Annotated in this window: 49 protein-coding genes, 3 pseudogenes and 2 riboswitches (2 of these 54 cut by a window edge); of the genes and pseudogenes, 27 read left to right on the top strand and 25 right to left on the bottom strand. The window is 46.2% G+C overall.

Annotated features, from left to right (window positions below):
- Positions 1-241, bottom strand: the beginning of a protein-coding gene (locus tag VNE01S_RS12920) for a DUF3450 domain-containing protein (protein ID WP_053393985.1). The gene continues 518 nt to the left of window position 1, outside the view; the window shows 241 of its 759 coding nt (coding positions 1-241); the start codon lies at positions 239-241; its stop codon lies off the left edge, out of view.
- A 475-nt stretch (positions 242-716) separates the two neighbouring features.
- Here VNE01S_RS12920 and VNE01S_RS12915 point away from each other — a divergent pair, with 475 nt between their 5' ends.
- The 4 genes from VNE01S_RS12915 (at position 717) to VNE01S_RS12900 (ending at position 8,188) form a co-directional block, all read left to right on the top strand.
- Entirely contained in the window at positions 717-3,047 is a 2,331-nt protein-coding gene (locus VNE01S_RS12915; RefSeq protein ID WP_053393986.1) for a TonB-dependent receptor plug domain-containing protein, read from the top strand.
- A 70-nt stretch (positions 3,048-3,117) separates the two neighbouring features.
- Entirely contained in the window at positions 3,118-4,824 is a 1,707-nt protein-coding gene (locus VNE01S_RS12910) for an ABC transporter ATP-binding protein/permease (RefSeq protein WP_053393987.1), read from the top strand.
- Complete coding sequence (locus VNE01S_RS12905) at positions 4,821-7,604, top strand: M16 family metallopeptidase (protein WP_174522337.1); 2,784 nt, start codon at positions 4,821-4,823, stop codon at positions 7,602-7,604. The genes VNE01S_RS12910 and VNE01S_RS12905 overlap by 4 nt, the downstream gene beginning before the upstream one ends.
- Before the next feature lie 101 nt (positions 7,605-7,705).
- Complete coding sequence (locus VNE01S_RS12900) at positions 7,706-8,188, top strand: hypothetical protein (RefSeq protein WP_053393988.1); 483 nt, start codon at positions 7,706-7,708, stop codon at positions 8,186-8,188.
- Between the two features lie 90 nt (positions 8,189-8,278).
- Here the strand turns inward: VNE01S_RS12900 and VNE01S_RS12895 are convergent, their stop codons facing one another.
- Complete coding sequence (locus VNE01S_RS12895; RefSeq protein ID WP_053393989.1) at positions 8,279-9,112, bottom strand: LysR family transcriptional regulator; 834 nt, start codon at positions 9,110-9,112, stop codon at positions 8,279-8,281.
- 113 nt (positions 9,113-9,225) lie between these two features.
- On the opposite strand from VNE01S_RS12895, the gene VNE01S_RS12890 reads away from it, so the two are divergent.
- Together VNE01S_RS12890 and VNE01S_RS12885 are read left to right on the top strand one after the other, a co-directional pair.
- Positions 9,226-9,873 (top strand): glutathione S-transferase family protein, encoded by a 648-nt coding sequence (locus tag VNE01S_RS12890; RefSeq protein ID WP_053393990.1) that lies wholly within the window; start codon positions 9,226-9,228, stop codon positions 9,871-9,873.
- 170 nt (positions 9,874-10,043) lie between these two features.
- Positions 10,044-11,996 carry a methyl-accepting chemotaxis protein gene (locus VNE01S_RS12885; protein WP_061781646.1) on the top strand — a complete coding sequence of 651 codons (1,953 nt, stop codon included), beginning with the start codon at positions 10,044-10,046 and terminating at the stop codon, positions 11,994-11,996.
- Between the two features lie 121 nt (positions 11,997-12,117).
- On the opposite strand, the pseudogene norR reads toward VNE01S_RS12885, so the two are convergent.
- Positions 12,118-13,437 (bottom strand): annotated as a pseudogene (norR, locus tag VNE01S_RS12880) (nitric oxide reductase transcriptional regulator NorR); the annotation flags it as partial.
- A 5-nt stretch (positions 13,438-13,442) separates the two neighbouring features.
- On the opposite strand from norR, the pseudogene VNE01S_RS19600 reads away from it, so the two are divergent.
- Positions 13,443-14,015, top strand: a pseudogene (locus VNE01S_RS19600) (rubredoxin); the annotation flags it as partial.
- A 10-nt stretch (positions 14,016-14,025) separates the two neighbouring features.
- Positions 14,026-15,174 (top strand): NADH:flavorubredoxin reductase NorW, encoded by a 1,149-nt coding sequence (gene norW / locus VNE01S_RS12870; RefSeq protein WP_053393992.1) that lies wholly within the window; start codon positions 14,026-14,028, stop codon positions 15,172-15,174.
- Positions 15,175-15,297: 123 nt separating this feature from the next.
- Here norW and VNE01S_RS12865 read toward each other — a convergent pair whose 3' ends face one another.
- Complete coding sequence (locus VNE01S_RS12865) at positions 15,298-16,779, bottom strand: carboxypeptidase M32 (RefSeq protein WP_053393993.1); 1,482 nt, start codon at positions 16,777-16,779, stop codon at positions 15,298-15,300.
- 277 nt (positions 16,780-17,056) lie between these two features.
- Between VNE01S_RS12865 and VNE01S_RS12860 the strand changes: the two genes are divergently transcribed.
- A complete protein-coding gene (locus VNE01S_RS12860; protein WP_053394082.1) occupies positions 17,057-17,692 on the top strand; it encodes a LysE family translocator in 636 nt (211 codons plus the stop codon).
- An 81-nt stretch (positions 17,693-17,773) separates the two neighbouring features.
- On the opposite strand, the gene VNE01S_RS12855 is transcribed toward VNE01S_RS12860, so the two are convergent.
- Together VNE01S_RS12855 and VNE01S_RS12850 are read right to left on the bottom strand one after the other, a co-directional pair.
- Entirely contained in the window at positions 17,774-19,147 is a 1,374-nt protein-coding gene (locus VNE01S_RS12855) for an alanine/glycine:cation symporter family protein (RefSeq protein ID WP_053393994.1), read from the bottom strand.
- Positions 19,148-19,255: 108 nt separating this feature from the next.
- Positions 19,256-19,347: riboswitch (glycine riboswitch) on the bottom strand.
- A 2-nt stretch (positions 19,348-19,349) separates the two neighbouring features.
- Positions 19,350-19,464: riboswitch (glycine riboswitch) on the bottom strand.
- A 198-nt stretch (positions 19,465-19,662) separates the two neighbouring features.
- Positions 19,663-20,003: pseudogene (locus tag VNE01S_RS12850) on the bottom strand (YggL 50S ribosome-binding family protein).
- Between the two features lie 251 nt (positions 20,004-20,254).
- Here VNE01S_RS12850 and VNE01S_RS19465 point away from each other — a divergent pair.
- The 6 genes from VNE01S_RS19465 (at position 20,255) to maiA (ending at position 25,417) form a co-directional block, all read left to right on the top strand.
- Positions 20,255-20,413 carry a hypothetical protein gene (locus VNE01S_RS19465; RefSeq protein WP_169773936.1) on the top strand — a complete coding sequence of 53 codons (159 nt, stop codon included), beginning with the start codon at positions 20,255-20,257 and terminating at the stop codon, positions 20,411-20,413.
- A 17-nt stretch (positions 20,414-20,430) separates the two neighbouring features.
- Positions 20,431-21,168 (top strand): hypothetical protein, encoded by a 738-nt coding sequence (locus VNE01S_RS12845; RefSeq protein ID WP_053393996.1) that lies wholly within the window; start codon positions 20,431-20,433, stop codon positions 21,166-21,168.
- 367 nt (positions 21,169-21,535) lie between these two features.
- Positions 21,536-22,609 (top strand): 4-hydroxyphenylpyruvate dioxygenase, encoded by a 1,074-nt coding sequence (hppD, locus tag VNE01S_RS12840; protein WP_053393997.1) that lies wholly within the window; start codon positions 21,536-21,538, stop codon positions 22,607-22,609.
- Complete coding sequence (locus tag VNE01S_RS12835) at positions 22,602-23,729, top strand: homogentisate 1,2-dioxygenase (protein ID WP_053393998.1); 1,128 nt, start codon at positions 22,602-22,604, stop codon at positions 23,727-23,729. Before hppD ends, VNE01S_RS12835 begins: the two co-directional genes overlap by 8 nt.
- 21 nt (positions 23,730-23,750) lie before the next feature.
- Positions 23,751-24,761 (top strand): fumarylacetoacetate hydrolase family protein, encoded by a 1,011-nt coding sequence (locus VNE01S_RS12830; protein ID WP_053393999.1) that lies wholly within the window; start codon positions 23,751-23,753, stop codon positions 24,759-24,761.
- The gene (maiA, locus tag VNE01S_RS12825; RefSeq protein WP_053394000.1) at positions 24,761-25,417 is read left to right on the top strand and encodes a maleylacetoacetate isomerase; all 657 of its coding nucleotides are present in this window, start codon (positions 24,761-24,763) and stop codon (positions 25,415-25,417) included. Before VNE01S_RS12830 ends, maiA begins: the two co-directional genes overlap by 1 nt.
- Positions 25,418-25,509: 92 nt before the next feature.
- On the opposite strand, the gene VNE01S_RS12820 is transcribed toward maiA, so the two are convergent.
- From VNE01S_RS12820 to VNE01S_RS12800, 5 genes are all read right to left on the bottom strand, one after another.
- Positions 25,510-25,692 (bottom strand): hypothetical protein, encoded by a 183-nt coding sequence (locus VNE01S_RS12820; RefSeq protein WP_053394001.1) that lies wholly within the window; start codon positions 25,690-25,692, stop codon positions 25,510-25,512.
- A 170-nt stretch (positions 25,693-25,862) separates the two neighbouring features.
- Positions 25,863-26,876: a J domain-containing protein gene (locus tag VNE01S_RS12815; protein ID WP_053394002.1), complete on the bottom strand. Its 1,014-nt coding sequence runs from the start codon at positions 26,874-26,876 to the stop codon at positions 25,863-25,865.
- A gap of 114 nt (positions 26,877-26,990) precedes the next feature.
- Entirely contained in the window at positions 26,991-27,659 is a 669-nt protein-coding gene (locus tag VNE01S_RS12810) for a YiaD family glycine zipper/OmpA-like lipoprotein (protein WP_053394003.1), read from the bottom strand.
- Positions 27,660-27,797: 138 nt separating this feature from the next.
- Positions 27,798-28,481, bottom strand: coding sequence for a DUF2786 domain-containing protein (locus VNE01S_RS12805; RefSeq protein ID WP_053394083.1), 684 nt, complete (start codon positions 28,479-28,481; stop codon positions 27,798-27,800).
- A 162-nt stretch (positions 28,482-28,643) separates the two neighbouring features.
- The gene (locus VNE01S_RS12800; protein ID WP_053394004.1) at positions 28,644-29,324 is read right to left on the bottom strand and encodes a DUF3334 family protein; all 681 of its coding nucleotides are present in this window, start codon (positions 29,322-29,324) and stop codon (positions 28,644-28,646) included.
- A gap of 202 nt (positions 29,325-29,526) precedes the next feature.
- On the opposite strand from VNE01S_RS12800, the gene ydiJ reads away from it, so the two are divergent.
- The 4 genes from ydiJ (at position 29,527) to VNE01S_RS19590 (ending at position 34,817) form a co-directional block, all read left to right on the top strand.
- Positions 29,527-32,559 carry a D-2-hydroxyglutarate dehydrogenase YdiJ gene (gene ydiJ / locus VNE01S_RS12795; RefSeq protein ID WP_053394005.1) on the top strand — a complete coding sequence of 1,011 codons (3,033 nt, stop codon included), beginning with the start codon at positions 29,527-29,529 and terminating at the stop codon, positions 32,557-32,559.
- A gap of 70 nt (positions 32,560-32,629) precedes the next feature.
- Positions 32,630-33,091, top strand: coding sequence for a methyltransferase family protein (locus tag VNE01S_RS12790; protein WP_053394006.1), 462 nt, complete (start codon positions 32,630-32,632; stop codon positions 33,089-33,091).
- 163 nt (positions 33,092-33,254) lie between these two features.
- A complete protein-coding gene (locus tag VNE01S_RS19595) occupies positions 33,255-34,286 on the top strand; it encodes a S1 family serine peptidase (RefSeq protein WP_245649895.1) in 1,032 nt (343 codons plus the stop codon).
- A 93-nt stretch (positions 34,287-34,379) separates the two neighbouring features.
- Positions 34,380-34,817, top strand: a complete 438-nt coding sequence (locus tag VNE01S_RS19590; RefSeq protein ID WP_245649894.1) for a GlyGly-CTERM sorting domain-containing protein — start codon at positions 34,380-34,382, stop codon at positions 34,815-34,817.
- Positions 34,818-34,871: 54 nt separating this feature from the next.
- On the opposite strand, the gene hutH is transcribed toward VNE01S_RS19590, so the two are convergent.
- The 5 genes from hutH to hutC all read right to left on the bottom strand — a co-directional run bounded on the left by hutH (position 34,872) and on the right by hutC (position 41,291).
- Positions 34,872-36,410 (bottom strand): histidine ammonia-lyase, encoded by a 1,539-nt coding sequence (gene hutH / locus VNE01S_RS12780; protein WP_174522336.1) that lies wholly within the window; start codon positions 36,408-36,410, stop codon positions 34,872-34,874.
- Between the two features lie 20 nt (positions 36,411-36,430).
- The gene (gene hutU, locus VNE01S_RS12775; RefSeq protein WP_053394008.1) at positions 36,431-38,128 is read right to left on the bottom strand and encodes a urocanate hydratase; all 1,698 of its coding nucleotides are present in this window, start codon (positions 38,126-38,128) and stop codon (positions 36,431-36,433) included.
- Positions 38,129-38,218: 90 nt separating this feature from the next.
- The gene (gene hutG / locus VNE01S_RS12770; RefSeq protein WP_053394009.1) at positions 38,219-39,232 is read right to left on the bottom strand and encodes a formimidoylglutamase; all 1,014 of its coding nucleotides are present in this window, start codon (positions 39,230-39,232) and stop codon (positions 38,219-38,221) included.
- The gene (gene hutI / locus VNE01S_RS12765) at positions 39,225-40,388 is read right to left on the bottom strand and encodes an imidazolonepropionase (protein WP_053394084.1); all 1,164 of its coding nucleotides are present in this window, start codon (positions 40,386-40,388) and stop codon (positions 39,225-39,227) included. The genes hutG and hutI overlap by 8 nt, the downstream gene beginning before the upstream one ends.
- Before the next feature lie 192 nt (positions 40,389-40,580).
- A complete protein-coding gene (hutC, locus tag VNE01S_RS12760) occupies positions 40,581-41,291 on the bottom strand; it encodes a histidine utilization transcriptional repressor HutC (RefSeq protein WP_053394010.1) in 711 nt (236 codons plus the stop codon).
- Positions 41,292-41,487: 196 nt separating this feature from the next.
- Between hutC and VNE01S_RS12755 the strand changes: the two genes are divergently transcribed.
- On the top strand, positions 41,488-42,231 hold the full coding sequence (locus tag VNE01S_RS12755) for a sporulation protein (protein ID WP_053394011.1): 744 nt from the start codon (positions 41,488-41,490) through the stop codon (positions 42,229-42,231).
- Between the two features lie 58 nt (positions 42,232-42,289).
- On the opposite strand, the gene VNE01S_RS12750 is transcribed toward VNE01S_RS12755, so the two are convergent.
- Both VNE01S_RS12750 and VNE01S_RS12745 read right to left on the bottom strand, forming a co-directional pair.
- A complete protein-coding gene (locus tag VNE01S_RS12750; protein WP_053394012.1) occupies positions 42,290-42,757 on the bottom strand; it encodes an ASCH domain-containing protein in 468 nt (155 codons plus the stop codon).
- Positions 42,758-42,824: 67 nt separating this feature from the next.
- The gene (locus VNE01S_RS12745; RefSeq protein WP_053394013.1) at positions 42,825-43,610 is read right to left on the bottom strand and encodes a RelA/SpoT-related domain-containing protein; all 786 of its coding nucleotides are present in this window, start codon (positions 43,608-43,610) and stop codon (positions 42,825-42,827) included.
- Between the two features lie 315 nt (positions 43,611-43,925).
- Here VNE01S_RS12745 and VNE01S_RS12740 point away from each other — a divergent pair, with 315 nt between their 5' ends.
- Positions 43,926-44,573: a thiopurine S-methyltransferase gene (locus VNE01S_RS12740; RefSeq protein WP_053394014.1), complete on the top strand. Its 648-nt coding sequence runs from the start codon at positions 43,926-43,928 to the stop codon at positions 44,571-44,573.
- Positions 44,574-44,635: 62 nt separating this feature from the next.
- On the opposite strand, the gene purT is transcribed toward VNE01S_RS12740, so the two are convergent.
- The 7 genes from purT to VNE01S_RS12705 form a co-directional block, all read right to left on the bottom strand.
- Positions 44,636-45,811, bottom strand: coding sequence for a formate-dependent phosphoribosylglycinamide formyltransferase (purT, locus tag VNE01S_RS12735; protein ID WP_053394015.1), 1,176 nt, complete (start codon positions 45,809-45,811; stop codon positions 44,636-44,638).
- A gap of 246 nt (positions 45,812-46,057) precedes the next feature.
- On the bottom strand, positions 46,058-46,945 hold the full coding sequence (gene cdd / locus VNE01S_RS12730; protein WP_053394016.1) for a cytidine deaminase: 888 nt from the start codon (positions 46,943-46,945) through the stop codon (positions 46,058-46,060).
- Positions 46,946-47,206: 261 nt separating this feature from the next.
- The gene (locus tag VNE01S_RS12725; RefSeq protein ID WP_053394017.1) at positions 47,207-47,884 is read right to left on the bottom strand and encodes an LrgB family protein; all 678 of its coding nucleotides are present in this window, start codon (positions 47,882-47,884) and stop codon (positions 47,207-47,209) included.
- Positions 47,884-48,249: a CidA/LrgA family protein gene (locus VNE01S_RS12720; protein ID WP_053394018.1), complete on the bottom strand. Its 366-nt coding sequence runs from the start codon at positions 48,247-48,249 to the stop codon at positions 47,884-47,886. Before VNE01S_RS12720 ends, VNE01S_RS12725 begins: the two co-directional genes overlap by 1 nt.
- A 140-nt stretch (positions 48,250-48,389) precedes the next feature.
- On the bottom strand, positions 48,390-49,814 hold the full coding sequence (gene sbcB / locus VNE01S_RS12715; protein ID WP_053394019.1) for an exodeoxyribonuclease I: 1,425 nt from the start codon (positions 49,812-49,814) through the stop codon (positions 48,390-48,392).
- Between the two features lie 138 nt (positions 49,815-49,952).
- The gene (locus tag VNE01S_RS12710) at positions 49,953-51,326 is read right to left on the bottom strand and encodes an L-cystine transporter (RefSeq protein WP_053394020.1); all 1,374 of its coding nucleotides are present in this window, start codon (positions 51,324-51,326) and stop codon (positions 49,953-49,955) included.
- A gap of 188 nt (positions 51,327-51,514) precedes the next feature.
- Entirely contained in the window at positions 51,515-52,201 is a 687-nt protein-coding gene (locus tag VNE01S_RS12705) for an NAD(P)H-binding protein (protein WP_373278556.1), read from the bottom strand.
- 400 nt (positions 52,202-52,601) lie between these two features.
- Here VNE01S_RS12705 and VNE01S_RS12700 point away from each other — a divergent pair, with 400 nt between their 5' ends.
- The 6 genes in view from VNE01S_RS12700 to VNE01S_RS12675 are tightly spaced (at most 25 nt apart) and all read left to right on the top strand, a layout consistent with a single transcriptional unit that may run on beyond the window.
- The gene (locus tag VNE01S_RS12700) at positions 52,602-53,213 is read left to right on the top strand and encodes a flavin reductase family protein (protein WP_053394021.1); all 612 of its coding nucleotides are present in this window, start codon (positions 52,602-52,604) and stop codon (positions 53,211-53,213) included.
- Positions 53,214-53,219: 6 nt separating this feature from the next.
- Positions 53,220-54,248 (top strand): nicotinate-nucleotide--dimethylbenzimidazole phosphoribosyltransferase, encoded by a 1,029-nt coding sequence (gene cobT, locus VNE01S_RS12695; RefSeq protein WP_053394022.1) that lies wholly within the window; start codon positions 53,220-53,222, stop codon positions 54,246-54,248.
- A complete protein-coding gene (locus VNE01S_RS12690; protein WP_053394023.1) occupies positions 54,248-55,021 on the top strand; it encodes an adenosylcobinamide-GDP ribazoletransferase in 774 nt (257 codons plus the stop codon). Before cobT ends, VNE01S_RS12690 begins: the two co-directional genes overlap by 1 nt.
- A 6-nt stretch (positions 55,022-55,027) precedes the next feature.
- A complete protein-coding gene (gene cobU / locus VNE01S_RS12685) occupies positions 55,028-55,558 on the top strand; it encodes a bifunctional adenosylcobinamide kinase/adenosylcobinamide-phosphate guanylyltransferase (RefSeq protein WP_053394024.1) in 531 nt (176 codons plus the stop codon).
- Between the two features lies 1 nt (position 55,559).
- Positions 55,560-56,174, top strand: a complete 615-nt coding sequence (locus VNE01S_RS12680) for a histidine phosphatase family protein (RefSeq protein ID WP_053394025.1) — start codon at positions 55,560-55,562, stop codon at positions 56,172-56,174.
- A 25-nt stretch (positions 56,175-56,199) separates the two neighbouring features.
- Positions 56,200-57,671: the 5' portion of a M3 family oligoendopeptidase gene (locus VNE01S_RS12675; RefSeq protein ID WP_053394026.1), read on the top strand. It continues 319 nt past the right edge of the window; only the first 1,472 of its 1,791 coding nucleotides appear in the window; it begins with the start codon at positions 56,200-56,202; its stop codon lies beyond the right edge, outside the window.

Raw genomic sequence — 57,671 nt, 5'->3', positions numbered from 1 at the left:
GGTACTTCGACTGCAGACGAATATCGTGTTCAAGTGTTCTGGCTTGCTCTTTAGCTTGCAGAATTTGGTCGTCAATGATTTCCACTTTTTCTTGCGTTGAGGCGTTCAGCGAAACACGTTCGGCTTCTCTGTTGAGCACTTCTACAGAGCTTGGTGCTGCCAATGTCTCTTTTGGTAGTACAAAAAAACAAATGATAAATGCGAGGTATAATTTGTATTGGTTTGATATGAAATGGGTCATTGAGTTTCACAACAGGGCACAAATAAGGTTGTGAATGATAATCGTTTTTACTTACAAATAAAGCCATTTCACCGAATAATTATGGTTTACTTTATAAGTTATTGATTTATATCCATTAAGTTAGATTTTTATTTTAGTTCTCTAACTCTGGTTGTTTATTGGTCAATTATGTGTGAGTAAACGGTTACTTAAAAATAAATAAAAAATAGCAAACTTAAGTTGTTTTAAATTTGTTTCGCTTTAACGCTGCCCCATATTTTATTCCAAATGATATTTATTGTCATTTATGCGTTGGTATTACTGGGGTGGCGAGTATCAGCCCGTTATTATTGAGTATGTGAATATTACATTTCATTAACTTCGAAGGCGGAAATATTGGCGTAAGTGTTAGTTATGTATGGAGTTTGTGGGATTTACTAGATAAATATTTTGGTGATAACATTGATGATAATCATTATCACTTGTGTTTATAAAAATGCCCAATAATAACAAAACGATTCTTGCAGTGGCGATTGCCTCTATTTGTTCTATCTCTCATGCGTATGCCGATTCGGAGCCATCCTCATCTGACTTAACAGTGACTATTACCGAAAGCAGAGAAGACCAAACCTTATCTAAACAAATCATTGATTCTGAAGATATTCGCGATACACCCAGCGCAAATGGCAACCTAAGTGATTATCTGAAAGAAAACCCAAATGTACGTTTTGCAGAGAGCGATCAAGATGGCTTTGCGGGTGGTGAGATCAAGCCTCTGTCTGTCTCGATCAACGGTGCTGATTCGGATCAAACCGCCTACATGGTGGATGGTATTAACGTAAACAACGATTTCGACCCATCAGGCGCGTTATTTGATGGTTCCATGGGGGTAAACCCAAACCGTAGCTCAGAGCAAGCCTACTTTTTTGATGCCAATTTATTGTCTGGAGTGACGGTTTACAGCAGTGATGTGCCTGCGCGTTTAGGTGGTTTCACGGGAGGAGCGGTGGTCGCAGAAACCCGTCAGTACAGTGGTGAAAACCGCGTGAAAATGAGCTACCGAACCACACGCTCTGACTGGGCGTCAATGCAGGTAGACCCAGCAGCAAAGCAAGTGGTCGAAAACGCGGTTCCGACGGGATTTGGTGCGACCTTCCAGCCTGTCTACAAGAAGCAGTTCTTTAGCGTAATGACAGAGCAGGCGATCACCGATGACATTGGTATGGTGCTTGGCTTTAGTCGCCGAGACTCGGACATTCAGCAAACGCGTATGATCAATCCTAAAGGGGATACCGATAAGCAAAACCACACACGCCGTTCGGACAACTTTTTGGCGAACTTCAACTGGACGCCAGATGTCGACCGCACTCTAGAGCTGGGCTTTCGTTTGTCTGACTACCAAGAAGGCAAATATCACGCTGATAGCATCAATGGTGACGTGACAGATAGCCACATTGCGTATGGTTCGACGCTGAAGTGGACACAGCGATTGGGTGACGGTGAGCTAAGTGCGACGGCCGCTTACGACAAATTCTCTGATGAGCGCGAGTCTTCATCAAACAGTGCAGTGGTCATTATCGATGTAGAGACGAACTCCAATTATGAACAAGGTGGCTACGGCAATAGCCAGGCTGTGCAGGAAAACACCAACCTGATGCTCGACTACGCCTTTGACCGTATGACTTTTGCCAACACGGCGCACCAGTTTTCTTTGGGGGCAGCGTATCGCCATACTCAGTATGATTTCAACCGTGATAATACTGTAGATCAAAAAATCATCATGACAATGGGTGATTGGGAGCTGATGAATGACACGAAGATCACACGCAAAGGCTCGGTTGATACCAGCTATCGCGACTATTCATTCTATGCTGAAGATCTTATGCACTGGAACAGTGTCACTGTGCGTACGGGTGTTCGTGTCGATCGGGATGATTTCCTAGAAAACACCAATGTTGCGCCGCGTTTTGTGACGACTTGGCAAGCTTTGCCTGATACGCGCCTTAACTTCGGTTTAAACCGCTATTACGGTCGTTCTTTTGCCTCAATGAAACTAGCCGGAGAAGTGCTCAAACTTAATGATGACCATACCCGACGTTACGAAACCATCGACGCGCTTGATACCCCGTTTGCGGATGAGCTGAGTGTCGGTATGCACCAAAACGTCGGCAATTTTGCTTTGTCGGCACAATACGTTCTTCGCGACAACAAAAAGCGCATTGTTGTTAAGCAAGATGAAATGGCTGGCCAAAAAGTGGACTCTTACGCCAATGGTTCGAGCTACAAAGTGGATGTGTACACCCTCCAAGCAAGCAATATTAAACCATGGTCGCTTGGCCCGACACTTTGGACGGCCACAGTTGGTGCGGATTGGTTAACGACTGAAAGAGCAAATCTTCAAAAAGGTCTCAATCCAAACGAATTGGTTTATCTCGATGGCAAGCTGATGTCACGCAAAGAGATGGAACAAGCGGTGAATAGCAGCACAGAAGAATGGATCGTGCGTTTAGGTTTGGATATGAACGTGCCATCTTACGACGTGGTTTGGTCGAACAAGGTGTACGTGAAAGCGCCTGTTGAAGGTTATGACTACACCATGGAATCGGCGAACGGCTACGACATGCACAAGAGCTATGACTTCGGCACCCATACTCAGTGGGATACGCGCTTACGCTGGCAACCAAACTTGGTCGGCACTCACAATGTTTACCTACAGGCGGATGTGCTGAACGTGCTGAATAAAGTTCGTCAGAAGGGTATTAAAGGTGACTACGGTATCTACTCTCCAGGTCGTGAGTTCTGGCTAGAGCTCGGCTACGAATTCTAACTAAACCCTTTTTCTTTTGTTTAACCAGCAGTGTCTGACGCTGCTGGTTATTTATTGTTTTTGGTGAACTATGTCTAACCCATCTCCGTTAGCTTTGCGTGACAAAAGCTTTCTTGCCCAAGTGTGGTCGCTGGCACACCCTTACTGGCGCAGCAATGAGAAACACATTGCCTGGTTGTTGCTCGGTCTGGTTGTGGGCCTCAACTACCTGATTGTCGAAGTGGCAGTGCTCTACAGCAACTGGAACCGCGATTTCTTCAACTTAATGCAAAACCAAGAGTGGCAAAACTTTTGGAATATGCTCAGCCAGTTTGTATTGATCATGGCGGTGTATACCTTTATCGACTTAGCGGAAGAGTATTTAAGACGCACACTACGCATTCGTTGGCGCAGGTGGCTAACGCACGCCTTTTTGCAAAAATGGTTGGGTGGGAAACGGCTTTATCGCCATCAACTGGCTTACCCAGAAAGCGATAACCCAGACCAGAGAATTTCTCAAGATGTGAAAGACTTCTGTGACCAAACCTTATCAATGGGGTTGGGGTTGCTGCGTACTGTGACCAGCTTGTTCTCGTTTGTGGTGATTCTGTGGAACCTATCTGGCAGCTTGAGCTTTGAATTTGCGGGGAGTGAATGGGTGATCCCAGGTTACATGGTATGGGTGGCGATCGTTTACTCGATCATTGGTACCTGGCTGACACATAAAATTGCCAAGCGCTTGGTTCCGCTAAACTTTGAGCAAGAGAAAAGCGAAGCGGATTTTCGTTTTCACCTAATGCGTGTGCGTGAACATGCTGAATCCATCGCGATGCAGCGTGGCGAAAGTGCAGAGCAGATGCGCACTCAAGGTTTGTTTGGCAAAGTTTGGGATAACTGGCAACAACTGACGGGTATGAAGATGAAATATGGTGCCTTTACCAGCGGCTATAACGAAGTCGCGCGTATATTCCCATATTTAGTTGCTTCACCTCGTCTAATGAGTGGCGCGCTTCAGTTGGGTGATATGATGCAAACCGCGACAGGTTTTTACCGCGTGCAAGAAGCGTTTAGCTGGTTTGTTGATTCTTATGAACAGCTGGCGGATTGGCGCGCGGTGACCGATCGTTTGATCACTTTCCACTGTCAGCTAGAGAAGTTACCAACGACAAATCCGGTGCAAGCGTCGCATCAGCCACAGTGGCGAGATCTGGACCTGTATTCCCCGTCTCAGCAGTCACTGCTTACCCAGCAAAGCGGTGCGATCATGCAGAGCATCACCATCAAAGGGGTATCGGGTGGCGGTAAGAGTACTTTTATTCGTTCACTGGCGGGCTTGTGGCCATATCATCAAGGGGAAATCAGCATGCCTGACGATAGTGAGTGTATGTTTATCCCTCAAAAACCGTACTTGCCGAACAGCACACTGCGCGAGATCTTGCTTTACCCTGCGGGCAACGAAAGTACTTCGGACCAACAGTTGGTGTCTGCTTTGTGCGACGCGGGTATCGAATCATTGTCAGATAAGCTAAATACCGTCATGAACTGGCAGCAAAGTCTTTCTGGTGGTGAGTTACAAAAAGTCATGCTCGCTCGCGCTTTGGTGCAAAAACCGAACTGGTTGTTCCTAGATGAAGCCATGTCCGCGCTGGATCCAGAGAGCTATCACGCACTAAAAAGCACGATGGCGGATCAGTTGTCCGAAACGCGCGTTGTCGAAGTGTCGCACCGCGAAGGTAACGACAGCGGCACAGACGAAATCTTGCTATGTCCACACACTCAATCCCTAAAGTTCTCATGAAAATTAAACAGATACTTATTCTGGCAAGCGCGCTAATGATCAGCGCCTGTCAGCTTACCACTCAGCCGCCGCCAGTCACGAAGCTGAGCTTTGACCCGAATGTGGCAGTGGGCCAGCTAGACAATGGCTTTACCTATTACATTGCCGAAAATCGTGTGCCTGAATCGCGGGTTTACCTGCGTTTTGTGGTGAACGCAGGCTCAATGAATGAAGACGATGATCAGCGCGGCGTCGCGCATATTGTCGAGCACATGGCGTTCAACGGCACCAAGCATTTCCCAGGTAATCAAGTGATCACTGAGCTAGAAAAAGCGGGCATGAAGTTTGGCGTGGATATCAACGCATTTACCGACTTTGAAAACACCGTGTATACGCTCAACTTACCAAGTAATGACCCGAAAACCTTGTCACTGGCGCTGGATGTGGTGGCTGACTGGGCAAGCAATGTCACCATGCTGAAAGACGATCTCGATGCTGAGCGAGGGATCGTGTTAGAAGAGTGGCGCGCACGTTTGGGGCCAATGTTAAGGCTTGGCGATAAAAAGAGCGCGATTGAAATGGCGGGTTCGCGTTACGTGACCCGTGACCCGATTGGAGACGTAGAAACCATCAAACACGTGTCTAAATACCGCGTGGCGGATTTTTATCAAAAGTGGTACCGACCAGATAATATGTCGATTGTCGTGGTCGGCGATGTGGATACCGCGAATATCAAGCAACTGATCGCGAATAAACTTGGGAGCAGCCGCGCACCCCAAGAGCCGCTAGAACCTGTTGACTATAGCGTGCCGCTTAGTGGCAACTGGCGCAGCGAGGTGGTTTCGGAAGATGGGATCACAACACCGGCGGTTGAGCTGAGTTTCTTGTCGGATTACCAATCCGAATATAGCCTTAATCGTTATCAGCAAGATCTGGCGAAACAAATCGCCACACGCCTGATGAATGTGCGCCTGCAACGTTGGGAGCAGCAAGAGTCCAACGTTGTTAGCTCTGCAAATTTCTACTCGTCAAACGTAGGTCGAGAAACGACTCAAGCGGTGTATTCGCTTCAGCTTATTGATGACAATTATCAGCAAGCCACACAAGCGATTATGGCGTTCATTGCTCAAATTGATCAGCATGGTTTCAGCGAGCAAGAGGTCAATGGCGAGATCGCACGCCTGACACGCATCAACGAAGCCAGTCAGGACGATGTAACGTACAGTATTGATTTGGCAGGAGATCTGATGGTGTCGGCCGCCAGTGGCCAGCTACAGTTGAGCAACCAAGATAAGTACCAGCTTAACCAACGCTTTCTCAGCGAGATGACGGTGAATGAGGTCAACCACGCCTTCAAGCGTGTCATTGCTCCGCAGTCTCGATTGCTGCTGGTGACTCAACCTGTCGACAAGAGAAACCCTGCAATGCCCATAGACGATCTCGCCAGCCTTTGGCGACAAGTGATGAAACAGCCACAGCCAGAGTGGATGATTGAAAACCATCACGCGGTGCTACCAGTTATTGAACCTAAAGCGGGTACAGTAAAGCGTGAAAAAGTCTGGGCTCAGCATAAGTTAACCGAGTACCGCTTGAGCAATGGTAGTAAGCTGGTATATCGCTACAGTGACAGCAATCCGGGGCAGGTACATTTTAAAGCGCTGACGTCGGGTGGTGTTCGTTCTGTACCTGCTAGCGATTATCACTTGCTAAGAACTGCGGTGAGTTTGGTGGACGATACGGGCATCGGCCAAGTGTCACAAAGTGACATTCAAACGATTTTCCGCGGTAACCCAGTGGTGATGTCCACGATTTTGGATGAGTATCAGCAAGGCTTCTCTGGCTGGGCGAAAACCGACAGTTTCGAGAAAATGCTGCAGCTATTCCACATGAAACTGGAATCCAGCCCGGTGTCAGAAAAGGTTCTCAAGCAACACCAAACCGAGTCGTTGCAATACAGCAGTAGTGGTTTAGACAGTGCCGATCGTTTTGTTCGCCAAGTGTCTTCGCTTCGCTATCCAAACACGCCAACGGTGTACAGCGAGAGCAGTGACGAGTTAGCAAAGCTCACGACAGAGCAAATCAGCCGCGCCTATCAGCGTTATATCTCCAGCAAAACCGATTACACCTACTTTGTGGTGGGCGATATCGCGCCAACTGAAATCGAAAGACTCGCTGCCCGTTATTTGGCTTCTGTAGCGGTAAGAGCAGAGACACGTGATGCTTACGTGGTTGAAGCGCTAGCGCCAAACCAGCGCTTAACCGTGCCAGATTCAAAAGAACCACGTGCAGAGGTGGAGCTATATCTGACACAAGCGTCAGCATGGCGACCAGATAACGCCTACTACCTAGAGCTGGCAGGTGAACTAGTACAAGAGCAACTGCGATTGAAATTGAGAGAGCAGGCGTCTGGGATCTACAGCGTCACCAGTTGGTTTTGGCAAGATGCCGATAGCCCACAAGCGGAGGGTCGAATCCAATTTACCTGTGCACCTGACCGAGTAGATGAGCTATTGGATTTGACTCATCAGGTACTAGAACGTGTGGCACGAGAAGGGGCGGATGAGCAAGTGTTACACAACAAAGTGACTCAAAGACGCGATCAAATCGATCGTTACCTGCGTTCTGACCTTGGCATGTTAGACGCCATGGAAACCAGCTACATGCTGACTGATAGTCCACGGCTGATTGATGCTCGCTATCGAGCTAACGAGCAGGCAAGCAAGCAGAAAATAGATGCGGTGATGCGTGGGTTCTTAAACAATTCAGAGCGTTTTGAAGCGGTGTTGTTGCCCAAGTCTTAGAGGGTAAATGTGACCAGAAATGGTTGGCGAGTTGAGCACCTTACGCTTAAACATACAGCGTAAGGTGCATTTATGTTGGATTCAGAAGATAAGAAAAGTGCATGTTTAAACTAGTTAGTTGGTCTTTGTTGTATTTGTTGCCGTTTCAAGCATTGGCAGGGTTGGAGCTGGTCGCGACCTATCAAGATTGGGAACATTACGAATCGCCGAGTTTTGATACAGGAAAAGCGGTGGTATTAGGCGTGGCGAATTCGAAGGGGAGTATCAGCTCGAATATGGTGGCACTGCGCTGCACCACGGAAGGCGTCAATTTGCTGTTCTTTAAGTCGTTACCCAACGAGCAACTGGTGGGCTATATGGCGCAAGCGTACCTGGATGATGGAAGCGCATTCACTATGGACGTGTGGGTAAAAGGACGCACACACTGGGCGACGGTTCCCGCTCAAAGGACATCTCAGTTTCTAAATGCAGAGCGGCTTACGGTCACACTCAGCGGTGATGATAATCAAACTGAGCAAGTTGAGGTGTCTTTAAGAGGATTTGAGTCTATGTATCAACAACTGCTGCCAAGTTGTGAAGAGTGAGCAGTGATCTCAACGCCGTTCATTAGTAAAAACACTGTTAACCAAGCGAAGAGCAACAAATCTGTTGCTCTTTCTTTATGGGGGAAGAGCCTAAGCCGCAGTTAGAACCATCAATTGATTCAAGCACTCTTTATCCATCAGCGGATGGGATTGTACGCCTGATACCAAAACAATATCCACCGATGGCAGTGGTGGCATGTTGTCGATGATCTTCATATCCTCCGTTACGCTGATTCTACCCATTGCGCCTATAGCTAGCCCTTCTTTTACAATCGCTCGAAGCGCCGAAGAGGTATTGCAGCAGGCGATCAACTGATAAGCCAAGCCCTTTTTGGTCAGTCCATCAATCGCTGCGGCGTGGTATTTGCAGTCGGTTTGGAACAGGGCCACAGGTATCGGCCGGGAGAGGTCGAGTGCAAATTGCTCGCTGCTGACCCACACACCAGTATCGCTTGCCAGCCAGTAACCTTCTTCGCTGTTGGGTGCACGGGTTAGGATCGCGGCGTCTAGTTTACCTTCATCCAGCCAAGTTCTAAGTGTGACACTGGGCTGGCTAAAAACCTGAATAGAGCAAGTAGGCTCGGCTTGTTGCAGTGCGCGAATCACCTTAGGCAAGATTTTGTCATTGTAATCTTCAGGGCAACCGAGACGAAAAGGGCGTTTATCTTCGTAACGTTTCACTTGCTTTATCGCACTATTGTGTAGCTCGACAAGCTGCTGGGCATGTGTACGCAATGCCAGCCCGGCTTCGCTTAGTACTAAGTTGCGGCCCTCTTTCTCGAATAGATTGACGCTCAGCTCTTCTTCCAACTTTCGCATTTGAGCACTAAACGCCGATTGGGTGCGATTGATTTGCTTCGCCGCGCGGGTAAAACTGCCCGTTTCAACAAAAGCCAAAAAACTCTTTAGCGCGTCAATGTCCATAGCCCATTCTTACCCATCGGTTTTATTAATGTATCCCATCAAAACTATCCGTTAGTTCCCGACAAAACAATGGCATAAGCTAAAAATAGTTCAGACAAACGTAGGAGACGTTGATGCAACTTTATATTGGCAACCAAAATTACTCGACTTGGTCACTGCGCGCGTGGCTTCTTTTTGAACAGTTTGGGTTAGAAGTAGACATCATTAAGCTCAAACTTTTTACCGCCGATTTTTACACCACACTGCGAGATGTTGCGCAAAGTGAAAAAGTGCCGACTTTGGTGGATGATGGCTTGGCGGTATGGGATTCCCTCGCGATTCTAGAGTATGTGAATGAAACCTACTTGCACGGTAAAGCGTGGCCTGAAGACGCCAAAGAAAGAGCGGTTGCCAGAGCCATTTCGGCAGAAATGCATTCCGGTTTTGGTTCGCTGCGCAGTGAAATGCCAATGAATTGCCGAGCCAAAAGAAAAGTGGCTCTGAGCGAAGGTGCATTAAAAGACATTGCGCGTATTGACGCGATCTGGTCACAGCAGGTGGAACAACACCCGGAAGGTTGGCTGTTCGGCGCATGGTCTATCGCAGACGCAATGTACGCGCCAGTGGCGTTGAGATTTGAAACCTATGGCATTGAGTTATCAGAACAAGCAAAACGTTATCAACAAAAGCAACTGAACAGCCCCGCAATGCAAAAGTGGCTGGCAGAAGCGAGCTTGGAAACGGACATAGTAGAAGAAGATGAAGCGGGAGTACCTGATTAGCCAATTCAGCACAGCTGATGCGTGTGAGGAAAAGAGCTGCTATCTAGCCGCTCTTTTTGTTTTTAGGTCAAAAAGTGTTCGATTTTATGGTGTTGCTCACTATTACTCTACCTAGCTCTGCTAATCTGAATGTATTCAATTAATTTATGTGAATTCAGAGGCATATGCTTATGTTCAAAAATTTCAGGTTAGGTACAAAAATCGGGGTGGGTTTTGGCGTCGTACTGATACTTCTTGGTCTTGTATTAGGCGAGGGGATAATGGCACTTCAGCGCACAGAAAAAGGTATCGAAGAGTATCGTTCTCTAGCTCGTGATACCAATTTATCTGGGCAACTACAGGCGAACATGCTGATGGTTCGCATGAATGTAAAAGACTTCCTGATCACCAAAAGTGACAGAGATTTGCAGCAGTACGAAGCTTATATCTCTAAAATGAAAGCGTTTCTCGCGGAGTCAAAACAAGAAATTCAGCAGCCGGATCGGGCCTCGCTTATCGCAGAGATTGATCGTGAAATCGCCGACTATCAGAACGCTTTCGATCAAGTGGTCCAATTGAATAACGAACGTAATAAAGTGGATGAGACTCGTTTGGTGCCTAACGGTGACAAAATGAGGACAACGATCGACGGGATCATTGAATTAGCTTATCAAGATGGTGACGTTGAAGCGGCTTATTATGCCGGACTTGTGCAGGAGAAGATGCTGGTTGGACGCTTGTATGTGGTGAAGTTTCTGCAAACCAATTTGCTGAGTGACTTTGATGTTGCAGTTGAAAACATGGAAAAGTCAGTTAAAGAAGAGATGAGAATTTTAGATACCAGCCTACAAAACCCCAAACGGAGAGATTTGTACCAAGAGTTTGCACGCGCGCATGGAGATTACTTAATGGCGATGGCCGACATCCGCGACTTGATTGTTAAGCGCAACGAATTTATCGAAAATACGCTTGATGTCATCGGGGTGAGGGTGGCTAAAGAGGCTGAAGATGTAAAATTATCGGTGATGAAAGATCAAGATGCTTTGGGCTCGGCACTTAAAGCGCGAACAGAGAAGAGCATTTTCTTTACCTTTACGTTATCTGCTATCGCGATAGTGCTTGGTATTTTTGCCGCTTACTTGCTGACTATCACCATCACTAGGCCGATACGTAAAGCTGTAGAAGCAGCTAACCAATTGGCGAATGGCGATCTAACCATTGAGGTGACATCCAACACCCAGGATGAAACGGGCAAACTTCTAACAGCAGTGCAAGACACTGCCACTCACCTCAAACAGATGATCACGACTATCTCAAGTGCGAGTATTGAACTGGCTTCCGCGTCTGAAGAGTTGGCTACAGTAACGGAGCAAACTTCTAAAGGCATAGAACGTCAAGAAACTGAGACGGAGATGGTGGCAGCAGCCATGAACGAAATGGCGACCACCGTTCATGATGTTGCCAATAGTGCTTCGAAAGCTTCAGATGCGGCAACCCAAGCCGATCAGGAAGCAAAAACAGGCGGAGTTGTGATTGAGCAAACTATTTCATCTATTAATTCGCTGTCTGCCAGCGTTAACCATTCCTCTCTGAAGCTTGATGAAGTCCAGCAGGAAGTAATGAATATCAGTACTATTCTAGAAGTCATCCGAGAGATTGCGGAACAAACCAATTTGCTAGCGTTAAACGCAGCAATTGAAGCCGCCAGAGCAGGAGAGCAAGGCAGGGGCTTTGCGGTCGTGGCTGACGAAGTGCGGTCTTTAGCTGAGAGAACGCAGGGCTCAACGTCTGAGATTCAATCGATCATTGAACAGTTGCAAACCGGTACGAAAAATACGGTAGAAGCAATGAACGAGGGCAAAGTTCAGGCCGAAAACTGTGTCGAGCAGGCGACAGGAGCCAGTACGGCGCTACAAGCCATTACCCATGCAATCAGCGTGATCAGCGATATGAATATGCAAATTGCCAGCGCCGCAGAGCAGCAGAGTATTGTCGCTGAAGATATCAACAAAAATGTGGTGAACGTAAAACACGTTGCGGAAGTCAATGCTGTTGCGGCGAATGAAACAAGCAGCTCAAGTAATGAAATCGCGCGTCTTGCCGGGGAGTTGGGGCAATTAGTGGCGAAGTTTAAGGTGTCATAAATGACTGAGCAAATTTCCGTTAGGCACAATTATACGGGGAGTTAAAAAGAGCAGTGGTTAGGCTGCTCTTTTGTTGATGCATCTAGTCAATGTGCGCTGCGCTTAGCAGCGTCTAGTCGCACTATTTTAATTCTAATCGCTTGGCTAACCGATGTAAGTTGCCGTTGTCTAGCTCTAACTGCCGAGCTGTCGCCGACCAGTTGCCTTGGTTTTGCTCTAAGGCTTTTAGGATGATCGCCTTTTGGAATTCATCAGTAGCTTGTTTTAGACCCAGATCAGAAAACTCAAAGCTATCAGCTTTACTGTCTTGCTCGGTTATTACCGCGTTTTGGGTTGGCGTGTGAATATCAAAGTCGCGCTCTATCAACTCAATATCTAGGGATTGTGCTCTCGCTTTTGCCAATACACTGGCCCGTTTAATGACGTGTTCTAACTCACGTACGTTACCTGGCCAAGTGTAGTCTTTCAGCATCTGTACCAAAGTCGGAGAGAGGCGAATACTATTTAGACCCAGCTTACTTCTTACTTGCTCGGCAAAAAAGCCCGCCAGCAAAACGACATCTTCTTCACGTTCTCTTAGTGGAGGCACATGAAGAGGGAACACACTCAGGCGATGATACAAGTCAGCGCGAAATCTCCCCGCTTTGACTTCTTCATGCAAGACACGGTTTGTGGCGGCAACAATACGAGTATTCACACGAATATGGCGATCATCTCCCACGCGTTGAATATCACCATATTGGAGTGCACGAAGTAGCTTTGCTTGCAGTTCTAATGAAAGTTCACCAACTTCATCTAAGAACAGAGTACCGCCATCCGCTTGCTCGAATTTGCCTTTTCGATTGCTGATTGCCCCGGTAAATGCGCCCTTGATATGACCAAATAATTCACTTTCCGCTACGGATTCTGGCAAAGCTGCGCAGTTCAGATAAACCAAGGTGTTGGCTGCCCTGCTAGAGCGGTGGTGAATGGCACTGGCGACCAACTCTTTACCCACTCCTGTTTCACCCATAACCAGTACCGATAACTCAGTATCCGCAACGGCATTAATCTGTTCTTGCAAAGCACACATACCCGCCGAATTACCGATTATCTCATTACTTAATGTGCGTTGTTCCGCGTAAGCCTCACGGGGCATATTTGGTTGCGTTTCCAACTGTTCTAGCAGTAAGGCGGTATGTAATCCACCAGCGGCAAGTGCGCTAATAAAACGTAATTCGTGGTTTTTTAATCGTTCAAACTGGTTTGGATCGAAGGCGTCAATGGTGATCGCGCCAATTAATTGGTCATCGATTAACAGCGGCAGACCAATACAGGAGTGGACATGCAACTTTTCTTCATGGTTAGGGATCAGCCCATCGTAAGGGTCGGGCAAACTGCTGTCTGAGGGAAAGCGTACGACATCACCTGCGCGAGCAATCGCTTCAAGGCGAGGGTGTTGTTCATCTCGCGAATGTATTTCGTTCGAAAGGTATTCTGGTCGGTTCTTCAACCATGAATAACGTCATGATGCCGAAAATAGCGGGCATGCTGGAAGAGATCACGGGCCTGAGATTTAAAGGCAAAAAAGCGGCTGCTTTTGGGAGTTACGGCTGGAATGGTGGTGCGGTAGACCGCATTCATGCTCGTTTGACAGATGCAGGGTTCGAAACCGCGATCAGTTTAAAAACCAAATGGCGTCCTGATGGTAAAGCCATGCGCGAATGCCGTGAACATGGCCAGAACATTGCGAAATTGTGGTCGAATAAAGCACTTGCAAGTACGCCAAGTCATTTTGGATTGTCTCCACAGCCTCAAGTGGAACATTCCGTGGCGCAAGATTCATCCAACAGTGAAGCTGCTCACCCTGCGGGTTGTCAGTGCATGGTATGTACCGTATGTAACTGGGTATATGACCCAGCCCAAGGAGAGCCCAATCAAGGAATAGAACCGGGTACGGTGTGGAGCGATGTGCCGGATTACTTCTTATGCCCAGAGTGTCATTTGGGCAAAGATGTGTTTGTCGAGTATCAAGCGTAAGGAGTCCGTCATGACAGCACCTATCGTAATCATTGGCAGTGGTTTTGCGGCTTATCAATTGGTGAAAACCGTGCGTCGTATGGACCCTACGATCCCAATACAGATTTTTACGGCCGATGATGGCGCGGAATACAACAAACCCGATTTGAGTCATGTGTTTAGCAAACAGCAAACCGCGACCGATTTAGTGATAAAAAGTGGCGAGGCGTTCGCCGATGAGCACAAGATTACTTTGCACGCCAACACCCTTATCGAACGTGTCGAAGCTCAGACCAATCAAGTGGTCGCGAATGGGCGTTACTATCCTTACTCCAAGCTGGTGTTTGCAACAGGAGCGAAGGCGTTTGTTCCCCCCATGCATGGCAACGCGGTCGCAGAGGTCTTAACGTTGAATTCACGGATTGAATATCAATCAGCAGAAAACCAACTCAGTTTGGCCAAGCGCGTCTTAGTCATAGGCGGCGGTTTGATAGGAGTAGAGATTGCCATGGATCTTGCAAATAGTGGTAAGAGCGTCACCGTGGTTGAACCCAATACGCATTTAATGGCAAACCTGATCCCTGAATTTGTGGCAGTACCATTAGAAAACCAACTCCAACAGCAAGGCGTGCATTTGGCAACCAGCAATAGCGTTCAGGCTGTCAACAGGATCAATCAAACGCTTGTGGTCACGCTCAACGATGGGTGTGAATACCACGTTGATGCTGTGATTTCTGCTGCTGGACTAAGATCTAACACCAAACTGGCTGCTTCGGCAGGCATCGACGTTGGCAAGGGGATTGCGGTTGATCAGTGTCTGAAAACGTCGGTCAAGGATGTATTTGCTTTGGGAGATTGTGCGGAAATACAAGGTCGAATGATGCCATACCTGCAACCTATCGTGCTGAGTGCCAATGTGTTGGCGAAGCAGTTGCTAGGGCAAGATGCACAATTGGTATTACCACCAATGATGATCAAAGTAAAAACTCCGACTTATCCGATCCAGTTATCAGGGGGCTTTGAGCCGACGTCGTCTTGGCAGGTACACATGACGCCATCGGGAATGGTTGCGAAAGCAGAAAACCTCTGCAAACAATTCACAGGTTTTGTGGTGACTGGCGACCAAGTGAGACAGGCGTTTCCTTTGCTGCGCGAGTTGTCTCAAAGCGCAACAAACTAAAATGGGGCTGAGATATCCAGTTACTTATTACTAAAGCCTGGAGGATATAACGCAGTGAAATGAACCAGTCGTATTGATTTATCGGGAAAAGAGAAGAGCAGCTCAATCGCTGCTCTTTTTTCATTAAAGGTAACGTGCTTTCAAATGGTCTTTAAAGAACTGGGCATTCAGTGTTTCACCCGTTGCTTGTGTGACCAACTCATTCGTCGTTAACAAGCTACCTTTACTCCAGATGTTGTCTGAAAGCCAAGTAAAGATAGGCGTGAGATCACCAGATTCAACCACTGTATCCACATCGACCGTTTGTTTCATAGCTGCCATAAATTGAGCTGCGTACATCGCTCCTAGGGTGTATGAAGGGAAATAACCGAATGCGCCGTCTGTCCAGTGAATGTCTTGCATACAGCCATTTTTGTAATTGTCTTTGGTCGATAGGCCCAAGTACGCCTGCATTTTCTGATCCCACAGCTCTGGCACGTCTGTATGCTTGATGTTGCCGTTGATCAGGTCACGTTCGATCTCGTAGCGCAGAATAACGTGAGCAGGGTAGGTTAGCTCGTCTGCATCAACGCGGATAAAGTCTTTCTTCACACGCGTGTAAAGCTTTTGGAAATTATCCTGTGAGAATAGCGCGCTATCTTGAGCCGTGAAGTGCTCACCCGCCAAATGGGCCAAATGCGCAATAAAGGCATTGCTGCGGCCAAGTTGCATTTCAAAGAACAGCGACTGAGACTCGTGAATACCCATTGAACGCGCTTGACCAGATGGCAATCCAGCCAAAGATTTTGGTAGCCCTTGTTCATAACGCGCGTGACCCGTTTCGTGTACGATTCCCATCAGAGATTGAACAAATTCGTTTTCATCGTAGCGTGTTGTAATACGCACATCGCTTGGTACGCCGCCACAGAATGGGTGAACGCTTTCGTCTAGTCGACCGTGGTTAAAGTCAAACTGAAGCAGTTTCATTACATCAAGGCCAAGCGCTTTTTGTGTTTGAGTCGCGAAAGTGCCGTGTGGCTGGATGAACTGCTCGGAAGATTGCTTGTCGATCGCGTGATCGATCATCTCTGGCAACCAGCTTTTCACATCGCTAAACAGTACGTCTAGTGAGGCTGATTGTGTGCCCGGTTCGTAGATGTCGAGCATCGCATCGTATGGTGAAAGCCCAGTGGCTTCTGCACGGATTTGTGCTTCCTCTTGCGAAAGTTTGACCACTTCTGCCCAGTTTTTTTCGAACCCTTGCCAATCATTTTCACCACGCTGAGTACGCCAAGCGTGCTCGCACTTTGAACCTGCCAGAGATTTCGCTTGTACTAACGATTCTGGCAAAACGTTTGCCTGTTGCCAGCCTCGCTTTAATTCGCGCAGGGTAGCGGAATCTTGAGGGTTGAGCGTTTCTTGCTCCGCTTCTGCAAACCAATCGGCCAATTGTGGCTGAGTTTGTAAGTTGTGCATATGCACGTAAAGTTCGGCCATTGCTTCAGAGCGAGCCTGACTGCCGCCACTTGGCATGACAGCCGCTTGGTCCCAGCCGCAGATAGAAGCAAGGTGTTGGAAATGAGAAATTTTATGTGAATGTGCTTTGAGTTTTTCGAATGCGCTCATGAGCCGCCTTCCATGACTATATGAAAAACAAAAGTTTACCAACCCTATCTGGTCATACCAAGAGGTTGGTAATGAAAATTGTAACGATTAACGGTGAGTTTAAGAGTTCGATCGCAACGAGAGGAGCTTTTAGAAAGGCGCTCCTTGGCTTTTTGTTGGTAACTAAAAGCAGAACAGGAAAATTTACCTTGTTCAATTTGTATAATATTGATTGAAAGATCGTCGTAAATGCGGATATAAAGGAATCAGTGTAATTAATTGCTTGGTGGATATAAGCTTGATACAGAATTTTGAGGCATTTTTGATTGCCATAACCATACTAACGCTTACCCCAGGGTTGGATACGGCGTTAGTGATACGCAACTCCTCACGTGGAGGATTCACAGACGGCGCGGTAACCAGTGTGGGTATTTGCTTAGGTTTGTTCGTGCACGCCACGTTTTCAGCCATTGGTATTTCGGCCATTCTAGCTCAATCGGCAGAGCTGTTTAATGCAGTAAAAATGGTGGGTGCGGCTTATCTGATTTATCTAGGCTTTAGCAGTTTAAAAGGGCTTTGGCATAGCCAGTCGGCGCCGAGTGCTTCGCGTAGTGACAGTTCAATCCACGATTTTGTTTTTGCGCGTTCTTTACGTGAGGGCTTTTTATCCAACGTATTGAACCCGAAAACGGCAGTATTTTACCTGGCGTTCTTACCGCAGTTTATAAACCCTGAAGGTTCGGCATTTTTACAATCGACGTTGATGGCATCAATTCACTTTGTTATTGCGATGGTATGGCAGTGTGGCTTAGCGGGGGCGTTAAGCTCGGCTAAGAGCTTACTGAAAAGTGCTCGCTTTATGAATTGGATGGAAGGGACAACAGGTGTGGTATTAGTCAGCCTAGGTGTAAAGCTTATGCTTGAAGAGAAGTAATCTCGTTTTGAAATATGAAATGCAGAAATAAAAAACAGCGACCTTGGGTCGCTGTTTTTTTGGATGCTTAACTCTGGGTGCTTAACTTTGTGCAGGGGCTGTTTTTATGGATTCAACTCCTTGCGAGAAGTAGCGTTTGGTCTCTTCTAACACAACATGGCGTAGCGCAATTAAGCCGATGAGGTTTGGAATTGCCATTAGGCCGTTGACGATATCTGCAATAATCCAGATCAAGTCGAGTTGTAGGAACGCGCCAGAGGCCACTAAAGCCACGAAGATGAATTTGTAAGGTAATACCGCTTTAGTACCGAACAAGAACACCACACAACGTTCACCGTAGTAGTTCCAACCAAGAATGGTCGTAAACGCGAAGAACATCAAACCCACTGAAACCAATAGTGGTCCGAAGGTTTCCGCATTCAAACCCACTGCAAACGCATGGGTTGTCATGGCAGCACCAGCAAAATCACTTTGCCATGCGCCCGTTAAGATAAGCGCCAATCCGGTCATGGTACAGATGATAATGGTGTCGAAGAACGTACCTGTCATCGAGATCAGGCCTTGTTTTACGCACGAATCGGTTTTTGCTGCCGCAGCCGCCATTGGTGCACTACCAAGGCCAGACTCGTTTGAGAACACACCGCGCGCGATACCTGACTGAATCGCCAACATAATGCTTGCGCCAAGGAAACCACCAGTCGCAGCGGTTGAGGTAAAGGCAGAAACCAAAACAAGCTCAACCGCATTAAGCAGTTGGTCTGCGTTCATGATGATCACGCTGAGGCACGCCATCACATAGAATAGCGCCATGGTAGGGACTACTTTGCCCGCGACTTTTGCAATAGATTGGATGCCACCAAGAGTGACGAACGCGACCAATAGCGTTAATACGCTAGCTGATATTTCACGCGAGATACCAAATGAAATTTCAGACGCGTCTAAAATGGCGTTGACTTGCGGGAAGGTACCAATACCAAAGCAGGCGACACCAAGCGCGAAAACCGCAAACATAATCGCAAGTGCTTTTGAACCAACGCCGTACTGTAAGTAGTACATTGGACCACCGACCATCTGGCCTTTGTCATCGACTTTGCGGTATTTGATCGCAAGTAAACATTCGGCGTATTTGGTCGCCATACCAAACAGTGCAGCCAGCCACATCCAGAACAATGCGCCCGGACCACCCAATTTAATTGCGGTAGCGACACCAACAATATTACCCGTACCTATGGTCGCGGACAGTGCGGTACATAAAGCAGCGAAGCTAGAAACGTCGCCTTGTTTGTTAGAATCTTCCTTACTGAATACCATCTTAAGTGCAGAGGGTAGGCGTCGAAATTGAATGACCCCAAGGCTAAAAGTGAAGTAAATGCCAGTTCCTACCAGAAGGATCAGTAGCGGTGGACCCCAGACAAAGTGGTCGATAGTGGTCAGTAAAGATTGAAGGTTATTCATGATTTCCCCATTAGTGATAAAGCGTTACTAAGGAGAAGAGGGAAAAGCAGAGATGGTGATCTCGAAAAGCTAAAGACAGGTCGTTTATAGCTGGTGGTACTTTTCACTCCTCTGTCCTTTTGCCTGAGAGTTTCACTTAGCTTGTAATAAAAGCTTAAGCTTGCTCCTTCGGCGACCGATTTAACGGTTCTCTCCAGAGGTTCCTCCAACTACAGTCCCTGCTGTGTAAAACAGCACCTGAAATAGTTAATTCTTCGGCGGGTTATGCTGACCAATTGTTAATAATTGGTTAATAACCACTCTCCTGCAGTCTTCATTGGAACAATTACTCATTTATATGAGTAAAAGATGGTCATTAATGTTGCTGAAAATGACTTGTGAACTCTATCATGTTTTTGAGCTAATTCAACAATAATGTTAAGGAATTAAACTGCTTGAGTGAAAAGTGTTCAGATACAAAAATCCCCAGTATGAAAACCGAGGATTTCAGAGAATATCTTGCGCTAGAGCGAAGCTTAGAAGTAGTTAGCGTCTACCAAGTCGCTTGCTTCTACTGATTTCACTTCTTCGCGAGCTTCTAACCAAGCAACAACTTGTGCATTTTTGCTCTTCAGTCGCATCTTGGTAACGATTTTTGTGCGCACAGGAAGCCTTCAAAGTGTTCAAGGCCGCCGCCGCCAAAACACAAACCAAGGCTATCGATGTAGTCAATAAAGTCATCAACGAATGAATCGTAGCGATCAAAGTCTGTGATTGTTGTTTCGCAGCTGATATCAAAACCAAGCATTGCGAATTCGCCTAAGAAGAGTTTCTTAAGGATACGACGTTTTTTGTTTTCCAACTTAAATGGTTTCATTATTTGGCCTCTATTAGTTTACTGGCTCTTTATACCTCGTTTTCGGGTATCAACCAAATAGTATTCCGCGTACAACGAAGAGTTGTCTACGCGATACTCATAATTTGAATGTTCTGCATGCAATTGTACAAATGCACAGCTCAAATTGACAGAAAACTACTAAGCTCTGACTATTGAATGTGATTTGATGGTATAAATTAGACAGTTAGCACTTTGTAGTGGTGTTAAGCGGCTTTAGCCAAGGAGAGCGTATGACTCGATTAATTGCAATTGTATTTTTGGTGGCATTGGCGTTTGTGCTGATTCGTTACCGCACTAGTGAGAAGTTGCAAAAATACGTTGTCGTGACTTTATTATCAGGCTTCTTTGTCTATACCGCCGCAATAATGATTTCTGAATTGATACGCTAGTTACGTAGGAGCAGTAAGTGAACAAGCAAACCGAGATTGAAGATAGCGATGATGGCGTTGTTGTTATAGAAGAGCGCGACAGGCGAACTTATCTCTATATTGCTATCGCAGCCGTACTTGGCTTGGCTTTAGGAGGTCTGATAGGTTCGACTTTAACTGCCAGTAAGTGGGAATCAACATATTTAAAGATGGAAGAAAAATATCAATCGCTAGTGGATGAAAAAGACCAGTTGATTGTTAATGTTGAACAGCGTGTTGCTAATGTTGACAACGAAGTGGCGGAAAAACTAGAACAAAGAATTCAAGAGCAGAAAGCTGAACATGATCAGCAGCTTGCTGCGCTAAAATCACAAGTGGCTGAGCTGGAGAAGGTGAACCTTTCTTTAGAAGAGCAAATCAATCAGCAAAAGAATAAGATCGCGGCAGCAGACAAACAGAACGTGAAATTAAACCGTCAAGCAGACATGCAGGCGACCATGTTTGAACGTTCACGAGAGCTATTCCAACAAGAGCTGAAAGTGAAGATGGAGCTCGAAGCGTTGGAAAAAGAGCGTGAAGAGCTGCAACCTAAAATAGTCGCGTTGAAAAAACAGTGCGACGCATACTTGCAAGGTACATCATGGGATGCAAAATCAGACTCCTGTGATAAACAAGATGAAGCGAACTCCCGCTTAAGTCAGATCAATCAAATGATCACTGTCCACAAGATGGACTTGAAGCAGATGAAGGCACTCTCGGAACAGTTGGGCCTATAGTCGTTATCCACTTCAAGCTTAATCCGTATCGAAAACTTAAGCCGCATCTTCTGGTGCGGCTTTTTGTTGTCTTTAACATCAATCACTTAGTTGTATCAGGTTAGTACTGTTTACACTCCGTTCTCATACATTTCCTCTAGCTGTACCGCCACAAAGACTATATTCAAACAATGTAAACAAAATGTTACCCATTAATTTTGTTTAATACTCTGATTTTTAATGCTTTTGTTTTTCTGTAAAGGCGTTGTTTACACATTTATTTAACAGTGTATGAGTGGGTGAAGTGAGGCGAAAAGGTTCCCTTTAGCGCATTATTCAGCAAACTTAATTGTATAGACACGCTGAAACATGAAAAGAGGGACCAAGAATGAACGAAGCGTTTAACCCACTAGGCACTGATGGCTTTGAATTTGTGGAATATACGGCTGCGGATGAGAAGGGAATCCAGGCACTTAAAGATTTGTTTAATTCGCTAGGTTTCGCAGAAATCGCTAAGCACCGCTCAAAAGAAGCATGGTTGTATCGCCAAGGTGACATCAGCTTTATTGTGAATGCTCAACCACATAGCCAAGCGGAAGAATTCGCAAAGGTCCATGGTCCGTCCGTATGTGGTATGGCATTTCGCGTCCACGATGCGGCAGCGGCGCTAGAGCATGCACTGAATAATGGTGGTGAGGAATATAGGACGGAAATTGGCCCTATGGAACTCAGCATTCCAGCGATTTACGGAATTGGGCAAAGCCTACTTTACTTTGTAGACCGTTATGGCAAACAAAGTATCTATGATGTTGATTTTAAATTTTACTCAGATGCTGAAGAACGTTTGCAAAAAATGGACGTCGGCATGTACGAAATTGACCACCTAACGCACAACGTGAAGCAAGGCAACATGGACACGTGGGCGGGTTTCTACGAGCGCATTGGTAACTTCCGTGAAATTCGTTACTTTGATATTGAAGGTAAGCTGACAGGTCTTGTTAGCCGAGCGATGACAGCGCCTTGTGGTAAAATCCGTATCCCTATCAATGAGTCTTCCGATGATAAATCGCAAATCGAAGAGTTTATTCGCGAGTACAACGGCGAAGGCATCCAGCACATCGCGCTAGCGACGGATGACATCTATCAGACCGTAAAAACGCTACGTGATCGCGGCATGGACTTTATGCCAACGCCAGATACTTACTACGAAAAAATCAATGAGCGCGTAGAAGGACATACAGAAGATGTCGATAAGTTGCGCGAACTGCAAATTCTGATCGATGGCGCGCCAATGAAAGATGGCATTTTGCTACAAATCTTCACGCAAACCGTTATTGGCCCAGTCTTCTTCGAGATCATTCAACGCAAAGGTAACGAAGGCTTTGGTGAGGGTAACTTTAAAGCCCTGTTCGAATCGATCGAAGAAGATCAGATTCGCCGAGGAGTACTAAACGATGCATAAATGGATCACATTCCCTCACCGGGAGGGAGTGTGCTCTAAACAGGCACATGCTGACTTCCCGGAAGAGGCTATTTACGAAAGAGAAGCGGGGCGAAGTGGGTTCTTTGGCCCAGCGGCTCATTTTCATCACCAACATGCCCCTACGGGCTGGACGGAATGGGAAGGGGAGCTGCGTCCTCGCGCGTTTAATTTTAACTTAGTTGAAAAAGCCAGCCAGATATCGCCTTGGAGTGTACCTCATTTACTTCACAACTCAGATTGCAAAATCCGCATTTGGAAGATGGATGAGAAGATGGACTTTTTAGTGCGCAATGCCGATGGTGATGAGTTGTTGTTTATCCACCAAGGTAAAGCGGATCTCTATTGCGATTATGGTCATTTGGAAGTCAGTGAAGGTGATTACGTGGTGATCCCTCGCTCAACCAACTGGCGATTAGAACCATCAGAGCCGATGTTTATTTTGATGGTGGAAAATACCGACGCAGCGTACACACTGCCTGATAAAGGTATGGTGGGTAACCATGCGGTATTTGACCCTGCTGTTTTACAGGTTCCGTCAATCAATACCCAATTCCAAGCACAGTATTCAGAGCAGCAAACTCAGGTACAGGTTAAACGCCATGAAAAAGTCAGCACCATCACTTATCCGTTCAACCCGCTAGATGCGATTGGTTGGCACGGTGATCTGGCTGTGGTGAAAGTCAATTGGCGTGATATCAGACCATTAATGTCACACCGCTATCATCTGCCGCCATCGGCTCATACCACCTTTGTTGGCGCAGGGTTTGTCATTTGTACGTTTGTGCCGCGTCCTATTGAAAGCGACCCGGGTGCACTCAAAGTGCCGTTCTATCACAACAATGACGATTACGATGAAGTGCTTTTCTATCACGCTGGTGACTTTTTTAGTCGTGACAATATCGAAGCCGGTATGGTGACTTTCCACCCAGCGGGGTTCACTCACGGCCCTCACCCTAAGGCATTCCAAGCAGGGCAGGAGTATAAGAAAAAATTCACCGATGAAGTGGCGGTGATGATTGATACGCGTCATGCGCTGCAATTCAGTGAAGAAGCGCAAATGGTCGAAAATAAAGAATATGTCTACAGCTGGAAAGTGTAGAAAGAGCAAAAGGGAAATGGAATGAAGTTAGCGACCCTAAAAAATAATACTCGAGATGGCCTGTTGGTGGTCGTCAATAAGCAATTGTCAAAATGTGTTGCCGTGCCAGAAATTGCTGAGCACCTACAACAAGCGCTCGATCATTGGGACAAAGTAGAGCCGCAGCTCAAAGAAGTTTATACCGCGCTGAATGAAGGTGAACTCGTTAACGAAATGGAGTTTGATCAAACTCTGTGTGAATCGCCTTTACCGCGAGCTTATCAGTGGGCGGATGGTAGCGCTTATGTTAATCACGTTGAGCTTGTGCGCAAAGCTCGTGGCGCTGAGATGCCTCCGAGTTTTTGGACCGATCCTTTAATGTACCAAGGTGGTTCTGACGCATTTATTGGCCCGCGAGATGATATTCCTGTGGGGAGTGAAGAGTGGGGGATCGATTTTGAAGGTGAAGTGGCGGTCATTACCGATGATGTGCCAATGGGTGCTTCAGCGGAAGAGGCGGCTTCTAAGATCAAACTACTTATGTTGGTCAATGATGTTTCATTGCGTGGCTTGATCCCTAATGAGCTCGCAAAAGGGTTCGGTTTCTTCCAGTCTAAACCTTCTTCAGTGTTCTCGCCGGTTGCTGTGACACCTGATGAGTTGGGTGATGCGTGGGACGGTGGCAAAGTGAACTTACCGCTACTTTCTCATTACAACGATGCGCCATTTGGGTGTCCAAATGCGGGCATTGATATGACGTTTGAGTTTCCTGAGCTGGTAGCTCATGCGGCGCAGACTCGTCCGTTGGCGGCGGGGGCAATCATTGGTTCGGGTACGGTATCTAATAAGCAGGGGACAGATTTTGGAACCGCTATTTCTGAAGGTGGCGTGGGCTATTCGTGCATTGCGGAAGTGCGAATGATAGAGACTATCCGTGATGGTCAACCTTCGACCAGTTTCATGAAGTTTGGCGACAGAATCAAAATTGATATGCAGGATTCCGACGGAAACTCGATTTTTGGTGCGATCGATCAGCAAGTGGTGAAATACTGATGTCCCAGATTACGCTCTATGGCTATTGGCGTTCATCCGCTGCATACAGAGTCAGAATCGCGTTGAACTTAAAAGGGTTAGACTACCAACAGCAGTCAATTCATCTGGTCAAACATGGCGGAGAGCAGCACTCCGCCATGTTTAAAACACTGAATCCGAGTGAACTCGTCCCTGTGTTGGTAGATGGTAATGTTCGCCTTAACCAGTCACTTGCGATTATTGACTACCTAGATGAACAGTATCCTGAGGTACTTTTGGTGCCAAAGGATAAAGACACGCGCTATGTTGTAAAAGCGTTGGCACAGGATATCGCTGTCGATATCCATCCTCTTAACAACTTGCGGGTATTGCAGTATTTGTCCAGCAAAGGAAACTTTTCTGAAGAGATGAAAAATCAGTGGTACCAATATTGGGTAGAAACTGGGTTTCAGAGTTTAGAGAAAAAGCTAGAGCAAACAAGTGGAAGGTATTGTGTGGGAGACTGCGTATCGTTAGTTGACGCATGCCTCATACCGCAGGTTTACAATGCAGAGCGCTTTAATGTGGATTTGACTTCTTTTCCTACCATTCACGAAGTGACAAGGTCACTTCGTGATATTCAAGCATTCAGCTGTGCGGCGCCAGAACAACAACCTGATGCGATCATTCCACAGTAACGTGTCTGTCGGTTATGCATTCGCTGTGTTTCAGTTTGGGCATCAAAAAGGCCACCTTCGCGGTGGCCCATTTCATTCTGGAGAATATGTGATTAGCGTGCCGCCTGCTGTCGCTCGCGCTGCTGAAGCTCACCGACGTTGAATTGACGCACGTCTATAACGGCTAAGTGATGGCACTCTTTGCATGAGTGATGACACTTACCATCAACGTACTCGTGTTTTGTTAACAAGCTTGGCTTTTTACACCAGTCACAGATACCTTCGATCGTAAACATAGTTTTCTCCCCACCTTAAAGACCTAGGTGATAAATTCGGTGCAAATTATGACACGACGATGCTATGAAAGTTAACTATTTGTTATCGTTAATGGGAGGGGGATCGATTGCGCAGCCCTTTAATTCCGAGTGTGTCGAAAAAAAGCATTTTAAAAAATCATTATGTGTAACTATTTATTAACAATATTTAGCGCAACTTTTAGCGCACTGTTCAAACGTTTCATTTCTTCTTCACTTCCTTGTCTATCGGGATGATAGATCTTACAGAGCTGTTTATATCTTGCTTTGATTTCCTTGCTATCTGGCAGCTTAGAAGGTTGAAACCCTAAAAGAGCACATGCTACCGCGGCCTTATTATCGCTAGCAGATCCTTGTGGTGCTGGTGCTTTGCTCGCTTGTAACTTTTTAAACTGTCGATACAGTGTGTCGAGTTGGCGTTTTTGCTGCTTGATGGTGAGCGTTTGCGCTTTTAGTTGTTTCTGAAGCGATTGCGTTGCTTGTTGTGATTCTGAAATTGAAGATTGAGACGCATGGGCTAACTCACCCACTTTTTTGCGGTGCCAGGCGAAGAGTAGCAAGAGTAGAAGGGTTAAAGCAGCAGATACATAGGCAAAAGGAGACTCATCCTCTTCAGAAATCAACTCTGGTTGTGGTAGGGCGTCTAGTTCTATATCGGTGCCCTCAAAAGCCACTTCAAGCTGGTCTATTGATGATACTTGCTTGGCACGTTGCGCATTAAATTGTTTTTCGAGTACGCGTTCATATCCTCGCTGCGCATCTTCACTGTTTTTTGCTGCTACCTGATACCAAATTTTTGCCAAATCTAGTTGGTTAAGCTGTTCATAGACTTTGCCGAGCTGAGTTTGCATTTTGACACTGCCGGATACAGCCTGCGTCGTTAACCAGTAAATCGCGCGGTCGGTTTGTTTTTTATCTGTAGTGTCTTCAAGGTACAGGTTAGTCAGGGAAAACACGGCTTCATGATTTCCGTTGCTTGCAGACTGTTCTAACCAATATATGGCTTCATTGCTAGAAGGTTCTACGCCATCTCCATCCAAGTAGCGTTGTCCAAGCTGATATTGAGCATTAGGATCTTGAGACTGAGCTTTAGCTGTTAAGTCGTCAATCGTGTTGGAAAAACAGAATGGGGAGATCAAAAGAAAGACGATAGCAATGAATTTCAAGGCGAGCCCTTTAACAATGGTATTTGGGTGAATGTAGTTTAAAGCAATTAGATGAGAAATAAAAAATGGCTCCCGAAGAAGCCATTTCTATCACAATTGATCAATCCAAAAATGCTATTTAAGAGGAAGGATCTGGATCTCAACGCGGCGGTTACATGCACGGCCAGTTGTTGTTTCATTTGTACATAGTGGGTAGCGCTCACCGTTACCACGAGCAATTGCACGGCCTGAAGCTACGCCTTGAGAAATTAAGTATGAACGAACAGATTCAGCACGACGCTCAGAAAGAACTTGGTTTAGTGTGTCGCCGCCAGTGCTGTCTGTGTGGCCATCAATCACAAGGCTTGTGTCTGGGTATTCAACAAGAATACGAGCAACACCACGAAGTGTATTGTGGATGCTTGGATCAAGCTGGTATGAGCTAGAGTTAAAGCCGATACCGTTTTCCATACGTAGAAGCAGTTGGTTTTCACCGACACGTTCAACTTGTACGCCAGAGTTCAGAAGTTCTTGACGTAGTGCCGCTTCTTGTTGGTCAAAGTAGTAGCCTACACCACCACCGACTGCTGCACCACCGGCTGCGCCGATAAGGGCACGTTTACGACGATCTTTCGCGTCATCACCCGTTGCAACACCGACCGCTGCACCAGCAATAGCGCCAAGAATAGCACCTGTTGTTGCAGAGTTAGTTTCTGTTTCACCTGTTGTTGCGCTCTGACGTTGAGTAGCCTGACAGCCAGATAGAGCGATAGCAACCGCTAGAGCAAGCGTAATTTTTTTCACAAGTACATCTCCATATTTTCTGAAAAGATTTCAGAAGTATTTGTTAGAAATTCTGGGAGAGGAATAATCCCGATAGAGCCATATAAGTCAATAGTTTCTATGATAATTGACGTAACCTTAACGGAGCCTTAACGAGTATTAGCGTAGCATCTTAGGCGCTTGTGCACCATCAATAGGCCTATTTACCGACACCTTGCGACCTTTCTTTAAACCGACTTCGTAATCATCGGTCAGGTTCTTCATCGCTTCTCTAAGTTGCTGTTTAAACGTTTCTCTATCGATATTTTTAAACTCTTTATCGATATAGTCATCAATCTTCTTAGCAGATTCTTCATCAGGGCTAATGATTGGCAACTTCTCTAATGCGCCTTCTACCCAGCCAGATAAAAATGAGTTTACGCGGCGCGTAACTTCACCTGATGGGGTGCCAGTACCCGCAAAACTATTGCGGAATTTACCTGTTTGCTCGTTCATTTCTCGGTAGATGATATCGAAAGCAAATGCGGCGAAAATTGCTCTATCGGCTTCACCAATAAATTCTGCGCGCTTAAGTCCCTTATGATTAAGGAGTACCGCCTCAACACCAAATTTAGTATTGATACCACGAATAATGCGTAGCAAATGCGAGCCCACATTAGACGGGAGTAAATGTGTCGATTGCGTTTTGCCCATCTTGATAAATTCGATATCGTCTTTATCCAGACCATATTTCATCATCAAGCGGTGAGCCATTTTTATCGCGTTCGCAGCTTCGTTTACGTTAGCTGAATTACCAAGCTCAAGGCACTTCGCAATTTTTTTAAGGGCTTTTTGTTTATCCATCGACACAACAGCAGTAACTAATTTTGAAAAGTCGGCCATTTTAACGTGTTCTGCGTTAAAACGGAAACCGAGTGTTTAAAAGCGTTACGTTGCTAAACTTTTAAATGGAAATTTGCAGCTAAAAATTGCGCCACATGTGAGAGGTGGCGCTGATAGGGGAGATTAGATGCCGAGTTCATCCAGCAGGTCATTAGGATCAACGTCATGGCTCGATTTAGGTTTATCTTTTGACTCCATCTGCTGGCGTGCTTGCTCTAAAATGGCATCAGGACACTCGTCTTCTGGTGTTTCAAACTCTTCTAGCTGAATAAACTCTGTTTTATCCATTGCTAATTCAAGGTAGAAAATGTTGCCTTTTTCGGTTGAGAAGGTCACACGGCGCGCTTGAGGACGATCTAAATTGGTGTCTACCGAGAGAACCACTTGTTTATTTAGCGCGAGCATTTTCGGCTGGTTTTGAGTGATGTGCGTTTGCAGGGTTTTGCGAACTTGGTTAGTAAAGTTACCTACTAGCTGGTTCATTAGCTCACCGAGTACATCTGCGACTTCGTCAGAAGTATGTAGAACGGCAATTTCTTCTTCTGGCATGCCCATGTTGCGCATGTAGTTTGTGTAAATCTCTAGTGCAGCTTTAGCGGTGAAGTTGATCACAACCAAGCCAGAGAACCCGCCATCAAATAACACGAAGCAGCCAAAATCAGGTTTAAGGCTTGTTTTGGTAATTTTCTGCACCATGGCCGAATAGTTAACTTGAGAGCTGGTGGCAGATGTTAAAACTCCGGAAACAGATTGACAAAGTGTTAATAAAATATCTTCTGTGGTGATGATTTTTGTTTTCTTCATTGATGATTTGCTCGTAAAGACACTTTAAATCAAGTCCATGATTTTAAAGAGTGAGAAAGAAATGCGCGAAGTGCTAATTTGACACTGCATTTCTGTTTTGATCACCCTTTTAAATGTTGTAAAGTGACATGATTCAAAAATTAAAACCATATCACATAGAACCCAATGCTGACAGGATCAGCGTAGTAGGGGCAGGAAGCAAATGTTACCAAGACTACACTCTCAATCTGACGTAGATCCCATCGTCCTCACTTTTCTGGAAGAGCTGAAACAATCAGGATTTTCTGGAGATATCGAAAGCCAATATTCAAGTCGCTTAGCTGTCGCAACGGATAACAGTGTTTATCAGCAGTTGCCTCAAGCGGTTGTGCACCCTAAGTCGACACAAGATGTGTCACTAGTCGGGCAGTTAAGTGTAAAACCTGAATATGAAAGGATTACTTTTTCCCCTCGTGGCGGTGGTACAGGTACCAATGGCCAATCATTGACTAAGGGTGTTGTCGTTGATCTTTCACGTCACATGAATAATGTGCTCGAAATTAACGCAGAAGAAGGCTGGGTTCGTGTCCAAACGGGTGTGGTGAAAGACCAGCTTAATGATGCGGTTCGACCTTACGGTTACTTTTTCTCGCCGGACCTGTCAACCAGTAACCGAGCAACACTGGGTGGTATGGTCAATACTGATGCATCGGGTCAAGGTTCGCTAAAATACGGCAAAACCTCGGATCATGTTTTGTCGTTGCAAGCAGTATTTGCCGACGGCTCAGTGCTTGAATCGGACCTTTCCAAAGGTTTACCTGATCCAGGTGAATACGCGCATGAAGCATTAAAGGTGACAGAGCAAGTTTGCCGAGAAAAGCGCGAACAGATTAACGCGAAGTTTCCGCCTCTGAACCGCTTCTTAACGGGCTACGATCTCAAAAATGCGCTTGATGAAGAAAGTGATGAGTTTAACCTAACGCGCGTTTTATGTGGCGCGGAAGGTTCACTGGCCTTTATCACCGAAGCGAAGTTAAACCTGACTCCGATTCCCAAAGCACGTACGCTGGTTAACGTAAAATACGACAGTTTTGACTCAGCGCTTCGCAATGCCCCATTAATGGTGGAAGCTAAAGCGTTGTCGGTTGAAACCGTTGACTCTAAAGTGCTTAACCTTGCGAAAGAAGACATTGTTTGGCATACCGTGAGCGATTTACTGACTGATGTGCCTGGCAAAGAGATGCAAGGCATCAATATGGTCGAGTACGCGGGCCAAGACGAAGAAGAGGTCGCGCAACAAGTGGCCGAGTTAACGGCACGCTTGGATGAAATGCTTGAGCAAGGGCAGGCGGGTATTATCGGTTATCAGGTGTGTGACGACCTTGCCAGCATTGGTCGAATCTACAACATGCGTAAAAAAGCGGTAGGTCTACTTGGTGCTGCCAAAGGCCGCGCGAAGCCCGTTGCTTTTGCGGAAGATACGTGTGTACCGCCAGAAAATTTGGCGGATTTTATCGTTGAATTTCGAGAGTTACTGGACGCGAAACAGTTGAACTACGGTATGTTTGGCCACGTTGATGCTGGTGTATTGCACGTGCGCCCAGCGTTAGACCTATGTGATCCAAAACAAGAAACGTTAATGCATGAAGTTTCCGACGAAGTGGTTAAGCTGGTTGCTAAGTATGGCGGCTTGATGTGGGGCGAGCACGGGAAAGGCTATCGCTCAGAATATGGCCCTGAGTTTTTTGGTGACGAGCTTTTTACCGAGTTAAGACGCGTTAAAGCGGCCTTTGACCCTCACAATAAAATGAACCCAGGTAAAATCTGTACGCCTCTAGAAAGCGATGCAGAATTAGTAAAAGTGACGGACACCAAGCGTGGTTATTTTGACCGCCAAATCGACGTTAAAGTCCGTGATAGTTTTAAACAAGCAATGGAATGTAACGGTAACGGGTTGTGCTTTAACTACGATACCTCGTCTCCGATGTGTCCTTCTATGAAGGTGACAGCAGACCGTCGTCATTCGCCGAAAGGCCGGGCAGGGTTGGTGAGAGAGTGGCTAAGACAACTTACAGAGCAAGGCATTGATATTCTCGATTTAGAGCAACAGGCTCTCGCGAATAATACGCCAGTCAAAACCATGATTGATCGGGTCAGAAATACGCTAAACAAACGTCATGAGTATGACTTTTCACACGAAGTGTATGAAGCGATGAATGGCTGTCTAGCATGTAAAGCGTGTGCCAGCCAATGCCCGATTAAGGTGGATGTGCCGAGTTTCCGCTCACGTTTTTTGAATATTTATTACTCGCGTTACCAGCGCCCGGCGAAAGACTATTTAGTCGCTAATATCGAAACAATGCTACCTGTGATGGCCAAAGCGCCGAAGTTGGTGAACGGTGCGATTAAACAAAAGTGGGTACAAAAACTAACAGCTTCAACCATTGGTTATGTTGATACGCCTTTGCTGTCAGTCCCAACGCTTGAAGAAAGATTGAACAGCTTAAAAGACTTTGATCTTCAGCACTTGGCTAACTTATCTGCGGATGAAAAACAAAACCATGTCGTGATCGTTCAGGACCCATTTACAACCTACTATGACGCGAGCGTGGTCGAAGACTTTGCCAAATTGGTGCTTAAATTGGGTAAAACGCCAGTATTACTTCCGTTTAAGCCAAATGGAAAAGCACAGCATATTAAAGGGTTCTTAAAGCAATTTGCGAAAAGTGCGAGTACAACCGCGGCGTTCTTGCAACAGGTCGCTGATTTGGATATCCCATTAGTCGGTGTGGATCCAGCTCTCGTCCTTTGTTATCGCGATGAATACCAAGAAGTCCTTGGGGACAAGCGAGGCGATTTCGAGGTGTTGACGGCGCATGAATGGTTACGCCCTAGACTGAATGAGTTTGCGGCATCAACCCAAGCAGATGAAGAACCTTGGTACTTGCTAGCTCACTGTACTGAAAAAACTAAGATGCCAAACGCGGAGAAAGAGTGGGGAGAGATTTTCACTCATTTTGGCGGTCAGTTAAAAACCGTTCCTGTCGGCTGTTGTGGCATGGCGGGTACCTTTGGGCACGAGGTTGATAAACTCCAAATGTCGAAAGATATTTACGGGTTAAGCTGGAAACCAAGTTTAGACACCTTGCCTAAAGACCGCTGTTTGGTCACAGGTTACTCATGTCGAAGTCAGGTGAAGCGCTTTGAAGGGGTAAAAGTTCATCACCCAGTTCAAGCGTTGTTACAGCTAGTTTAAACAGACATAGCCCAGTATCGTATACTGGGCTATTTTTATATAGTTATATAAAACAAAGTGATAAAGGCTTATGGATAAGTTAGAGCGCAAGATTCCACCAGTTGCAGTATTTATTGTTTTAGTGGTGATCATTAATCGAGTGTCTAATGAAGTTACTTCGTTGACTGTGCCACTTCCGCTCGAAGTCTTTGTATTCCTGGTTTGTTTTGTCTTGTCTGGATTTGTTGGTGTGGCGGGTGTCTATGAGTTCCACCGAAAGAACACGACCATTCACCCAGTGAAAGTTGAAGATGCCTCCACTGTTGTAGATTCGGGCATTTTCTCTTATACGCGAAATCCAATGTATCTCGCTCTATTCCTACTCCTGTTCGGTTTCGCTTATTGGCACCAAAACTTGCTTGCAATTATGTGCGCATTCACTTTTATTCCGTATATGAACCGCTTTCAAATCATTCCTGAAGAGCGAGCTTTAGAGAAGTTATTTGGAGACAAGTACCGCCAATATAAACAGCGAGTAAGGCGTTGGATCTAGCGATAGCTCGCATTTATTAAACTGGTTTGTCCAATTGAGCCGCACTAGGGTGTCGCCAGCTTTTATTCAGCGATATTATCGATTGCCAATGCATATCATTTAATAGGAAACTGAACGCATTATACGTTGGCCTCTACCTGTCTTTATTGGCTCAGCAACTTGTTTGCTGGCAACTTCAAGCCTTGCCCAAGAAATCTCACCTCGCATTATTGATGGTACTAATGCCACGAGCAATGATTGGCCTTATATAACCGCTTTAGTGACAAAGGGATCTTCTGCGTATGAAGGTCAATTTTGTGGTGGTAGTTACATCGGTGACCGCTATATCTTAACGGCGGCCCACTGTGTGGAACGTGTTTCCAAAGAAGATTTTGAGGTCATTGTAGGTATTAACAACCTCAATAATGAGCACAATGAAGGGGTTAGGCTTCCGGTACAGCACTTCTATATCCATCCTGAGTATAACGGTAGTAATCTCAAGAACGATATTGCGATCATCGAACTCCCAAGGCCATTAACCTCTAATGAAGCGGTTCCTGTTCAACTGGCCGATGCCCAGACCCGAAACAGCACAGCTGTTGGCACGGATCTAACCGTTGCTGGTTGGGGGTCGACGACGCCTGAGTTAGGTAACCATACAACGTCTGCCCAACTGCTTGAAGTCACCGTTCCAATGGTAGATCAAAATACTTGTGCAGATGCCTTTCCATCTGTGACGAGTGATTCTGGTTCAGAGAACTTCTGTGCAGGTTATCAGTATGAGGGTTATGACTCCTGTCGTGGTGATAGTGGTGGCCCACTTGTCATCGATAACGACAGAACACAACTGGGGATCGTCAGCTTTGGCTCAATTAGGTGTGGTTACGCTGGCTCATACGGGGTGTATACCAATATTAGCCGCTATGTTGATTGGATCGAGCAAGTGACATCAGGGCTAAGCTACTCGCAATCGAGATTTGCGGGTTATAAAAATTTAGGTCAAAACAGGCACGAGTTTACATTTACCAACTTATCTACAACCGATGAAATTAATGGCATTCTTATCTCTGCATGGGGTGAGGGTAGTGAGCTTCTGGCAAATAACTGCATGCTAAATGGGAATTTAACTGCAGGTGATAGTTGTACAGTTTCAGTCAATTTTAATGCGAGTAACTATGGGTTACAGCCTGTGGGCGTAACTTTTGATTATCAGTAAAACGGGAGCGCGTACAGTGCGGGTTCAGTCGCTTTATATGAAATCGCACAAGCTGCAAATACAGTATTAGCAGATGCTTTATCATTGGATAATGTGGGTGTTTATAGTAATGCCAAACCTTGGCAAGTGACCTCTGACGGTATTCGTTCGGCACCTATTTCTCATAATGAACGCTCAGCTGTTATTTTTGATGGTCTACCGTCGGGCGATTACGTATTTGATGCGAGAGCTTCTTCAGAATCGGCAGATCAACTGTCCGTATACGTGAATGGTAATCTCTTTGGTAGTGCTGGCGGTGATTATAAGGAAGAAGTTCCAGTTTATTTACCTGGTTACACAAACCGCATCAAGTTTGAGTATAGAAAGGACTTGTCGGTCGACCAGGGAGAAGATGCGGTGTTCATCTCTAACTTCCGACGTACATCAAATCCAGATTCTACTTCTGATGCAAGTCGTAGTGGAGGAGGCGGTGGTAGCTTTGGTTGGCTCTCCCTAGTTCTGCTATTGCCACTTTTAAGGCGTAAACATTAAAGAACAAAGCCCCCCCACGAACGAGTGGGGGGCTTTGTTTTCGGCCATTAGTTTTTATACGCTAGGTAGAATGGCTTCCGGCATTAAGTGGTTATGTACCGCCAGCTTAAGCAAAGTGTTCGCTTGCTCAATGTCTGGGGCAAAGTATCGGTCTTTGTCGTAGAAAGAGACGCGCTCACGCAGAATTTGCTTGGCTTCTTCTACTCTTGCCGACGATTTATTGGGTGCACGGAAATCAATGCCCTGAGCCGCTGACAAATATTCTACGGCTAAAATACCACGCGTATTTTCTGCCATATCACGCAGACGACGGCCTGCAAATGTTGCCATCGAGACGTGATCTTCTTGGTTAGCGGACGTTGGCAAGCTGTCGACAGAAGCTGGGTGCGCTAATGTTTTGTTCTCGCTTGCTAGCGCGGCAGAGGTGACCTGAGCAATCATAAAGCCCGAGTTCACGCCGCCGTTGTCGACTAAGAATGGTGGCAGTTTACTTAGTGCGCTATCGATAAGCAGCGCCATACGACGTTCAGAAAGGCTACCAATTTCAGCAATTGCCAAAGCAAGGTTATCAGCCGCCATGGCGACGGGTTCTGCGTGGAAGTTGCCACCAGAGATAATGTCGCCGTCATCGGCGAAGACCAGTGGGTTATCCGATACAGAGTTCGCTTCGATTTCTAGAATATCGGCCGAGTTTCTGATTTGCTGTAAACACGCGCCCATGACTTGAGGCTGGCAACGCAGTGAGTATGGGTCTTGAACTTTTTCACAGCTGGTATGCGAATCTCCAATCTCACTACTTGTGTCCAACATATGGCGGTATGCCATTGCAGCATCCATTTGGCCGCGATGACCGCGCACGCGATGGATACGTGGGTCAAATGGTCGGCGGCTACCTAATGCAGCTTCAACAGACATGGCACCACACACTGTTGCAGAAGCGAACAAGTCTTCTGCGGCGAATAAGCCTTCCAGTGCAAACGCGGTTGACGCTTGCGTGCCGTTAAGCAGCGCGAGGCCTTCTTTTGGTGCAAGAGTAATCGGATCAAGCCCTGCAATTTTAAGCGCCTCTAATCCTGAAATGACTTTGCCATTATGACGCGCTTGCCCTTCACCTAATAGTACCGTGCTCATGTGTGCAAGTGGCGCTAAGTCACCAGATGCACCTACCGAGCCTTTTTGTGGTACGCATGGGTAGACCTGAGAATTAACAAGTTGAATCAAGGCCTGAATGACTTGTAAGCGGATGCCCGAATAGCCACGTGATAAGCTGTTGATCTTAAGGACCATCATCAGGCGGACGGTTTCATCCGACATGAATTCCCCAATACCCGCAGCATGAGAAAGCACGATACTTTTTTGCAGTGTTTCAAGATCAGCGGGTGCAATACGTGTGTTTGCCAGCAGACCGAAACCGGTGTTGATGCCGTAGACAGTGCGATCTTCTGCGATCACTTGCTCTACGACTTGAGTACTCTCTTCGATAGCAGGAAATGCCGCTGGATCAAGCGATAGATTCACAGGAGAACGGCTCACTTGGCGCAGCTCTATTAAGCTAATCTGTCCCGGCTTTAGCATTAAATTTAACATTTTCATTTTCCTTACTTCAGGTCTGCTTATTTCAGCTTTTTCAGTTCTTCGTTAAGCATAGGCAAGTCTAGGCCTTGCTCAGCCGCGCATTTCTTCGCGATATCGTAGCCAGCATCAGCATGGCGCATAACTCCAGTTGCAGGATCATTATGGAGGACGCGAGCAATACGTTGTGATGCATCTTCACTACCGTCACAACAGATCACCATGCCTGAGTGTTGCGAGAATCCCATGCCTACGCCACCACCGTGGTGCAGAGATACCCAAGTCGCACCGCCTGCTGTGTTTAACAAAGCGTTCAGTAGCGGCCAATCTGAAACTGCATCCGAACCGTCCATCATGCCTTCTGTTTCACGGTTTGGGCTAGCAACGGAGCCTGAGTCTAAGTGATCGCGTCCAATGACAACGGGTGCTTTTAGTTCACCGTTTTTCACCATTTCGTTGAATGCTTGGCCCAAGCGTTCACGATCTTGTAAGCCTACCCAGCAGATACGCGCTGGTAGCCCTTGGAACTGAATGCGTTCGCGAGCCATATCTAACCAGTTATGCAGGTGAGGGTTGTCCGGGATCAGCTCTTTCACTTTTTGGTCAGTCTTGTAAATGTCTTCTGGGTCGCCAGAAAGTGCTGCCCAACGGAATGGACCAATACCTTCGCAGAATAGCGGGCGAATGTAAGCAGGTACAAAGCCAGGGAAGTCAAATGCGTTTTCGACACCTTCTTCTAGCGCCATCTGGCGGATATTGTTACCGTAGTCTAGCGTTGCCGCGCCGCGTTCTTGTAGTTCTAGCATGGCTTTAACTTGAACCGCCATCGACTCTTTTGCCGCTTTTACCACCGCCGCTTCATCTTTTAAGCGCATTTCCGCAGCGTGTTCCATAGACCAACCCAGAGGTAGGTAGCCGTTCAAAGGATCGTGCGCAGAGGTTTGGTCTGTCACCACATCTGGAGTGACGTTACGTTCAACCAGTTCAGGGAACACGTCTGCTGCGTTTGCAAGCAGGCCGACGGATACCGGTGTATCAGATTCGTAAATGATAGCCAGAGCCTCATCTAAGCTGGTGGCTTTTTTGTCAACATAGCCAGTACGTAAGCGGTAATCGATACGTGATTCATCACACTCAACGGCGATCATTGAGAAGCCAGCCATTGTCGCCGCAAGAGGTTGAGCACCACCCATTCCGCCAAGGCCACCAGTTAAAATCCATCGACCTTTAGGTTCACCGTTAAAATGCTTTTTAGCGACTGAGACAAAGGTCTCATAAGTGCCTTGGACAATGCCCTGAGAGCCGATGTAGATCCAGCTGCCTGCGGTCATCTGGCCGTACATCATCAGGCCTTGTTTATCTAATTCGTTAAAGTGTTCCCAGTTAGCCCAGTGAGGAACAAGGTTTGAGTTTGCAATTAGCACGCGAGGTGCGTTTTTATGGGTAGGGAAAACACCAACAGGCTTACCAGACTGAACCACAAGAGTTTGATCGTCTTCTAGGCGCTCTAAAACCTCAACAATTTTGTCATAGCACTCCCAGTTACGTGCTGCGCGACCAATGCCACCGTATACCACCAACGAATGTGGGTGCTCGGCCACATCTGGGTCTAGGTTATTCATCAGCATACGAAGCGGGGCTTCCGTCAGCCAAGACTTTGCTCTCAAAGTGGTGCCGTGTGGTGCACGAATGGTACGAGTAGTATCGAGACGCTTATCTTCTACTTGGCGTTCCGTCATGGTAAGACTCCTTGTGTTTCACTAAATTCAGATAGCAGTAGGGTGGCCAAGTCCGTGTTAGACCTAGCTAAAAGGGCTATCTGCATATTTCTATTTTTCGGAAAAAGCGTTGGCAATATCCCAACAGAGCCGAGCGGCTAACCTGGCGGTTTGACTGTCTACGTCATACGTCGGGTTATACTCAGCAATATCTGCGATGACCAACTTTTGTTTGTAATGCAAAATTCTGTCTAAAAAGATTGCCAGCGTATCCATGCTGACGCCTCTCGCTGCGGGTGCGCTAACACCAGGGGCGGTTGCTGCTGGGAACACATCTAAGTCAATAGTGAGATAGATGTAGTCACAGTTATCGATGAAATGCTGTAGCTGCGTGAGGTGATAAATATGGTTCAGATGCGCCAGATCTTTATCTTCCACGTACCACACGTTGAGTTCATCTGCGATTTTGAACAACGCTTCAGTATTGCTGGCACGGCTAACACCTAAGCAGGCATAGTGAAATGGCCAGTTGTTGTCATGGCAATAACGTTGAATTTGATTAAATGGGGTGCCAGAACTTGGTTTAACATCCACGCTCATACTTTCAAACACGCGCAGATCAAAGTGCGCATCAAAGTTAATGATGCCGATCTTCGGTGGCTTTACTGGGTTTAAGTACTCAAAATAGCGTGCTAAGCCTTGAAATGAGGCCCAAGCCACTTCATGACCACCACCTAAGGTAATGACAGGGGTCGAACGAAGTGCTTGTGCGATCACTGATGCGCAATCTGATTGAGCCTGTTCGAGTAGATCGTCTTCACAACTCACATTGCCCAAATCAATCAGCGTACTTTCTTTGTGCCAAGCCATGTTGGCCAGAGCACGGCGGATCAAATCAGGTGCTTTACGAGCACCCACTCGACCTTTGTTGCGCGCAACACCCGCATCGCACGCAAAACCAAGGATACTGACACCGTTTCTGTAAGGTTCCAGCGCTTGTACGGGTATTTTTTTCATGACGTGATGAACGCGCTTTCCTAAGTCGCCATCTTCAGCGTCGTGTCTACCTTGCCAGTGAAACTCTTGATTTGTGACCGGCAGCCTAACTTTAAATTGCTCAGACATAGCTTATTTTCCCATTAACAAGACGTGCTGATAGGCGAGGAACACCTTGCTGGTAGCTGAAGTCTGCAGGATGAGAAACATCCCAAATTGCTAGGTCGGCATCAAAACCAACTTGGATTTGGCCTCTACTTTCGCCATAGCCTAATGCTCTTGCCGCGTTGCATGTTACCCCACGCAGTGTTTCTTCCGGAGTTAAGCCAAACAACGTACAGCCCATATTCATCATCATAGTCAAATCTGCAAAAGGCGATGTGCCTGGGTTCAAATCTGTTGCAATCGCCATGGGTACACTGTGCTCGCGGAGTAAAGCAATCGGTGGAAGCTGCGTTTCACGAAGAAAATAAAAAGCGCCAGGTAGCAACGTCGCAACCGTGCCTGACTGAGCCATAGCCGCGACACCTTGTTCATCCAAAAATTCGATATGATCGGCTGATAATCCTTCATGACGAGCGGTAAGCGCAGTGCCGCCTAGGTTTGACAGCTGCTCTGTGTGACCTTTGATTTTTAGGCCATGCTGGTGTGCCGCTAAGAATACTTTCTCTGTCTGATCTAAGTTAAAGCCGATGGATTCACAAAAAACATCGACGCTGGTGGCCAGTTGTTCTTCAGCAACAAGAGGAATGATTTCCTGACAGATGAAATCGATGTAATCGTCGGCCTTGCCTACATACTCTGGTGGCAGGGCATGAGCAGCCAGTAAAGTTGGTGTGACGCGGATTGCTCTGTGATCTTCTAGTGCTTTAGCGGCACGCAGCATCTTGATTTCGTCGCTCAGTGTCAGCCCGTAACCTGATTTTACCTCAACGGATGTAACACCTGTTCGGATCAGCCCATCTAAACGTGGCAGTGCCAACTCGATCAGTTGTTCTTCGCTGGCTTCGCGAGTAGCCCGCACCGTAGATAAAATACCGCCACCTTGTTTGGCAATCTCTTGATATGGGACACCATTTAAACGCATTTCAAATTCGTTAGCGCGGTTACCTGCGTAAATAAGGTGAGTGTGGCAGTCGATGAATCCCGGAGTAACCAACTGATTCTTGCAGTCATAAATATTGCTGGTTGTAGGGATCTCATCGGAAATCTTAACGATCTTCCTGTCACATACATGAATATGAGTCGGTTCCGACACCGTATAGCCAGCAGCGCCACTGACCATTGATACGATGCGAGCATTGGCCAGCACCAAATCGATATGTTGTTCAGAGGTTTTTTGTATGTTGTTGTGGTTGCTCATACTGGCTAAATCCATATAGGTTTAAATGTATATACAAATATTGGTTTAGGATGATCAATAGTGCAAGGGTAATGTTGCAAAAATGTGATCGGCTGTGGGTTATGATCCTCTAGATCAGAGCAAAACCTTAGAACTTAATTTGTACTTAGAGCCTGGATGGTAGAGCAATGCAGAGCTGACGAGTTTATCTTGGCTCCATGTTCTACGATTCAATAACAAACATGGCTCGTTGGCGGTTAATGCTAATGATGAACGAACATGTGCGTCAGCGATGATCGCTTCCACGGTATGCTCAATGGCGCTGAGTGGGCAATTTTGAGATAAGTATTGGTTAGGGGTTATTTGGGTAAAGTCTTGCTGCAAATAGTTCGGTGCATACGCAGCATTGACCCATCTGATTTCTAATTGGATTGGCGTTTTGTCTTCAAAGTGAATGATTTCACTATAAAAAATAGGTGTGTTAAGCATCACGCCCAGTTTGATTGCAATACTTTCATCTGCTGACATGGACAGCTGTTTTACCACTTTACTTGAGTAGCTTTTACCACGTTGTGTGACTTCTTCAGCGATGTTTCTGATATCGAGCAGAGGAGATTCCGCCTTCTCTTCAGGCGCACAGACAAAAGTGCCTAACCTTGGTTTTCTTTGCAGTTTACCTTCTGAAACCAAGTCTCGGATCGCTTTATTGACCGTCATACGACTGACTTGAAACTGCTTGGTTAGCTCCAGTTCGGTGGTAATTTGGTGACCAACAGGCCATTGGCCTGACTCGATCTTGTCATCGATGAACTGCTTAATTTGCAGATATAAAGGGGAGTTACTCATGATTCTTTAACCAAGCCTATAATTGACTATACAAATAGTTATACATTTACTCTAAAGTTTCAAGCAGCGTTCGCATTGATGGCTTGAATATGAGAGTTCACCACATTTCAATCAGGTAAATCGCGAAATGGCTTGCTATCTTTAGATAGGCACGTTAAATGAGTAGTGCTAACAACGAAAGTCACAAGGAAACAACATGTTTGGTAAGTTAAAGGCTTCTTTAGGGATTGGTGCTGCAAAAGTGGATACCGTTTTAGAGAGTATGTCGGTATTCCAAGGTGAGACTCTGAAAGGGGTTGTTCATATTCAAGGTGGTGATGTAGAGCAGCATATTGACGCCATCAACCTGAAACTATGTACAGAGGTGAAGGTAGAAAGCGACAGTGGCGCAAGCTACCAAAGCTTTATTATCGGCAAGCTACAAGCTGTACAGCCATTCACAATTCAACCGGGTGAGAATAAGCAAGTACCATTCGAGTTGAAATTAGACGATGAAACCCCAATTACGGCGCTTAACGCACTTAAGAACATGTGCCATGTTTGGGTCGAGACTTCGCTAGATATTGACTTCGCGATAGATCCGAAAGATCGCGATTTTCTTGAAATTAAGCCGCTGCCAGTGGCTGCTAAAGTGATTTCTGCCATTGAGCAAGCGGGATTCTCAATGGTAAAAGCAGACGTCGAGAAAGGTTATCTTCGTGGTGGCAACTTCTCTTCTAAATCCGGTTGCTATCAGGAAGTTGAGTTCCGCAATAACGGTTTTGTGAACAAGAAAGAGATCGAGTTATCATTTATTCTTAATGGTTCTGTTATGCACTGTCTTGCGGAAGTGGATCGTGCGATGAGCATGCGTGGCGATCAGTATGTGTCTTTCACTCTTCCGTTAACCGCGAGTGATGCTGAGATTAGCAACGCGGTGAATAGAGTGTTGTCGGTATAATCCGCAGAAATACTGAAATACAAAAGCGCCACAGCATTGCTAGTGGCGCTTTAATAATTTACAGCGGATAGACTTTCTCAAACCTTTCTAAGACTAATTCAGAGTCTAGAGAAAATGTTGCTCCCACTTCTTTAGCGTATTGAGTAAAGAACTCGATATGGGCTTTTCTCCACCATTCGTATGTTCCATCACCTTCGCCTTCCGCTTGTGCGAATTCTTCTGGCACTTCATCAAAAGGGCAGAAAGTGACTTCTGTGAGTTTAATGATGCAGACAGGCTCCTCCCGCCAGTTGAGGACGACAGTCAAACGACCAACTTCAGGAAATGGCTCGTTATCTATGAGATAGCCTTCCTTAAGGCTGCATGAAGCGCGTTTTTGTCCGATATTAACCAATCTTGCGCATTCGTTGGCGTTGTACTCATCGGCGCAAAAATACTCGGCAAGGGTTTGCGGTATTGCTTGTCGCTCATTCGGTGTCAATGTTTGTAGGTATTGATCTAAAAAAGCTTGTTGCTCAGGAGTCATACACTTCCTTGTTGTTAGGTACTGCCTTCCGAAAAAGCTCGCAAGGCATTCAAATTAATGTGAAAGACTAAGCCGCATTTAGGCGCGTAGTGAGTCGAGTGGTTAGGTAAGGTTGCCATGCATTATGGTACAACTCTTTAGACTCACTGCGCATATGTTGAATTTGGGCGAGTTCAAATTCTGACAGCTCTCGATTTTGAGTGGCAGCGTTCCTTTCAATTCTTTGAATCCTCTCATAAATATCATGCTCAGGACCATTTTTTACATCGGCAATGGCTTTCAAATGCACTTGAACTTCCGCGATGAGTTTGGTTTTGGGCAATTGTACGAGAAGGTTTAGATCTCGATAACCAGACGCTTTGGGGCTTTTAAAACGATTTTTGACTTGCACTATCGTTGTTTCTCGGCTGAGCACTTCGTATGCAGACATCAAGCTATCAATGTCATCGGCGACGATGGTTGCACGAGCCAAATCAGTAATACGTTCGGCTTGTCCATCTAACTTATGGGCAATTTTTTCTTTGGCGCGTTCTGAGGATTTTACGCCCGCAAAGTAGGCCTCTGTAGAGGTAAGCAGCGCGGTACTTTTACACAGAGTCTCTAGCTCCGCTTGGGCTTGGTGTGCTTTCGAATAAAGAATATCGAAGTCTGCGTATGGTTGTAGGGGAGTTGTTGAAGTGGATTGGATGCCGTACAAACCACTTAAATTGTGTTTGAAGGCTTTGGAACACACTTCATTCTGATTGGATGAACGGTTCTGGTCACTACCGGGTACAGTCGGAATTGAGGCAAAAGCCGGTGCACGGCTGAGCATTAATAGCATTAGTGCCGTTGTTCGCAGGAATAAGCTCATTCACTCTCCTTAGATTCGTAGTGGCTTAGAAAAGGTGTTGAAAAAGGTTTCAGTCACTAAGGTCTACGTATCTTCTAATAATAATCTTGGGTCTAAATGTCAGATTTCAATCTGGTTTTCTTCATACCGTGCGATTATTGGATCAGGCTCTCACTAGATTAAAATTATGTCTCACTCATGCTCTATTTGATGACTTGGTAACGAGTATAACGAGCGTAACTGAACCAAGTATGAACAGTTGATTCAGGTCGGGGATACCACTTCGCTTGGGTTTCGTATAGTCTATGACCTATCAAAGTCAGACCTGAGAATAAAATGAGAGATCCAGAATTTTGGCATGGTAAATGGGCAAGTAATCGCATTGGTTTCCACCTAGAAGATGTGAACCCACTGCTCATTGAATATTGGAAAAAAACGAACCCCAACTATGAAGACAAGGTACTTGTTCCTCTTTGTGGCAAGTCGGAAGATTTAGTTTGGCTGGCCTCTAAACATGAGGACGTTCAGGGTGTAGAGCTTAGTAAAATTGCGGTACGCGCGTTTTTTGCCGAGCACTTTTATACGCCAATGGTGACTTCGATTAATGGTCAGCACGAACTGTATCAGTTTGATGAGTTGTCAATTTATGCGGGTGACTTTTTTACTGCGCCAGTGCAGTCGGCCGATATTATTTATGATCGCGCGGCATTGGTCGCACTGCCAGAAGAAATGCGTGCAGAATACGCGCTTCGTATTAAGTCATTGCTTAACCCAGGTGGCCGTATTTTGTTGGTGACTTTAGATTATGTTCAGGAAGAAATGGCAGGCCCTCCATTTTCTGTGACAGAGCAAGAAGTGAATCGCCTGTTTGGTGAGTATAAGATCACGAAGCTTAACCGTGATGAAGCGGGCGAGAATCATCCTAAAATCGCTCAAAAAGGACTAACTCGTTTTGCTGAAGAAGTATACCTGATCGAGTCATAATCCACTGCAAATGAAAAAAGGCTTGGAATCACCAAGCCTTTTGTTTTTCAATCGCCATACAATTAGTAAATGACTTTGATTTTTCCGGCACTGCTTACTGCATCTTCAATCGCTTGTTCGATAGAGTCACGGCGAGTAATCGCAACACCAAGGCGGCGGCGACCATCAATATCTGGTTTACCAAATAAACGTAATTGAGTTTGAGGCTGAACCAATGCCTGTTCCATGCCTTCAAAACGAATATCTTCCGAAGTACCTTGGCCAAGGATCACAGCTGATGCCGATGGGCCATACTGAGTAATACCTGAGATAGGTAATCCCGTAAACGCGCGTACGTGCAGCGCAAATTCGGAACTGTCTTGCGACATGAGTGTCACTAAACCAGTGTCGTGTGGACGCGGCGATACTTCGTTGAAAATGACGGTATCCCCTTTTACAAACAATTCGACACCAAAGATACCATGGCCGCCTAGTGCATTGACTACTTTGCCTGCTGCATCCTGGGCTGCTTTTAGTGCTGCATCTGACATGACTTGTGGCTGCCACGATTCGCGGTAATCACCATCTTCTTGGCGGTGGCCGATAGGCGCGCAGAAGTGAATGCCGTCTACTGCACGAACAGTCAGTAGGGTAATTTCGTAATCGAAGTCAATAAAACCTTCTACAATGACGCGACCTGCGCCAGTACGCCCACCTTCTTGCGCGTAACTCCACGCTTTTTCTACGTCATCTGCGCTTTTAATGACACTTTGACCTTTACCTGATGAACTCATCACAGGTTTACAAACGCAAGGGATGCCTACAGCTTCGATAGCGGCTGTAAAGTCTGCGTAGTTGTCTGCAAATCGGTAAGGTGAGGTGGTCAGTTGTAGCTCTTCTGCTGCCAAGCGTCGAATCCCTTCTCGGTTCATTGTTAGCTTGGTTGCTTTAGCGGTAGGGACAACGTTCAAGCCTTTTGCTTCCAGCTCGACAAGCGTATCTGTTGCAATCGCTTCTATTTCCGGCACAACATAGTCTGGCTGTTCTTTCTCGATAATGGCTTGTAGCGCATCACCATCTAGCATATCTAAGGTGTAGCTGCGGTGGGCAACTTGCATTGCAGGTGCAAAGTCATAGCGATCACATGCGATAACTTCTAATCCAAGACGTTGACATTCAATAGCGACTTCTTTACCCAGTTCACCTGAGCCTAAAAGAAGAACACGTGTTGCATTTTTACGAGTAGCCGAACCAAACATATTTAACCTTTCTGTTAGAGCAGATATTGAATATGCAAGGGATCATACTGATTAAAACCGCAAAAGCAAACGTTTGCGTGTGTTTTTGAGCATAAAATATGGATAGAGTAGACAGTAAAAAAAAAGCGGAATACCAATAAGTTATCAGTATCAACTTAGTGATAAATGAGTCGATATGAATAGCAAGGGCCTAGTTAGATAACTAGGCCCTTGCTATCAATGTGCTTGGCTTGAATAGCTAGCTGTTTAAATAGCTAAGTAGGCGAGTGGAATATCTGGGTTAATTGCTTCAAGCGTGGCTTGAGTGTCAGCAAGGTGACTAATGCTACCTTCAGCCATTTCTGCAAGAGCGGCAGAATCTACCTCATCCAGAGATTTACCATCCATCAGCAGTTGAATCAGAGCAACTTGCAGCGGCGGAAGGCTAGGGTTGAAGGCGGCATTTTCAGCATACGCGCCCAGGTACACTTTTCCATCTGTGGTTTTGATGCTCACACCGCTTAGGTTGTGTGTGTACGGTGCGTGACTTTTATTTAAGCCTTTAAGTGCATCGAGTACCAGCTGATCGGATTCTTCCGTTGTTTTACCGTGATCAACATGTGTCATCAGGCCGGATTCAATTCCCAAATCCGCAGGGCCGAAAGACTCTGGAAGGTACTCTTGCAGCGTCATTTCATCGCGTTGTGGCAATTGAACAATCAAGCTTTGCGCGGTTGTTAGCTCGTTCATAAACTGACGGCAATGACCACAAGGGCTGAAGTTGATGGTGATATCCGAAATACCTTCTTCGCCTTTCATCCAAGCATGGCTGATTGCGGACTGCTCTGCATGAACGGTCTGACCAAGTTGAGCGCCTAAAATTTCGACATTGGCGCCGAAGTAAAGGCGGCCAGATAAACCACGTACAATCGCACCAACATAAAAATTGGATATAGGGGCGTATGAATACGCAGCGGCGAAAGGCAGTAGTGCTACGCGCAATTCATCGTCAGCGAGGCCAGAAATTGAAAGCAGCTCTTGAAACTGCTCAGGAGAAAGAGTCGCGTCAAAGTCGTCTGCAAGCAGAATAGGAGATAAGTACTCTGCAATGTTTTTTGGCGCTTCAGATAGCGCTTGTTCAATGCGGCTTCTCATGTTGAATCCTTGTGTAAACATGTAGTGATACCGTTGGTGAACCGTTCACCTTAAAGCGTGAACGTACCTCGATACTGGTATTTCATTTTAGGATACGCATCAAACAATACCGTGTTTTTGATCACACTAATTACTGCAATAGATTTTAGGTTTTCATAGTTAGAGTGACGTCACACATGATAACGATTGCAGTGTTAAATTGAGTGAGCTACGCCGAACAACGCAAATTGTTTATCGGCCGTAGCAACACATCGATAGAGCTTAAGCGGCTAACCAAACAGCAAAAGCAAAGAATGAAGGGGCAAGAATTGAGGTGATTACCCCGCATAAAACAAGAGCCAATGAGCTAAAAGCGGCATCTTGCCCATCTCGCTCCGCACATGCGGCGGTACCTAACGCGTGTGACACCGTTCCCATCGTTAGTCCTTTCGCAATCGGGTGAGTGATATTCAGAACGTTGTAGATCGGGTAGGCAACGATTGCGCCAAATAGACCAACAATTAGTACCAGAATCGCTGCAATAGCGGGTTCCCCACCTAAATGGCTTGATACTTCCATCGCAATGGGTGTTGTGACTGATTTGCCCAATAAACTGGCTACTAATGAGATATCTGCCTGCATATAGACCGCGATAACGCTGGTTGTCAGCATCGACATGGCACTACCCACACCACAAGCTAGGGCGATGATGCGCCAATTGGCACGAATTTGTGGCAATTGCTCGTAGAGAGGAAACGCTAACGCGACAACCGCTGGTTGCAGCAGGTAGTTGAGCCACTCGTTCGCTGCATAGTAGGTTTCGAAAGGAACCTTGAAATAGGTTAGCAGCGGAATTAACACCAGCAGGCTGATGATCAGCGGGTTCATCAGTGGAGAGTTGCACTTTTGACAGATCCAGCGTGCCGCAAGAAACACAATGACCGTTGTTATTAACCACATTATTTTGCTCCTCCCTTTAACACTCTATCTAGGATCAGACCTAATGAGACAAGTACTAATACCGTACCGCCGACCGCGCTGGCTAGAATAGGAATGGCATTAGCAAAGAGAAGATCAAAGTGGTCCATAAGACCGACACTGATAGGGACAAACAGCAGTACCATGTAACGTATCAGCAGTGTTGCACTGTTTTTTACCCAATCTGATGGAACCAGTCCACTCGCCATTAGAGCAAACAGAATCAGCATACCGATAATGCTGCCAGGGATGGAGGTATCTAAAAGCTGTTGGAGATTGATGCCCGCAATGAGACACAAAACGATGAGCCCCATAGATACGACGTATTTAAGCAAAGTCTTAGCCATAAGTTGTTGTCGTCCAAATATATTAAAGCCCGTTGCATTTTCACAACGTAAGATTCCAATTGGTATTGGCGTTCAAGAGCCTCAACTATCTTTTGTTATTAATAATTAGCTGAGGCTTTGTAGGGTGCAGGCGTTGATTACTAAGATACTAGTTTTTGAACGTATTGGTATACGGATTTTAAAATAGCTATTTTCTTTTCATCACTCTCATATTCGTGAACTAAGTTTTCCAAATTGAGCATATACTCTTCAATACGACTTTCGAAGTACTCGCGGCAGTGGTTTGCCCACTTTTGCTGTTCATGCTCATCTAAAGTCCAAGGAAAGTGCCTTGCGCGGTAACGAAATAGCAGCGGTGTGATCCGTTCATCGTTAAACGTGATATCCAGTGCAGAGAGGTTGTTTGGATCCGTGCTGCGGATGATATCCATAGATGCTTTGTCGGCAGGTGAGAAGAAGCCATCGTAAAGCATGGTGTCTACGTCGTTACTTTTTTCGTATTCACGTTCGATGCTGTACAGCCCTATCAGCTTTTCTCGCACTTCTGGGTGTTGGCGAAGCAGTGCTAAGTTCTTCAAACACTGCTCGCGGTCGATGCCGATAATTTCTGCGTTTTCTGCGGTCAACGTTTTCGCAGGAGCAAGGATCGGGCATTTATTCAAGTGGACGAGTTTGACCGGAACAGGGAGTTCTCCTTCACCAAGCTCGCTGCGTTTGGTGTACAAGCGCTCGTGTAATTGTTCTGTGTCCAAATCTAGCAGGGCTTGTGGATCTTTCGCCAGATCAACGGTAATGACGGCATTTTTATTGGTTGGGTGCCAAGCAACGGGCACAATCCAACTGGTGTAGTTACACTCTCTGCCTAACATGCCGGAAACGTGCATTAACGGCGTCATATTGACGATATCAACCAGCTCGTTCAGCTTTCGCTTATGGCGCATCGACAGGAAGTAATCGAACAGCTTAGGCTGCGCCGCTTTGATCTTTTTAGCCATCTCAATCGTCGCGATAACGTCGGCCATCGCATCATGCGCATTTTCGTGTTCAATGCCGTTGGCAACCGATAAATGCTCTAACTTGAAGCTGGTAAACCCTTCTTCGTTTTCAGGCCAATTGATGCCTTCAGGGCGCAGTGCATGGCACGCACGCATTACATCCAGTAGATCCCAACGCGAGTTGCCGTTTTGCCAGCTCCATGCATATGGGTCAATAAAGTTGCGGTAGCAGGTGTAACGCGTGACTTCGTCATCAAAACGAATGCTGTTGTAGCCCAAACTGGTGGTGTTCGGCGTGGCCAATTGCTCGTGAATTTTGGCGATAAATTCTGGCTCTGTTAGGCCCTTAGAAACAGCCGTTTGAGGAGTAATGCCTGTGATTAAAGCAGCTTCTGGTGAAGGGAGGTAGTCAGAAGGTGGCTGACAGTAGATGACAAGAGGCTCGCCGATAATATTAAAATCCTGATCGGTCCGAACACCTGCGAATTGACACGGCCGGTCTTTGGCAGGACTCGTTCCCCACGTTTCATAGTCAAAAAAGAAGAACGTGGGTTGGTGCTCTTGTTGCATGTTCTGTTTACCAAGTATCTGAAATTGATTTAGGTATTAGACCACTGCCGCTGCATCAAGGCAATCGACATACAGTAATCTTGTCTTGAATGATAAAAAAATGGCCGACATGATGTCGGCCATTGTAAGAGTAGGGCGTTATGCCTTTTGTGTATCTAACTCGTCACTGGTTACTTTACTGCCTAAGATTCGGCTAGTGATGGTACCCGCAGTCATAGAACCTGATACGTTCAGTGCGGTACGCGCCATATCAATTAGCGGCTCAATAGAGATAAGTAGCGCAGCGATAGTCACTGGCAAACCCATAGCCGGAAGTACAATCAGGGCTGCAAAGGTTGCACCGCCACCAACGCCAGCAATACCGAATGAACTCACAACGATAATAGCAATCAGGGACAGGATAAAGTTGATATCCATAGCATCAATACCAACCATTGGCGCAACCATCACGGCTAGCATTGCAGGGTAGATACCCGCACAGCCGTTTTGCCCGATTGTTGCACCAAAAGAAGCAGATAGGTTTGCAACTGCTGGTGGCACGTTTAGCTTATCAATCTGTGCTTCAACGTTAAGAGGAATCGATGCTGCCGAGCTACGAGAGGTAAACGCAAAGGTCAGTACTGGCCAAATCTTTTGGAAGAACTCTTTTGGATTCACGCCGAAGAAGGCCACTAAAATACCGTGTACAACGAACATCAGTGCGATTGCTACGTATGAAGCGACGATAAAACCAAGCAGGTTGAGAATGTCGCCCGCGCTTGAGGTTGCCACAACTTTCGCCATTAGTGCCGCGATACCATACGGGGTTAACGCCATGATCATCTTAACCAGACGCATCACAATCGACTGAACAGCGTCAACAAATGTGCGAATCGGCGTTTCTAACTCTTCTTTTTCTGCCATCACTTTACGTGCAGCAATGCCTGTTAGCACACCGAAAATCACCACGGCAATGATCGAAGTAGAGCGAGCGCCCGTCAGATCGGCAAATGGGTTCGTTGGAATAAAGCTCACTAGCATTTGTGGAATGGTCAGATCGCTCACACGGCCCGCACGGTTTTCTAAAACTGCGATGCGTGCTGTTTCGCGCGCGCCTTCTGTTAGGCCTTCTGCTGATAAACCGAACGCTTGCGTAACAAAAATCGCGACAAGGGCTGAAATAGCAGTGGTAACCAACAAGATAGAGATAGTTAGGGCTGAAATCTTGCCTAAAGAGCCGCCTTTTTCTAGTTTCACTACCGCAGCGATCATAGAAACTAATACCAGTGGCATGATGACCATTTTTAGTAGACCAACGTAACCGCGACCAACCACATTGACCCAGTCTAGAGTCTGGCTGATAACAGGGTTACCTTCACCAAAAATGAGTTGAAGTGCCAAACCAAAAGCACTACCTAAAACGAGACCGAAAAGAACCAAGCGCGATAGGGTATTCTCTTTTCTTTGCTGGCCATATAGCAAGAAAAGGATACCTGCAAATACCGCTAACGACGCAATAGCAGCGACTGACATGTTGATAATCCTTATAAATTATAGGTGCACTACAGGGGGTAGTGTTTTTGTAGAATTGAATTCGGTAACGGAAGATAAAGATTACGGATAGAACTATGAAGTGATTAAAAGTAATTTATTATATCTATAAGTTATTAAGATGAATAAAGTGGTTGCATAGTGCCCGTGTAGGCTTATTTGTGAGCGAGTTAGCGATATTTATTAATCAGGCCCAGCATATCAATACTGTCGAGTATTTCGATTTGGAACCTTGTTTTTTCCAACAATGCGTATTGCATCGCTTGCGCTACTTTTTCTGCGCGGATTGGGATAAACCTTTTTAGTGGGCCGAGCATCAACGGTTTCAAGACACCGAGAATAGACTGAACCAGGCGTTCATCTGTGCGTGGGATATCTCTTATACCAACCAGTGGGCCAGGGCGTACAAACACAAGTTTTTCAAACCCCATGTCACTCAGTGCTAGCTCCATTTTGCCTTTGCAACGAAGGTAATGCGAGGGGGATTGTGCCGACGCTCCCAGACTCGATACCACGCACAACCGTTTTACACCGATGATTTTCATTTGCTGTGTAACTTTACAAACCAGCTCAAAATCCACTTTTTCCAGAGCTTGATTACTCCCTGCTTGTTTCTTAGTGGTACCCAAAGAAATAAAACCATACTCGGGAGTCATGAGGCTATCGTCCCAGTGTTTGATTTCAAGATTAGGGTTTTTAATAACCTGCAACTTCTCGTGTTCAAAAGGGAGATCTTTACGACTGAGAGCATAAACGTGCTCAATTGGCGTTTCATTTAGCAGTTGTTTAATCAGTTCATGTCCAATTAGGCCTGTTCCCCCAGCCGTAATTACAACGAGATTTCCCTTGTTTATCACTGTTAATGTCCAATGGTTAGAGGTGATTGAAATTAAAGGTTAGGTGAGAGACAAAGGCACGCGTTTTTTTGTCTTTGTATGTGGCTTTTGTTGTTTTTGTTGTTTTTTCTTTCTTGCTTGTTGGTTGGCAAACATAGCAGACCTCCTTTACAACTGAGTGCTAATCGCCCAGTTTCTTCTTGTTAGAGTCTTTCTCCATTCCGTCATTAAAATAAAAAGTATTCAATATTAAGCATAGACCGTGATGATAGCCTGTGTCACATTTCTAATTTTCGCCTTACATTCAAGCACTCTTTCGCGTTGCAAACCTTGACAGGGCTAACAAAGCGGATGTTAACCCTATGATTTCACGGTACACTTGATGGCAACGAAGGATTGCTTCTCAAGAAAAGGAATGATGATGAATATCGATCTAGCCACCCTTGCACCGACTCAAATTTATCACCTGATGACGCAAACTATTATCCCACGTCCAATTGCGTGGGTATTAACGGATTCTGGAGAGAAAAATTACAACTTGGCGCCGTTTTCCTATTTTACGCCAGTGTCGAGCAACCCACCTTTGATGATGTTTTCTGTAGGGAAAAAGCCGTCTGGCGAAGTGAAAGACACAACGCGTAATGTGCTGGAAACGGGCCAGATGGTGATCCACATCGCGAACGAGCAACTGGCTGAAGTAGTGACACAGAGTGCCGCGACTCTGGATCACGGAGAGTCAGAAGTTCACGCATCCGATATTGAACTGGTTGAATTTGAAGGCTTTGAGTTACCAAGAGTGAAAGATTGCCCGATTGCATTTGGGTGTAAATTGTTTGAGGTGAAAGAAATTGGTGAAACGCCGCAAAGCCTGATATTCGCTCAGGTAGAAGAAATTTATATTGATCCAAGCGTCATTGGTGATCGTGCCGATCGCGTCGTCGTTGATGCTCTAAAAGTGAACCCTTTGGCTCGTTTGGGTGGCAGCCAATACGCGGTGCTAGAAAAAACCTTCTCAGTCGCGAGACCTAAGTAAATGACTATGCTCAATCTATCCTATTCAGATTCCATTTGGCATCGTATCAATCAAAAAACCAAACCACTTGGCGCGCTTGGTCAGCTTGAACAGGTTGCTCATCAGCTTGCTCTAATTCAAAGCAACCAAAAGGGTGAGCTAGCTTCCGAGATAGCCATTCACCAGCCAACAGTGATTGTCTTTGCCGGTGACCATGGTATCGCCGACGAAGGGGTCAGCATCGCGCCAAGCGCCGTAACTCAGCAAATGGTATTGAATTTTATCGCTGGTGGCGCAGCCGTGAACTGTTTTTGTCGCAGCAATAAGGTGGCGATGAAAGTGGTCGATTGCGGCATACTCGTTCCCGTGGAACATGAAAGTGATGATTTTGTTGTTCAGCGTTTAGGAGAGCGAACCCAAAACTTGGCCAAACAAGCCGCCATGAGCAAAGAACAAGTAGAGGAAGGTATCACGCTGGGTCGAAAAATATCTAAAAGCGTGATTGATGCTGGCTGTAACTTACTTATGTTCGGTGAGATGGGGATTGGGAACACCTCAAGTGCTGCAGCAATTCTGGCGGGCTTAACGGGTCGAGCGGTCGAGCAGTGCGTTGGTCGTGGAACAGGGATCAGCGATGAACAGTTTGAGAACAAAATCCGATTAGTGTCAGCAGGCGTTTCTCGCTTCGCTACCCAAGATGTTTACGAGGTATTGGCTGAAGTTGGCGGTTTTGAAATCGTGCAGATGGTTGGCGCTTATCTTGAAGCCGCCGATTCCCAGACTCCGGTTTTGGTGGATGGCTTTATTGCGACCGCCGCTGCGTTTTCCGCCACTAAGATCAACCCAGCATGTCGCGATTACATGATTTTTGCACATCAATCCCATGAATCTGGACATCAATACATGCTAGAGGAATTGAACGCTGAACCATTATTGGACCTTTCGCTCAGATTAGGGGAAGGCACGGGTGCGGTGTTGGCTGTGCCTCTCATTCGTGCGGCGGCGGAGTTTTACAACTCGATGGCAAGTTTCGAACAAGCGGGAGTTGAGGTCTAATGCCCGCGACGTTTAGGTATCAGTTAGAGCTGTTTTGGCTTGCTTTAGGCTTCTTTTCACGGCTGCCGATTCCCAGTCAGACACCGTATTCCGAGCAAAGAATGAATCAAGCAGGGCGCTATTTTGCTTTGGTCGGATTGGTTCTGGGATGCATTTGCGCGTTGGTTTTCTCGTTGTTCGAAACGGTTTTCAGCGCGGATATCGCCGTCTTTTTAATGATGTGCTTTAGCCTGATGCTGACGGGGGCCTTCCATGAAGATGGCCTGACTGATATGGCCGATGGTATTGGTGGTGGGATGACGGTTGAAAAACGTCTCACCATCATGAAAGACAGCCGCATTGGTACTTACGGAGCCAGTGCGCTGGTAATGGCATTACTGGGTAAGTTTTTATTTCTGTCTGAACTGGCTGATGTTACCCACTTAGCGGGCGCATTAATTGCCGCTTATGTCCTAAGCAGGGGCGTTGCTGCCTCCCTTATTTATGATATGCCTTATGTGTCTGACTCAGATACCAGCAAGAGTAAACCGCTCGCTAACAAGCAATCACAGCTAGAGCTAGCCGTCTTAGTGGTTACGAGCCTTCTTCCTGTTTTGTGGTTAGATGCGGGCTTAATGGCTATTTTGATCCTAGCCGCTGTTGGTTTTAGAGCGCTTTTTCGTCGTTGGTTAAACCGTCGGCTTGGCGGTTTCACTGGCGATTGTTTAGGGGCCGCTCAGCAACTGATGGAGCTGTTGAGTTACGCTGTGATGCTGGTCTGGTTTGGAGCGTAGAAGGGTATGACAATACATTTGATCTTGGGCGGTGCTCGCTCGGGTAAATCCAGTTATGCAGAGTCTTTGGTGATGGGCTCCAGTCAGCAGCATTCTTTACATTATGTCGCTACGGCGCTCGCTTTTGATGAAGAAATGCAGCAGCGTATCTATCACCATCAAAGCAGAAGAAACGATCGTTGGATCGAGCATGAGTGCCCGATTCAATTGCCGGATCTGATTTCACAGTTTAATGAAAATGATGTGGTTTTGGTTGATTGCCTCACATTGTGGATGAATAACGTCATCTTTAATCACGGTGAAACCGCGACGGAGGAGACGATCTCCGCGCAGGTGCAACATTTAGTCACCGCGTTGGAAGCCTCCTCGGCCAATATTGTTCTCGTGTCTAACGAAGTCGGTTTAGGGGTTGTACCTATGGGGGAAGTGACAAGGTTATTTGTCGATCATGCTGGCTGGATGAACCAAGCCATTGCAAAAGTCGCCCACAAGGTGACATTTGTTGCAGCAGGCTTGCCTATGTCGCTAAAGGGGTAACATGTTGAAAAAAATCAATATCTACTTACTTCGTCATGGTAAAACGGTTGGTGAACCTGCACTATACGGTCGCACTGATGTTGCGGTAGATGAGACAACACAAAACCAAATTTGTGCACAATTGCTAGAACAAGACTGGGCAATTAAACAGGTAGTTAGTTCTCCACTTAGACGTTGCAGAGAGTTGGCCGAGAAATTGGCTAAAGCGAACCCAGAGTTAGCCCTACAAATTTGTGATGATATCCAAGAGATGGATTTTGGTGACTTGGATGGAAAACCGTTTGATTCTGTGCAGCACCACTGGCCTCAGTTAGAACAATTTTGGCAGGATCCCGCGCTCAATACGCTACCGAACGCCGAAACTTTGAACTCATTTTATACAAGAGTATCAATATTTTGGCAGCAGTTTGTAGAGAACGTCGCAGAAGATACATTGATTGTTTGTCATGGTGGGACGATTCGCATGATATTAGCGACACTTTTACCTTTAGATTGGCGAAACAGTGAACTGTACTCTGTTTTACAAATTCACCACCAATCGATCAGTCACATTCAAATTATGAAAGCAGATACGACATTTAAACGGGTTTGCTCTGTATCAGCCCCGCTTAGCTAAGTCGTCCAGCAAGGAACACAAAAAGATGACCACACCAAAATGGGATCTCTCTATTGCTTATCAAGGATTAAGCGATAGCAAAATCTCTCAAGATATTGAACTGATTCAACAGTGTATCGAAACACTGACGCTACACACCGATTCAAGAACCTCTGTGTCAGTGATGCAAAACGCCATCCAAACACGTGAAGCGGCAGGAAAGCTTCTTGCGACTATTAACACCTTCGCGCAGTGCCATGCTTCTGTTGATGCCAGTAATGGTGATGCTAAAAGTCTAGTGGGTCGCTTGGCGAAGCTAAACTCTCAACTAAGCCAGGCATTTACACCGTATCAAGATGCATTAGTGACACAGCCAGAGTCTTTTATTCAAGAGGTGTTGGCGCACGAGAGTGAAGATGTGTCTGGTCAAGGTTTCCAGATCTTCACGGAGAGAAAACTAGCAGATACCAAACTGGGTATTGCCGAAGAGCAGTTAATGTCGGCGTTGGAAGTAGACGGTAAAGATGCTTGGGGAAGACTGTACGACAATATTACCGGTTCTTTGCAAGTCACGTTAGAGAACGAAGAAAAGGCCAAAGTCGGTCTTTCTAAAGCGGCCAGTACTTTGTATGGCACGGATTTCGAGGCACAGAAACCCGCTTGGTTGGGCATTCAAAATGCGATGCGACAACACCAAGAGTCGTTTGCTGCCATTTTAAATGCGCTGGCTGGTTGGCGACTGACGGAATATCAAAAGCGTTCCAAAGTGCGTGATGTGCACTTTTTAGAAGCAAGCCTGCACGGTAGCCGCATTGAACAAACAACACTTGATGCGATGATCAGCACCGCTAAAGCTAACCGCCATGTCGGTCAAAAAGCGGGTAAGTTGATGGCTCGCGTTCATGGCTTAGAACAAATGGCACCGTGGAATCATTTAGCAGGCATGCCGAGCTTAACGGATGCAGAGCCAAAAGTTTATGAGTTTGATGAAGCGATAGACATCATCCGCTCCGCATTTTCTACCGTTGATCCAGAAATGGCAGAGTTCGTGACGTTAATGGTCAAAAATGGCTGGATTGATGCGGCACCGACTGAAAACCGTCGCTTAGGCGCGTACTGCACTAAATTTGCTGCGACACGCACACCACTGGTATTTATGACCTGGGGCGGCAGCCGATCTCATCTTTTGACGTTGGCGCATGAAATTGGTCACGCTTTCCATAACTGGGTGATGCGCGACATGCCATTATGTCAGACTCGTTATCCAATGACATTAGCGGAAACCGCCTCTATTTTTGCCGAGAATACCGTACGTGACTACTTACTCGGCCAAGCGGAAACTCGCGAAGAAAAGTTAGAGATGCTTTGGGAGGAGCTATCAAGCTGTTACGCATTGATGGTGAATATTCCTGTACGCTACGAGTTTGAAAAGTCTTTCTATGAAAAGCGCGCAGAGGGTGAACTGGAAGCAGGGCAACTGTGTGATTTAATGAGCGAAACTTGGAAAGAGTGGTATGG

The organism is Vibrio nereis NBRC 15637 (genome assembly GCF_001591105.1).
Taxonomy (GTDB): domain Bacteria; phylum Pseudomonadota; class Gammaproteobacteria; order Enterobacterales; family Vibrionaceae; genus Vibrio; species Vibrio nereis.
This window is presented reverse-complemented; position numbering and strand designations above follow the sequence as displayed.

Coding starts and splice junctions, on each gene's coding strand:
- norW (WP_053393992.1), top strand. CDS start 14,026: ATGACAGCACCTATCGTAATCATTGGCAGTGGTTTTGCGGCTTATCAA.
- VNE01S_RS12800 (WP_053394004.1), bottom strand. CDS start 29,324: ATGAAGAAAACAAAAATCATCACCACAGAAGATATTTTATTAACACTT.
- VNE01S_RS12690 (WP_053394023.1), top strand. CDS start 54,248: ATGCCCGCGACGTTTAGGTATCAGTTAGAGCTGTTTTGGCTTGCTTTA.
- VNE01S_RS12820 (WP_053394001.1), bottom strand. CDS start 25,692: ATGTTTACGATCGAAGGTATCTGTGACTGGTGTAAAAAGCCAAGCTTG.
- VNE01S_RS12855 (WP_053393994.1), bottom strand. CDS start 19,147: ATGAATAACCTTCAATCTTTACTGACCACTATCGACCACTTTGTCTGG.
- VNE01S_RS12740 (WP_053394014.1), top strand. CDS start 43,926: ATGAGAGATCCAGAATTTTGGCATGGTAAATGGGCAAGTAATCGCATT.
- VNE01S_RS12915 (WP_053393986.1), top strand. CDS start 717: ATGCCCAATAATAACAAAACGATTCTTGCAGTGGCGATTGCCTCTATT.
- purT (WP_053394015.1), bottom strand. CDS start 45,811: ATGTTTGGTTCGGCTACTCGTAAAAATGCAACACGTGTTCTTCTTTTA.
- hutI (WP_053394084.1), bottom strand. CDS start 40,388: ATGGTCAGTGGCGCTGCTGGCTATACGGTGTCGGAACCGACTCATATT.
- cobT (WP_053394022.1), top strand. CDS start 53,220: ATGCTCAATCTATCCTATTCAGATTCCATTTGGCATCGTATCAATCAA.
- VNE01S_RS12865 (WP_053393993.1), bottom strand. CDS start 16,779: ATGAGCGCATTCGAAAAACTCAAAGCACATTCACATAAAATTTCTCAT.
- VNE01S_RS12710 (WP_053394020.1), bottom strand. CDS start 51,326: ATGTCAGTCGCTGCTATTGCGTCGTTAGCGGTATTTGCAGGTATCCTT.
- VNE01S_RS12895 (WP_053393989.1), bottom strand. CDS start 9,112: ATGGACATTGACGCGCTAAAGAGTTTTTTGGCTTTTGTTGAAACGGGC.
- VNE01S_RS12830 (WP_053393999.1), top strand. CDS start 23,751: ATGAAGTTAGCGACCCTAAAAAATAATACTCGAGATGGCCTGTTGGTG.
- VNE01S_RS12745 (WP_053394013.1), bottom strand. CDS start 43,610: ATGAGCTTATTCCTGCGAACAACGGCACTAATGCTATTAATGCTCAGC.
- VNE01S_RS12720 (WP_053394018.1), bottom strand. CDS start 48,249: ATGGCTAAGACTTTGCTTAAATACGTCGTATCTATGGGGCTCATCGTT.
- VNE01S_RS12890 (WP_053393990.1), top strand. CDS start 9,226: ATGCAACTTTATATTGGCAACCAAAATTACTCGACTTGGTCACTGCGC.
- VNE01S_RS12835 (WP_053393998.1), top strand. CDS start 22,602: ATGCATAAATGGATCACATTCCCTCACCGGGAGGGAGTGTGCTCTAAA.
- VNE01S_RS12900 (WP_053393988.1), top strand. CDS start 7,706: ATGTTTAAACTAGTTAGTTGGTCTTTGTTGTATTTGTTGCCGTTTCAA.
- ydiJ (WP_053394005.1), top strand. CDS start 29,527: ATGTTACCAAGACTACACTCTCAATCTGACGTAGATCCCATCGTCCTC.
- hutH (WP_174522336.1), bottom strand. CDS start 36,410: ATGAAAATGTTAAATTTAATGCTAAAGCCGGGACAGATTAGCTTAATA.
- VNE01S_RS12790 (WP_053394006.1), top strand. CDS start 32,630: ATGGATAAGTTAGAGCGCAAGATTCCACCAGTTGCAGTATTTATTGTT.
- cdd (WP_053394016.1), bottom strand. CDS start 46,945: ATGAGAAGCCGCATTGAACAAGCGCTATCTGAAGCGCCAAAAAACATT.
- hppD (WP_053393997.1), top strand. CDS start 21,536: ATGAACGAAGCGTTTAACCCACTAGGCACTGATGGCTTTGAATTTGTG.
- hutG (WP_053394009.1), bottom strand. CDS start 39,232: ATGTCTGAGCAATTTAAAGTTAGGCTGCCGGTCACAAATCAAGAGTTT.
- hutU (WP_053394008.1), bottom strand. CDS start 38,128: ATGACGGAACGCCAAGTAGAAGATAAGCGTCTCGATACTACTCGTACC.
- VNE01S_RS12910 (WP_053393987.1), top strand. CDS start 3,118: ATGTCTAACCCATCTCCGTTAGCTTTGCGTGACAAAAGCTTTCTTGCC.
- VNE01S_RS12905 (WP_174522337.1), top strand. CDS start 4,821: ATGAAAATTAAACAGATACTTATTCTGGCAAGCGCGCTAATGATCAGC.
- VNE01S_RS19465 (WP_169773936.1), top strand. CDS start 20,255: ATGACTCGATTAATTGCAATTGTATTTTTGGTGGCATTGGCGTTTGTG.
- maiA (WP_053394000.1), top strand. CDS start 24,761: ATGTCCCAGATTACGCTCTATGGCTATTGGCGTTCATCCGCTGCATAC.
- VNE01S_RS12805 (WP_053394083.1), bottom strand. CDS start 28,481: ATGGATAAACAAAAAGCCCTTAAAAAAATTGCGAAGTGCCTTGAGCTT.
- cobU (WP_053394024.1), top strand. CDS start 55,028: ATGACAATACATTTGATCTTGGGCGGTGCTCGCTCGGGTAAATCCAGT.
- VNE01S_RS12680 (WP_053394025.1), top strand. CDS start 55,560: ATGTTGAAAAAAATCAATATCTACTTACTTCGTCATGGTAAAACGGTT.
- VNE01S_RS12750 (WP_053394012.1), bottom strand. CDS start 42,757: ATGACTCCTGAGCAACAAGCTTTTTTAGATCAATACCTACAAACATTG.
- sbcB (WP_053394019.1), bottom strand. CDS start 49,814: ATGCAACAAGAGCACCAACCCACGTTCTTCTTTTTTGACTATGAAACG.
- hutC (WP_053394010.1), bottom strand. CDS start 41,291: ATGAGTAACTCCCCTTTATATCTGCAAATTAAGCAGTTCATCGATGAC.
- VNE01S_RS12725 (WP_053394017.1), bottom strand. CDS start 47,884: ATGTGGTTAATAACAACGGTCATTGTGTTTCTTGCGGCACGCTGGATC.
- VNE01S_RS12700 (WP_053394021.1), top strand. CDS start 52,602: ATGAATATCGATCTAGCCACCCTTGCACCGACTCAAATTTATCACCTG.
- VNE01S_RS12755 (WP_053394011.1), top strand. CDS start 41,488: ATGTTTGGTAAGTTAAAGGCTTCTTTAGGGATTGGTGCTGCAAAAGTG.
- VNE01S_RS12885 (WP_061781646.1), top strand. CDS start 10,044: ATGTTCAAAAATTTCAGGTTAGGTACAAAAATCGGGGTGGGTTTTGGC.